This is a genomic window from Agromyces sp. NSFZ (assembly GCF_056156205.1).
In genome coordinates, this window is record NZ_CM149585.1 from 951814 (window position 1) to 1007894 (window position 56081).

The 56081-nt window shown below is 72.3% G+C and carries 56 protein-coding genes (2 of these 56 only partly in view); 26 read left to right on the top strand and 30 right to left on the bottom strand.

The features are described from left to right. The 3 genes from ACVFI9_RS04585 to ACVFI9_RS04595 all read right to left on the bottom strand — a co-directional run. Positions 1-329: the beginning of a class I SAM-dependent methyltransferase gene (locus ACVFI9_RS04585; RefSeq protein WP_474764866.1), read on the bottom strand. It extends 373 nt beyond the left edge of the window; the window shows 329 of its 702 coding nt (coding positions 1-329); its start codon is at positions 327-329; the stop codon falls past the left edge of the window. Between the two features lie 88 nt (positions 330-417). Next, positions 418-1650, bottom strand: coding sequence for a glycosyltransferase (locus ACVFI9_RS04590; protein WP_474764867.1), 1233 nt, complete (start codon positions 1648-1650; stop codon positions 418-420). Further along, on the bottom strand, positions 1647-2258 hold the full coding sequence (locus tag ACVFI9_RS04595) for a TetR/AcrR family transcriptional regulator (RefSeq protein ID WP_474764868.1): 612 nt from the start codon (positions 2256-2258) through the stop codon (positions 1647-1649). The genes ACVFI9_RS04590 and ACVFI9_RS04595 overlap by 4 nt, the downstream gene beginning before the upstream one ends. Before the next feature lie 95 nt (positions 2259-2353). Here ACVFI9_RS04595 and ACVFI9_RS04600 point away from each other — a divergent pair, with 95 nt between their 5' ends. The 7 genes from ACVFI9_RS04600 to ACVFI9_RS04630 all read left to right on the top strand — a co-directional run bounded on the left by ACVFI9_RS04600 (position 2354) and on the right by ACVFI9_RS04630 (position 10826). After that, positions 2354-2974 carry a VOC family protein gene (locus ACVFI9_RS04600; protein WP_474764869.1) on the top strand — a complete coding sequence of 207 codons (621 nt, stop codon included), beginning with the start codon at positions 2354-2356 and terminating at the stop codon, positions 2972-2974. Between the two features lie 92 nt (positions 2975-3066). Next, positions 3067-5208, top strand: a complete 2142-nt coding sequence (locus tag ACVFI9_RS04605; RefSeq protein ID WP_474764870.1) for a hypothetical protein — start codon at positions 3067-3069, stop codon at positions 5206-5208. 53 nt (positions 5209-5261) lie between these two features. Then, the gene (locus ACVFI9_RS04610) at positions 5262-5426 is read left to right on the top strand and encodes a hypothetical protein (protein WP_474764871.1); all 165 of its coding nucleotides are present in this window, start codon (positions 5262-5264) and stop codon (positions 5424-5426) included. A 200-nt stretch (positions 5427-5626) separates the two neighbouring features. Beyond that, positions 5627-8050 carry a hypothetical protein gene (locus tag ACVFI9_RS04615; protein WP_474764872.1) on the top strand — a complete coding sequence of 808 codons (2424 nt, stop codon included), beginning with the start codon at positions 5627-5629 and terminating at the stop codon, positions 8048-8050. Positions 8051-8055: 5 nt separating this feature from the next. Next, the gene (locus tag ACVFI9_RS04620; protein ID WP_474766370.1) at positions 8056-8484 is read left to right on the top strand and encodes a hypothetical protein; all 429 of its coding nucleotides are present in this window, start codon (positions 8056-8058) and stop codon (positions 8482-8484) included. A 76-nt stretch (positions 8485-8560) separates the two neighbouring features. Next, complete coding sequence (locus ACVFI9_RS04625) at positions 8561-9901, top strand: serine hydrolase domain-containing protein (protein ID WP_474764873.1); 1341 nt, start codon at positions 8561-8563, stop codon at positions 9899-9901. Positions 9902-10340: 439 nt separating this feature from the next. After that, a complete protein-coding gene (locus tag ACVFI9_RS04630) occupies positions 10341-10826 on the top strand; it encodes a GNAT family N-acetyltransferase (protein ID WP_474764874.1) in 486 nt (161 codons plus the stop codon). On the opposite strand, the gene ACVFI9_RS04635 is transcribed toward ACVFI9_RS04630, so the two are convergent. After that, a complete protein-coding gene (locus ACVFI9_RS04635; protein ID WP_474764875.1) occupies positions 10814-11620 on the bottom strand; it encodes an SDR family oxidoreductase in 807 nt (268 codons plus the stop codon). The genes ACVFI9_RS04630 and ACVFI9_RS04635 overlap by 13 nt on opposite strands. Before the next feature lie 118 nt (positions 11621-11738). Here ACVFI9_RS04635 and ACVFI9_RS04640 point away from each other — a divergent pair, with 118 nt between their 5' ends. Continuing rightward, the gene (locus tag ACVFI9_RS04640; RefSeq protein WP_474764876.1) at positions 11739-12719 is read left to right on the top strand and encodes a D-2-hydroxyacid dehydrogenase family protein; all 981 of its coding nucleotides are present in this window, start codon (positions 11739-11741) and stop codon (positions 12717-12719) included. Positions 12720-12832: 113 nt separating this feature from the next. After that, positions 12833-13621 (top strand): bestrophin-like domain, encoded by a 789-nt coding sequence (locus tag ACVFI9_RS04645; RefSeq protein WP_474764877.1) that lies wholly within the window; start codon positions 12833-12835, stop codon positions 13619-13621. A gap of 10 nt (positions 13622-13631) precedes the next feature. Here ACVFI9_RS04645 and ACVFI9_RS04650 read toward each other — a convergent pair whose 3' ends face one another. Together ACVFI9_RS04650 and ACVFI9_RS04655 are read right to left on the bottom strand one after the other, a co-directional pair. Further along, positions 13632-13934: a DUF4287 domain-containing protein gene (locus ACVFI9_RS04650; RefSeq protein WP_474764878.1), complete on the bottom strand. Its 303-nt coding sequence runs from the start codon at positions 13932-13934 to the stop codon at positions 13632-13634. A gap of 102 nt (positions 13935-14036) precedes the next feature. After that, positions 14037-14504: a winged helix-turn-helix transcriptional regulator gene (locus ACVFI9_RS04655; RefSeq protein WP_474764879.1), complete on the bottom strand. Its 468-nt coding sequence runs from the start codon at positions 14502-14504 to the stop codon at positions 14037-14039. A gap of 86 nt (positions 14505-14590) precedes the next feature. Between ACVFI9_RS04655 and ACVFI9_RS04660 the strand changes: the two genes are divergently transcribed. Then, positions 14591-15778: an MFS transporter gene (locus tag ACVFI9_RS04660; RefSeq protein ID WP_474764880.1), complete on the top strand. Its 1188-nt coding sequence runs from the start codon at positions 14591-14593 to the stop codon at positions 15776-15778. 18 nt (positions 15779-15796) lie between these two features. On the opposite strand, the gene ACVFI9_RS04665 is transcribed toward ACVFI9_RS04660, so the two are convergent. From ACVFI9_RS04665 to ACVFI9_RS04680, 4 genes are all read right to left on the bottom strand, one after another. Then, entirely contained in the window at positions 15797-16729 is a 933-nt protein-coding gene (locus ACVFI9_RS04665; RefSeq protein WP_474764881.1) for a 3-methyladenine DNA glycosylase, read from the bottom strand. 16 nt (positions 16730-16745) lie between these two features. After that, positions 16746-17711, bottom strand: a complete 966-nt coding sequence (locus ACVFI9_RS04670; protein ID WP_474764882.1) for an NAD(P)/FAD-dependent oxidoreductase — start codon at positions 17709-17711, stop codon at positions 16746-16748. A gap of 59 nt (positions 17712-17770) precedes the next feature. Next, positions 17771-18793, bottom strand: a complete 1023-nt coding sequence (locus ACVFI9_RS04675; protein WP_474764883.1) for a 1-aminocyclopropane-1-carboxylate deaminase — start codon at positions 18791-18793, stop codon at positions 17771-17773. 85 nt (positions 18794-18878) lie between these two features. Then, a complete protein-coding gene (locus ACVFI9_RS04680) occupies positions 18879-19199 on the bottom strand; it encodes a hypothetical protein (RefSeq protein WP_474764884.1) in 321 nt (106 codons plus the stop codon). A gap of 124 nt (positions 19200-19323) precedes the next feature. Here ACVFI9_RS04680 and ACVFI9_RS04685 point away from each other — a divergent pair, with 124 nt between their 5' ends. The 6 genes from ACVFI9_RS04685 (at position 19324) to ACVFI9_RS04710 (ending at position 27260) form a co-directional block, all read left to right on the top strand. Further along, positions 19324-19896, top strand: coding sequence for a hypothetical protein (locus tag ACVFI9_RS04685; protein WP_474764885.1), 573 nt, complete (start codon positions 19324-19326; stop codon positions 19894-19896). Between the two features lie 26 nt (positions 19897-19922). Beyond that, complete coding sequence (locus ACVFI9_RS04690; RefSeq protein WP_474766372.1) at positions 19923-21884, top strand: sensor histidine kinase; 1962 nt, start codon at positions 19923-19925, stop codon at positions 21882-21884. Beyond that, positions 21881-23968, top strand: a complete 2088-nt coding sequence (locus ACVFI9_RS04695) for a sensor histidine kinase (RefSeq protein WP_474764886.1) — start codon at positions 21881-21883, stop codon at positions 23966-23968. The genes ACVFI9_RS04690 and ACVFI9_RS04695 overlap by 4 nt, the downstream gene beginning before the upstream one ends. Positions 23969-24023: 55 nt before the next feature. Beyond that, complete coding sequence (locus ACVFI9_RS04700) at positions 24024-24686, top strand: response regulator (RefSeq protein ID WP_474764887.1); 663 nt, start codon at positions 24024-24026, stop codon at positions 24684-24686. A 197-nt stretch (positions 24687-24883) separates the two neighbouring features. Continuing rightward, positions 24884-25624 carry a hypothetical protein gene (locus ACVFI9_RS04705; RefSeq protein WP_474764888.1) on the top strand — a complete coding sequence of 247 codons (741 nt, stop codon included), beginning with the start codon at positions 24884-24886 and terminating at the stop codon, positions 25622-25624. Positions 25625-25736: 112 nt separating this feature from the next. Continuing rightward, on the top strand, positions 25737-27260 hold the full coding sequence (locus ACVFI9_RS04710; protein WP_474764889.1) for an ATP-dependent DNA ligase: 1524 nt from the start codon (positions 25737-25739) through the stop codon (positions 27258-27260). 10 nt (positions 27261-27270) lie between these two features. Here the strand turns inward: ACVFI9_RS04710 and ACVFI9_RS04715 are convergent, their stop codons facing one another. Further along, positions 27271-28500 carry an MFS transporter gene (locus tag ACVFI9_RS04715; protein ID WP_474764890.1) on the bottom strand — a complete coding sequence of 410 codons (1230 nt, stop codon included), beginning with the start codon at positions 28498-28500 and terminating at the stop codon, positions 27271-27273. A 76-nt stretch (positions 28501-28576) separates the two neighbouring features. On the opposite strand from ACVFI9_RS04715, the gene ACVFI9_RS04720 reads away from it, so the two are divergent. Continuing rightward, the gene (locus ACVFI9_RS04720) at positions 28577-29167 is read left to right on the top strand and encodes a CGNR zinc finger domain-containing protein (protein ID WP_474764891.1); all 591 of its coding nucleotides are present in this window, start codon (positions 28577-28579) and stop codon (positions 29165-29167) included. Here the strand turns inward: ACVFI9_RS04720 and sigJ are convergent. After that, entirely contained in the window at positions 29130-30032 is a 903-nt protein-coding gene (gene sigJ / locus ACVFI9_RS04725) for an RNA polymerase sigma factor SigJ (RefSeq protein ID WP_474764892.1), read from the bottom strand. The genes ACVFI9_RS04720 and sigJ overlap by 38 nt on opposite strands. 142 nt (positions 30033-30174) lie before the next feature. Here sigJ and ACVFI9_RS04730 point away from each other — a divergent pair, with 142 nt between their 5' ends. Together ACVFI9_RS04730 and ACVFI9_RS04735 are read left to right on the top strand one after the other, a co-directional pair. Beyond that, positions 30175-30630 carry a hypothetical protein gene (locus ACVFI9_RS04730; protein WP_474764893.1) on the top strand — a complete coding sequence of 152 codons (456 nt, stop codon included), beginning with the start codon at positions 30175-30177 and terminating at the stop codon, positions 30628-30630. Next, a complete protein-coding gene (locus ACVFI9_RS04735; RefSeq protein ID WP_474764894.1) occupies positions 30627-31388 on the top strand; it encodes an SDR family oxidoreductase in 762 nt (253 codons plus the stop codon). The genes ACVFI9_RS04730 and ACVFI9_RS04735 overlap by 4 nt, the downstream gene beginning before the upstream one ends. 45 nt (positions 31389-31433) lie before the next feature. On the opposite strand, the gene ACVFI9_RS04740 is transcribed toward ACVFI9_RS04735, so the two are convergent. Beyond that, complete coding sequence (locus ACVFI9_RS04740; RefSeq protein ID WP_474764895.1) at positions 31434-32405, bottom strand: NAD(P)/FAD-dependent oxidoreductase; 972 nt, start codon at positions 32403-32405, stop codon at positions 31434-31436. A gap of 70 nt (positions 32406-32475) precedes the next feature. Between ACVFI9_RS04740 and ACVFI9_RS04745 the strand changes: the two genes are divergently transcribed. Then, entirely contained in the window at positions 32476-33048 is a 573-nt protein-coding gene (locus ACVFI9_RS04745) for a helix-turn-helix domain-containing protein (protein ID WP_474764896.1), read from the top strand. 17 nt (positions 33049-33065) lie between these two features. On the opposite strand, the gene ACVFI9_RS04750 is transcribed toward ACVFI9_RS04745, so the two are convergent. Further along, positions 33066-34169: a DNA glycosylase AlkZ-like family protein gene (locus ACVFI9_RS04750; protein WP_474764897.1), complete on the bottom strand. Its 1104-nt coding sequence runs from the start codon at positions 34167-34169 to the stop codon at positions 33066-33068. A gap of 127 nt (positions 34170-34296) precedes the next feature. Then, positions 34297-35817 carry a glycosyltransferase family 39 protein gene (locus ACVFI9_RS04755; protein ID WP_474764898.1) on the bottom strand — a complete coding sequence of 507 codons (1521 nt, stop codon included), beginning with the start codon at positions 35815-35817 and terminating at the stop codon, positions 34297-34299. Between the two features lie 129 nt (positions 35818-35946). Here ACVFI9_RS04755 and ACVFI9_RS04760 point away from each other — a divergent pair, with 129 nt between their 5' ends. After that, complete coding sequence (locus ACVFI9_RS04760; RefSeq protein WP_474764899.1) at positions 35947-36393, top strand: VOC family protein; 447 nt, start codon at positions 35947-35949, stop codon at positions 36391-36393. Between the two features lie 192 nt (positions 36394-36585). Then, positions 36586-37254, top strand: coding sequence for a DUF6766 family protein (locus ACVFI9_RS04765; RefSeq protein ID WP_474764900.1), 669 nt, complete (start codon positions 36586-36588; stop codon positions 37252-37254). A 27-nt stretch (positions 37255-37281) separates the two neighbouring features. On the opposite strand, the gene ACVFI9_RS04770 is transcribed toward ACVFI9_RS04765, so the two are convergent. Then, complete coding sequence (locus ACVFI9_RS04770) at positions 37282-37698, bottom strand: cupin domain-containing protein (RefSeq protein ID WP_474764901.1); 417 nt, start codon at positions 37696-37698, stop codon at positions 37282-37284. Between the two features lie 91 nt (positions 37699-37789). Between ACVFI9_RS04770 and ACVFI9_RS04775 the strand changes: the two genes are divergently transcribed. Further along, positions 37790-38779, top strand: coding sequence for an ArsR/SmtB family transcription factor (locus ACVFI9_RS04775; protein ID WP_474764902.1), 990 nt, complete (start codon positions 37790-37792; stop codon positions 38777-38779). Between the two features lie 113 nt (positions 38780-38892). Here ACVFI9_RS04775 and ACVFI9_RS04780 read toward each other — a convergent pair whose 3' ends face one another. The 9 genes from ACVFI9_RS04780 to ACVFI9_RS04820 all read right to left on the bottom strand — a co-directional run bounded on the left by ACVFI9_RS04780 (position 38893) and on the right by ACVFI9_RS04820 (position 49059). Further along, a complete protein-coding gene (locus tag ACVFI9_RS04780) occupies positions 38893-39645 on the bottom strand; it encodes a hypothetical protein (protein ID WP_474764903.1) in 753 nt (250 codons plus the stop codon). 258 nt (positions 39646-39903) lie between these two features. Then, complete coding sequence (locus ACVFI9_RS04785; RefSeq protein WP_474764904.1) at positions 39904-40563, bottom strand: response regulator transcription factor; 660 nt, start codon at positions 40561-40563, stop codon at positions 39904-39906. Continuing rightward, complete coding sequence (locus tag ACVFI9_RS04790; protein ID WP_474764905.1) at positions 40556-42673, bottom strand: sensor histidine kinase; 2118 nt, start codon at positions 42671-42673, stop codon at positions 40556-40558. The genes ACVFI9_RS04785 and ACVFI9_RS04790 overlap by 8 nt, the downstream gene beginning before the upstream one ends. A 174-nt stretch (positions 42674-42847) precedes the next feature. Next, a complete protein-coding gene (locus ACVFI9_RS04795) occupies positions 42848-45262 on the bottom strand; it encodes an ATP-binding protein (protein ID WP_474764906.1) in 2415 nt (804 codons plus the stop codon). Between the two features lie 56 nt (positions 45263-45318). Beyond that, the gene (locus ACVFI9_RS04800; protein ID WP_474764907.1) at positions 45319-45972 is read right to left on the bottom strand and encodes a response regulator transcription factor; all 654 of its coding nucleotides are present in this window, start codon (positions 45970-45972) and stop codon (positions 45319-45321) included. Next, entirely contained in the window at positions 45969-47108 is a 1140-nt protein-coding gene (locus tag ACVFI9_RS04805; protein ID WP_474764908.1) for a sensor histidine kinase, read from the bottom strand. Before ACVFI9_RS04805 ends, ACVFI9_RS04800 begins: the two co-directional genes overlap by 4 nt. A gap of 5 nt (positions 47109-47113) precedes the next feature. Beyond that, positions 47114-47830 carry a DUF2306 domain-containing protein gene (locus ACVFI9_RS04810; protein WP_474764909.1) on the bottom strand — a complete coding sequence of 239 codons (717 nt, stop codon included), beginning with the start codon at positions 47828-47830 and terminating at the stop codon, positions 47114-47116. Between the two features lie 148 nt (positions 47831-47978). Next, positions 47979-48200 (bottom strand): hypothetical protein, encoded by a 222-nt coding sequence (locus ACVFI9_RS04815; protein ID WP_474764910.1) that lies wholly within the window; start codon positions 48198-48200, stop codon positions 47979-47981. A 25-nt stretch (positions 48201-48225) separates the two neighbouring features. After that, positions 48226-49059, bottom strand: coding sequence for a class I SAM-dependent methyltransferase (locus ACVFI9_RS04820; protein ID WP_474764911.1), 834 nt, complete (start codon positions 49057-49059; stop codon positions 48226-48228). Positions 49060-49218: 159 nt separating this feature from the next. On the opposite strand from ACVFI9_RS04820, the gene ACVFI9_RS04825 reads away from it, so the two are divergent. Beyond that, positions 49219-49851: a histidine phosphatase family protein gene (locus ACVFI9_RS04825; protein ID WP_474764912.1), complete on the top strand. Its 633-nt coding sequence runs from the start codon at positions 49219-49221 to the stop codon at positions 49849-49851. A gap of 87 nt (positions 49852-49938) precedes the next feature. Here the strand turns inward: ACVFI9_RS04825 and ACVFI9_RS04830 are convergent, their stop codons facing one another. Beyond that, positions 49939-50634, bottom strand: coding sequence for a TetR/AcrR family transcriptional regulator (locus tag ACVFI9_RS04830; RefSeq protein WP_474764913.1), 696 nt, complete (start codon positions 50632-50634; stop codon positions 49939-49941). 142 nt (positions 50635-50776) lie between these two features. On the opposite strand from ACVFI9_RS04830, the gene ACVFI9_RS04835 reads away from it, so the two are divergent. Beyond that, complete coding sequence (locus tag ACVFI9_RS04835) at positions 50777-51781, top strand: NAD(P)-dependent alcohol dehydrogenase (RefSeq protein ID WP_474764914.1); 1005 nt, start codon at positions 50777-50779, stop codon at positions 51779-51781. A gap of 95 nt (positions 51782-51876) precedes the next feature. Further along, positions 51877-52416 carry a hypothetical protein gene (locus ACVFI9_RS04840; protein ID WP_474764915.1) on the top strand — a complete coding sequence of 180 codons (540 nt, stop codon included), beginning with the start codon at positions 51877-51879 and terminating at the stop codon, positions 52414-52416. On the opposite strand, the gene ACVFI9_RS04845 is transcribed toward ACVFI9_RS04840, so the two are convergent. The 4 genes in view from ACVFI9_RS04845 to ACVFI9_RS04860 are tightly spaced (each overlapping or abutting the next) and all read right to left on the bottom strand, a layout consistent with a single transcriptional unit that may run on beyond the window. Then, on the bottom strand, positions 52413-53507 hold the full coding sequence (locus ACVFI9_RS04845; protein ID WP_474764916.1) for an ABC transporter ATP-binding protein: 1095 nt from the start codon (positions 53505-53507) through the stop codon (positions 52413-52415). The two genes, ACVFI9_RS04840 and ACVFI9_RS04845, sit on opposite strands and share 4 nt — an antisense overlap. Beyond that, entirely contained in the window at positions 53504-54367 is an 864-nt protein-coding gene (locus ACVFI9_RS04850) for an ABC transporter permease (protein ID WP_474764917.1), read from the bottom strand. The genes ACVFI9_RS04845 and ACVFI9_RS04850 overlap by 4 nt, the downstream gene beginning before the upstream one ends. Continuing rightward, positions 54364-55290, bottom strand: a complete 927-nt coding sequence (locus ACVFI9_RS04855) for an ABC transporter permease (RefSeq protein WP_474764918.1) — start codon at positions 55288-55290, stop codon at positions 54364-54366. The genes ACVFI9_RS04850 and ACVFI9_RS04855 overlap by 4 nt, the downstream gene beginning before the upstream one ends. Next, on the bottom strand, positions 55290-56081 hold the 3' portion of the coding sequence (locus ACVFI9_RS04860) for an ABC transporter substrate-binding protein (RefSeq protein ID WP_474764919.1). It continues 330 nt past the right edge of the window; 792 of the gene's 1122 nt are visible here — the last part of the coding sequence; its start codon lies beyond the right edge, outside the window; its stop codon occupies positions 55290-55292. Before ACVFI9_RS04860 ends, ACVFI9_RS04855 begins: the two co-directional genes overlap by 1 nt.

The following is a 56081-nucleotide window of genomic DNA, read 5'->3' on the forward strand; positions in this document are numbered from 1 at the left end:
GCCTCCTCGGCATGTCGAGCTGCTCGAGCGAGGCCGTTGGCCGAGAAGTCGGCGCCGGTCGCCCGCCAACCCTGCTGCGCGAGCCAGATGACGTCGCCGCCCTCACCGCAGCCCACGTCGAGTGCGGTGCCCGGGCTCAGCGCCGACGCCTCGGCGACGAGCTGCGGATTGGGATTCCCGCTCCACATCTGCTGCTCGCCCGCGTACCGCTCCTCCCACGCCGGGGCTTCGAACATCTCCGCCGTCGCGTCGGCGGGCTGCGGTGCGCGGTGCTCGTGTCCGCCGGCCTGGTGCTCGTGTCCGCCGGGCTGGTGCTCGTGTCGACTCATCGGGTGCGTCCTTCCGCTGTTCCACGAGCGTACGAATCCGGCCTCGGGTCCGCACGTCGGCTTGCCGGATCGGCAACGCCGACTCCGGTTACGCCCGAGAATCCGGCTGCCGCACGCCGAGTCGCTCGAGCACCTGCAGTGCCGCGCCGGTGCCGTCCTCGCGAGACATCCGCCCGGCCGCCGCCCGCACCGCCGTGGCGTAACCCGGCGCCGCCGCCAACGCGCCGCCCAGGCCGGCCGCGGTCACTCGCCGCTGCGGAATCGCGGCCGGCCCGAGCCCCTTCCGGTGCAGCCGGGCGCCCCAGAACGGCTGGTCGGCGATGAACGGGACGATCACCGACACGGCGCCGGCCGCCATCGCCGCGTGCACCGTGCCGATGCCGCCGTGATGCACGGCCGCCACGGCGTGCGGCAGTACCGCACCGTGGTCGACGGTGCGGGTCGCGAACACGTCGTCGCCCAGCAGGTCGTCGGGCACGACGATGCCGCCGAGCCCGGTCGCTGCGAGCAGCCGCAGGCCGCGTGCGCGCGCCGCCTCGACGAGCGCGCGTCCGCGGGCGACCGGGTCGCCCGCCGCCATCGAGCCGAACCCGGCGTAGACGAACGGGCCGCCGCGCATGAATGCGTCGACCGCCGGATCGACGCGAGACGCCGCGTCGGCGGCATCCGCGACCGGCGACCGCCACGCTCCCGTGAGCACCACCGTCGCAGGCCAGTCGTGCGGGCGCGAGAGGATCTCGGGGCTGATCGGCATCAGAGTGGTCGAAGGCGCCGACGAGGCACGCGGACGTTTGACCCCCATGACCGACGCCGCTTCGGCGACCTCGCGTCTGAACATCGCACCGGCCGCCGACGCCGCGCGATACGTGAGCGGGTTCGGCGGCCCGAGACTGCGGGTCACCGTGCCGGCGGCGGGGAACTCGCGGGTCGGCGTCATCGCCGGCACGAGTTCCACGAGCAGGTGCGGGATGTCGAGCGCGTCGGCGATCAGCGGCGCCGACAGCACCTTCGGATGCCACAGGATCACGTCGGGCCCGAACTCGCGGGCGGCGTGCGCGGCGCCGACGATCACCCCGCGCATGACCGGCCGCACCACCTCGCGGAGGTTGCGCATCGCGGCGAGCGGCGACACCCCCTGCGACTCGATCATCGCCGAGAAGTCGACGCCGAGGCTATGCACGTCGATGCCGGTGAGGTCGGCGCCCGACCGGTCGGGCGCGGCGAGGCGTACGTCGTGACCGGATGCGGCGGCCCGTCGTGCGAGCGCGGCGAACGGTTCGACGTCGCCGCGCGAGCCGGCGGTGAGCATCAGGATCTTCATCGTGTCTCCTCTGTCGCGAGGCCGGCGGCGGCGAGGAGCCGGTCGTCGGTCGTGAGTCCATGGGTGTACAACTCCGCGAGCGGTACGGCGATTCGGCCGAGTGCGGCATCCGCATCGCCGCCGCCCCAGGTGGTGAGCGGCCCGAGCACGAGGAACGGTGCGACGCCGAGCAGCACGAGCGCGGCGGCCTGCGCCTCGGGGTCGCGCGAGGGTCGGAGCCAGCCGTCGGCCGAGCCGGCGGCGATCATCGCGCGCGCCACCTCGAGGAGCCGATCGAACAGTGCATCGGATGCCGCGCCACCAGCGCCGAGCATGCGCGCCACGTACGGGCCGAACGTGCCGAGCACCTCGCCGAGCACGTCGGACGGCGTCGGCGCGCTGATCTGCTTCTCGGCGATGAACCGTGCGACACGCGCGTCGCACTCCTCGCGCAGGGCCTGCTTCGTGCCGAAGTGATGCGTGACGAGCGCCGTGCTGACGCCCGCGTCCCGCGCGATGTCGCGCATGGTGGCCGCCTCGAAGCCGTGGCGGGCGAATCGATCGAGTGCGCTCGAGACGATGCGGGCGCGCGCCGTGAGGTCGGCATCGGAGAAAGGGACTGTACGCACGTACAGCATTCTGTCACAGGGTACAGTCGAAGGTGGATGCCGATCGGTCAGGAATCGAGAAGCCCTCGCTGATGCTCGCGCGTAGCGTCGGTGCCATGAACACCACCGAGTCCATGACCCTCACGTCCATCGAAACGATCACGCTCGAAGCCGACGACCCCGAGGCCGCCGCGCGCTTCTACCGCGAGGCTTTCGGCCTCGACCGGGTCCGCACGCGCCCCGCCGAGAGCCCGACCGACGGGTTCCGCGGATTCACGATGTCGCTCGTCACCGCGCAGCCGGGCAACGTGGTCGCCCTGTTCGACGCAGCCGTGGCCGCCGGTGCAGTCGTGCTGAAGCCGGTCGAGAAGTCGCTCTGGGGCTTCGGGGGCGTCGTGCAGGCGCCGGACGGAGCGATCTGGAACCTCGCGACCTCCGCGAAGAAGGACTCCGCACCGGCCGCCCGCGAGTTCGACAACGTCGTCCTGCTGCTCGGGGTCGAGGATGTGGCGGCGAGCAAGCGGTTCTACGCCGCCCGCGGACTCTCGGTCGCGAAGAGCTTCGGCAGCTACGTCGACTTCGCCACGCCGGGAAGCCCGATCGGCCTCGGCCTCTACAAGCGTCGCGCACTCGCCAAGTCGGCCGGTGTCTCGCCCGACGGCTCGGGTTCGCACCGCATCCGGATCACCGGGAACGGAGGCTCGTTCGTCGACCCCGACGGGTTCGAGTGGGTGTGACCCGCGGTCGGGTCCTCGCAAAGGAGGACTGACAGCCCGCCCGGTCGCGTACCACGCTGGAGGAACGACGGTCGAGCCGGGTCGGGGGGACCATGGGTGACACTGGGCCATGGGGGGCGGAGTTCGCCGCCGATGCATCCGTGCTGCCGGCCCGCGTCGCTCTGGAGGCCGTCGAGATCAGCGACGACTGGGATGCCTTCTACACCGGTACGATCCTGCCGATCATCTCGGTGGCCGCGATCGCGGTCCTGATCTGGCTGCTCCTGGTCCTCCTCGCGCGCCTGCTCGCGATGATGGCGAACCTGCGTGACCTGCGGATCCGGCGGACCACCGGTACGTGGTTTCGCATCGCCGGTTTCCTGCTGGCTGCGGCGGCGTCGGTCGCGTTCGTCGTGTCACCGAGCATCGGCCTCCCACCCGCCCTGACGTGGGGCATCGTCGTCATCGCGGCGCTCGCCGTGGTGCTCCTCACCCTCGGGTTGGCGACCAGGCCTCGGATGGACGTCGTCGTCGCGGCCGCCGATGGTGCGGAGAACGGAGCGTGGAAGGCGGAGCTGCTCGCCACCATGCGATCGATGAACGCCGACGACGCTCGTGGCAGGGTGGAGCAGCCGAGCGCTTCCGACCTCAGCGAGGTCATCGCAGTCGCGAGCAAGACGGACAACTGGGCCCTGAAACTCTCGGGAACGCTCGCGTCGTTGCTCTTCAACCTCACGCCATGGCGGTTGGATGTCGCGATCTTCGACGCCGGCTCGGGTGCGGCGGCGCTCTTCCGGAACGGCCATCTGATGGACGAGATGTCCTTCCGCCTGCCGCGCGACGCCGCCGACAGTGACCACCCTCGCGAACTGCTGACGATGGCGGCTGCATTCGCGGCGACGGGTGTCGCAGCGAGGTATCCCGACATCGTCGGCTTCTACGGCGCCTGTGGGTGGAAGGGCATCGGTTGGCTGCAGATCGCGCTCCCGCGAAGATCCGAGACACGAGTCGCCGATCTGGATCGAGCGATTCACGAGGACCCCGCGAGCCTCCTCGCCGAGTACGAAGACGTCCGTCGTCACGCTCAGGACCGCCCCGTCGATGCGGATGCGCTCTCCTGGTACATCGGGCGCCTCGAGGCCATGATGTGGGTGGCTGCCAAGCAAGCCGGTGTCCGCATCGACGCGCTGCAGGGGGTGCCACTCCAGCCCTGGCACGACCACGTCGCGCGAGACGGACATGAGCCGCAACTCCAGCTCCTCCGGCTCATGGCCGCCTACACGGTGGCGATCAGGAACTGGTCCATGCTCGTGCCGGTGGGGGACTGGCAGACGGGCGAACGGCGGCCGGCCCACGCAGAGCCGAGAGCGATCATCGAGCGGTTCATCGACCTTCTCGCGAATCGTCGGCCAGGCGCCTACCCGTCTCTCGAGAACTGGTTCGCCCGCATGGAGCAACGGGCCGGGCTCTGCTATCTGATCCTCCGTGAGGAGCTGGGCTGGCCCGAAGGCGACGAAGACCACGAGCCGGCGCCGATCGGCAGCTACGTCAGCGGCGCAGCCGGCCGGGTGAATCGACGTGAACGTTCGGAGACCTGGACGCATCAGGCGATGACGTCGAACGAGTTCGAGGTCCGGTACTCGTGTGCCTGCTATCTGGCTCGTGAACGGCTGCGGTGGTCGCCGAAGACGGACACGGCGAAGATCGCGGGCAAGTTGGAGCCGGTGTGCCGGCAGGAAGAGGAGTACCGTCGGATCGCGATCCACGATCCGGAATTCCGCCCGCTCGGGCATGACGAGCTGATGCGGACCGCCGTACTCGGACGATTCGACGAGTGGGACATCCGGCGTTTCACGAAGCATCAGACGGCGCTGAAGGGGGCCGGTGTCAGTCATCCGGCCTGGCTGTCCGACGAAGCGCTCGCCGCACGGGTCATCGAGCGAACCGGACTCGCCTCGGGCGAAGCGGTGTCGTTGATCGACGGTGCCAAGATCCTCGACGCCGCGCAGGCGATTCGGTTCACCGGACTCGGCGACGTCGCCCGCATGCGGGCGGTGCGGCATCTGCTCGATGTCGAGGGTCACTCGCCGGCGACGCTGCTGGTCGCGCACGCGCGGTCGTACGAGGAGCTTCGCGATGAGCTCGCGGAGGCGATGTTCTGGATTCCCACGCCCGGTGAGGTGCAGGTCGCCGAGCAGTTCATCGAGGAACTGGTGCAACGGATGCATCGGCTGGTCATCGTGGTCCTCGAATGACGTCCGTACCCGTTCCGGCCGACGTCTGTCCGTGGGGTGTCGTAACGACGCGCATGGCGAGCACCGCGAACGAGAAGTACGACGTGAAGCGCGAGCGGCGTGAGCTGTACGGGGCATCCGTTCGGGACTTCGCGATCGTCGACGTGCCGCCGGCCGTGACTTCGTGGTCGCGCCGCTCGAGGGGCTGTGGCGCGCTGACGATCCCGAGACGTTCGTGACCCGGCAGAAGGACGCGTGGAGCTGGACGATGACGATGCTCATCGCGCAGCCCGACGGTCCCCGCGCCGGCGCTCGACCGGGTGCAGCTCCTCGAGCCGGTGCGGCCGGTCTGAGCCCGTCGATCCCGCCCCCAGTTCAGGGCTGGCACTGTCCCGGCGCGCCGGCGGATCACTAGACTCGCGCCAGGCAGGCGCGGATCATGCGAACGCACGGAACTCGAGGTCGACGGTTCCGAGTACCGACGGCGGCACTCGCGATCGGGGGTACGCTCGCGCTCGCGGGCTGCACCGCCGATCTCGGCGAGACCTCCACGCTCAGCGGCTGGACGGCCGCCGTCGGTGCGCGGTGGGACGGCTTCGTCGACGCGGGTCTCGTGCCCCTCGCCGATGCGCTGCTCGCGCTGCTCGTCGGATGGCTCGTGCTCGCCGTCGCCGCGCGGCTCGTGGCGATCCTACCCGGCGTGCGCAACCTGAAGATCCGGCGCCGCACCGGCGCGGCGCTGCGGCTCGGGGGGTGGGTGCTCGTCGGAATCACGCCGATCGTCATCGTGATCGCGACGGCGTACGCCGATGACGGGTTCGCCGCGTGGGTGCTCGTCGCGCTGCCGCTCGCGCTCGCCGCCGTCGCCGTGCTCGGCCCCGGGCTCGCGACGCGGTCGCGGCTCGACGCCAAGGTGCTCGGGCCGGACGGCTCGGCCAACACGTCGTGGTCGATCGACGCGCTCATGCAGGTGCGCAACGCGAACCTCGACGATCCGAACGAACGCGTCGAGCGGCCGAGCACACCCGACCTCGGCGAGTTCATCGCGATCGCCGACCGCAGCGGCAGCGGCATCGCCTCCGCGCTCGCCTGGCTGTTCCAGGTCCTGTTCAACTCGGCTCCGTGGATGCTGCAGGTGACGATCCTCGACGAACGCTCGGCCATCGCCACGCTCCGGCGCAACGGGCATCCGCTCGACGAGGTCGAGCTCGCCCTCGAATGGGACTCGCCGCAGCCCGACCAGCACCGCAAGCTGCTCGCGCTCGCCGCGGGCTTCACCGCGATGACGATGGCCGAGCGGTACCCCGATGTGCGCGGCTTCTACCGGGCGACGAGCTGGAAGTCGATCGGCTACCTCGGGCTCGCGCGGATGACCCGGGGCGACGAACGCCGGCACTACCTCAGTCGCGCCATCGAGGAGGACCCGACGAGCATCCTCGCCGAGTACGACCGGGTCTACGACCGGTACGAGCAGCTCGACGACCGCGCCGCGCTCGAGAAGTTCCTCGACCGGCTCGAGCCGATCATCAACCAGGCCGCGTGGCTGAGCGGCGAGGGTGCGATCTTCGACGACGTGAAGCCGAAGGTCTGGCACACGTACGTGCGGGTCGCCGCCGAGCTCGGGGGGCAGCGCCTCGATCCCTCCGACGTGCATGCCCTCCGCAGCATCCGCACCCGCCTCGACGATCTGCGTCGCGCGCGGCCGATGGAGCCCGAGCCGCGCGCGATGCTCCTGCGCACCCTCATGCTGTACATGACCGTCGCGCGCAACTGGGCCGCGTTCGTCGACCTCGACGAGGCCGGGGGCGGCGACGTCGGCCGTCTGAGCGGCGTCGATGGCGGTGTCGATGGCGTCGTCGAGTCGGCCGTGGCAGACCGGCGCGATCGCATCCGGGCCGCCATCGACCGCTACCTCGCCCTGCTCGAGTACGAGAACGGCGGTCCCCGCCGTGACCCGAGCAGGGTGCTCGCGCGAATGCGGGCGCGCGCGGCGCTGTGCTATGTGATCTTCAATCCCGGGGTCCTGGGGGAGTGGGGCATGGCGGATGCCTCCGCGGAGGCTCCGGGCGGGGCGTCGATGTCGCGACAGGCCGCGGCTGCTCGTCGCTGGCTGGCGGATGCGGGCGCTTCGCTCGAGATCGAGATCCGCTACTCGTACGCCTGCTTCACCGCGCGCCGGGCACGGGCCATCGAGGCCGACGACGAGCGCGACCTGCTCGTCGAGGAGGCGATCCGCGGCGTGCGCTATGCGCGCTACGTCGACTACTACCAGCGCGAGGCCGCGCGCGACCCCGAACTCATGCTGCTCGGCCGCGAGCCGCGGATGCGCGAACTCGTGCTTGCGCCCATCGTGTCTCCGTGGCAGATCGAGCGGTTCGCGGCGGTCCGGGTGCCGCTCGAACGGCGCGGCATCCTGGATCCCGCTCGCATCGCCGACGACCCGGGGCTGCTCGGTCTCGGCGACGCGCTCGGCCTCAGCGCCGAGGACTTCGCGCTGCTCGTCGATGCATCCGCGATCCTGCGTGCGGGCCTGGCGACCGACGAGGGCGGCCTCGACGAGGCCGAGCGGATGCGCGCGGTGCGATACCTGGTGGATGACGCGGGCTACTCCGTGCGCAGTCTCTCGGGCATCTTCGCACAGCAGTTCGACGCACTCACGAAGTCGGTCGCCGGCGCGGTGCACTGGGTGCCGACGAAGGACGAACTCGAGGATGTCGCACGATACCTCGTCGGGCTGCTCGCGCGGCTCGATGCCGTCGCTGCGGTCGCCGCTCCCGTCGCCGAACTCGGTTCGGGCGCGGCCGCGCAGGCGACGGCCGCAGCGCCGGCGCTTCCTGGGTCGCCGCCCCGCCTGGTGCGTTGAGCGGCATGGTCGGCGACGCGGCATCCGCTCGGCTCGTGATCGTGGTGGTCGACGTGGCGAACGTGATGGGATCGCGTCCCGACGGCTGGTGGAGGGATCGTGCCGCCGCGGCGACCCGGCTGCTCGACGGGCTTCCGGCGCTGGTCGGCCGATCGGTCGACGGACCCGACGGCGAGCCGCTGCACATCGGCCGGATCATCGCCGTCGTCGAGGGGGAGGCGAAGGCTGCCGGAGTTCCCGATGGCATCGACGTCGTGCGGGCGACCGGCGAGGGCGACACCGCGATCGTGGCATCCGCGGGGGCCGCGCTCGACGCCGTCGAGGAGGGAGCGGCGGTGCTCGTCGTCACGGCCGACCGTGGTCTCCGCGCCCACCTCGGAGGCGGCGTGCTCGTCGCCGGCCCGGACTGGCTCAACTCGTTGCTCGGACGCTGAGGTGCGGGCTCGGATCCACGGCAGTCGCCCAGTGTGGGGGACGTGTGGACCGGTGTCGTTCGGATAGCATCCGCTGGTGCGCATACTCCGTCGTGTGGTCGTCGTCGTCGCCGTCCTCGTCCTGATCCTGATCGCCGCATTCGCCGGTGTGTACGCGTGGCAGCAGCCGATCCTGTTGACCGCCACCGGCTACGACGCCCACAACGCCTGCGCCGTGACCCAGGTCGCCGGCCGCGACGATCCCGCGTCCGACCTTCCGTCGAACCCGCTGGTGCCGTACCTGCGCGTCGACATCGACGAGGAGGTGGCGACCGGTTCGCTGTTGAACGCGCTGGCTCGCCAGCGGGCGTGGTACACCGAGGACTTCGGCTGCACGCTCGCGAAGCACCGCCCCGACCTGGGCGAGGCCACCGCGATCGAGGGCGCTGCGAATCCGTTCACGGACGCCGCGGCCCCTGCCGCGACGCCCGAGATCGAGGCGGCGCTCGGTCGCGCCTTCGGCGATGAGCTCGCCGCGCCCGCTGCGGAGCAGCTCGGCACGCGCGGCATCGTCGTGGTCAAGGACGGCGAGCTGGTCGCCGAACGCTACGCCGAGGGATTCGACGCCGAGACGCCTCAGCTCGGCTGGTCGATGTCGAAGAGCGTGGCGTCGCTGCTCACCGGCGTGCTCGTCGAGCAGGGCCTAGTCTCGCTCGACGACGACCACCTGCGCCCCGAGTGGACCGACGAGCGCGCCGACATCGCCGTCGAGGACCTGCTGCGCATGACGAGCGGCCTGCGGTGGGACGAGACCTACGATCTCGGCACGCCCATCACCCGCATGCTCTACCTCGAGCCCGACATGGCCGACTACGTCGCGAGCCTGCCGCTCGACCACGAGCCCGGCACCGTGCAGCAGTACTCGAGCGGCAGCACCAACATGCTCTGCTCGGTGCTGGCCGAGCGCGCCGGAGTGACGGCCGATCTGCCCAGGCGGGAACTGCTCGGACCGCTCGGGCTCACCTCCGCGATCTTCGAGGTGGATGCCGCGGGCACCCCTGTCTGCTCGTCCTACCTGTGGGCGACCCCGCGCGACTGGGCCGCGATCGGCCAGTTCGCGCTGCAGAACGGGGAGTGGAACGGGGAGCAGCTGCTTCCCACGGACTGGATGGCGCAGAGCCTCACGGTCGTGGACGTCGAGGAGACCGACGACCCGGGCGCGGGCATGGGATGGCGCGGCAATGTCCTGCTCGACGGTGAGCCGCGCTGGCCCGAGCTGCCGGAGGACACGTTCTACGCGGCTGGCCACGACGGACAGAAGATGCTCATCGTGCCGTCGGAGAACCTCGTCGTGGTGCGCATGGGGTTCTCGCCGGAGGTCGACATCGACTCCTCCGTCGTGCTGCTCGTCGAGGAGCTGATCGCGGCGCTCGAGTAGGTCACGGCACCCTCGGTGGGTGCCGGTCAGCCCGCGAAGTGAGTGTCCCTCCACCGATCTCGGTGCCGGAGTGCCGAAGTACCGGAGTGCCCGGGTGCCGAAGTACCGAGGTACCGAAGTGCCGAGGTGCCGGAGTCCCGGAGTTCCGAAGGGCCGGAGTGCCGGAGTGCCGGAGTGCCGGAGTGCCGGAGTGCCGGAGTGCCGGAGTGCCGGAGTGCCGAAGTCCCGGAGTGCCGAAGTGCCGGAGTGCCGGAGTGCCGGAGTGCCGGAGTGCCGAAGTCCCGGAGTGCCGAAGTGCCGGAGTGCCGAAGGGTCGGAGTCCCGGAGTGCCGAAGGGTCGGAGTGCCGAAGTCCCGGAGTGCCGAAGTGCCGAGGTGCCGAAGTGCCGGAGTGCCGGGACTTCACGAGATGGAAACATCCGTCGGTTCAGAATGGTCGAGTGACGACCGCGACCGACATCCAGCCGGGCGACCTCGCCGACGAGCGGGTCATCCGTCTCCTCACCGACCACCTCACCGACATGTTCGCCACGTCCCCGGCCGAGAGCGTGCATGCGCTCGACGTGTCAGGGCTCGCGGTGCCCGAGGTGACGTTCTGGACCATCGCCGAGGGTGAGCAGCTCCTCGGGTGCGTCGCCCTGAAGGAGCTCGAGCCGGCCCACGGCGAGTTGAAGTCGATGCGCACCGATGCTGCTGCGCGGGGGCGCGGCCTCGGTGCTCGCCTGCTCGAGCACGTGCTCGCCGAGTCCGTCCGCCGCGGGTACCGCCGCATCAGCCTCGAGACGGGTTCGCAGGAGTTCTTCCGGCCCGCACGCACCCTCTACGCGAAGTACGGCTTCTGCGAGTGCGGCCCCTTCGGCGACTACCGCCTCGATCCGAACAGCGTCTACATGACCCTCGAACTCGGGCCCGGTCACGAAGCCTGATCCGCAGCCGCAGCCGCAGCCGCAGCCGCAGCCGTCTCGACGAGCACCTCGCGCCAACAGCGTCGGCCGACGGTGAGCGGATGCCCCGACGCCGGGTCGGGGAGGAGCGCGCCCTCAGGCGCGCCTTCGGTTCCCATGAGCCGCGACGCCGCGTCGGTGTCGACCTCGCGCTCGTCGCCGAGGATCGCCAGGGTCCCACGCATGAAGTCGTCGAGTCCCACGACCTCGGGTCCGGCGATCTCGACCGTGCCGGCGGGCGCACCCTCGAGGACGAGCCGCACCAGCTCGGGCGTGACGTCCGACGGGGCGACCGGCTGCACGAGCACGGGCGGTACCGCCGCGCGGCCGTCGATCGTCGCGCGGTCGGCGATCTGCCGTGCGAAGGTGGCGAACTGGGTCGCGCGGAGCACGATGACCTCCGTGGGCGCGCCGACCCTTCGGGCGGCAGCCTCCTGCGCGAGCTTCGCGCGGTAATAGGCGCTGTTCGGCACGCGGTCGATGCCGACGATCGACAACAGCACGTGACGGCCGACGCCAGCAGCCCGCTCCGCCGCGGCGACATTCCGCGCCGAGGTCGTGAAGAACGCCAGCACGCCGTCGGGATCCCTCGTCGGCGAATCGCTGACGTCGATCACCGCGTCGGCTCCGGCGAGGGCCTCGGCGAGTCCTTCACCGGTGAACGCGTCGACCCCGGTCGACCGCGCAGCGGTCACGGGATCGTGTCCCGACGATCGCAGCGACTGCACGACCTGGGCACCGATGAAGCCCGTTCCGCCGATGACCACGATGCGCATGGCCCGTAACCGTACCGTCCGGCAGCGGTAACCGCCAGAACAGGCCGGCCGGCCTCGGCTATGGCCGCACGAGGAGCGGTCGACGTTCGATCGCGCGTGCGAGGCGTGCCATACGCTGATGTCGACGAGAGGGGCCCACGTGCGCATCGCCATCCTCGACGACTACCAGGGGGTCTCGCTGGATTGCGCCGACTGGTCGGTCCTCGACGCTGACATCGAGGTCTTCCGAGCGCATCTCGGCGACGACGACGAGGTCGTCGCCGCGCTCACGGGCTTCGATGTGGTCGTCGCGATGCGGGAGCGCACGCCATTCCCGAGAGCGGTGCTGGGCCGCCTCCCCGAACTCAGGTTGCTCGTGACCACCGGGATGCGCAATGCCGCCATCGACCTTGCCGCGGCCAACGAACTCGGCATTACGGTGTGCGGCACGCGAAGCGGCGCAGCGCCCACCGTGGAGCTCACATGGGCACTCATCCTCGGGCTCGTCCGGGGTGTGGCATCCGACGACGGCGTCGTCCGCGCCGGTGGTTGGCAGACGAACCTGCCGGGCGATCTCGAGGGCTCGACACTCGGCGTGATCGGACTCGGCCGGCTCGGGCAGCGCGTCGCGACGATCGGCCGGGCGTTCGGCATGGACGTCATCGCGTGGAGCCCCAACCTCACCGAGGAACGCGCCGCGGCGGCAGGTGCCACGGCCGTGACGAAGGCGGAGCTGTTCGAGCGCGCCGACGTGGTCACGATCCATCTGGTGCTGAGCGAGACCACGCGGAGCCTCATCGGCGCCGACGACCTGCGTCGCATGCGTCGCGACGCCGTGCTGGTGAACACGTCACGTGGGCCGATCATCCAGCAGGCCGCGCTGCTGCAGGCCCTCGCCGGGCGCTGGATCGCCGGCATCGGCCTGGACGTCTACGAAACGGAGCCGCTGCCCGCCGACCACTGGCTCAGGCGTCCCGATGCCGCGGGCGGTACGCGCGTGTTGCGTTCGCCGCACATGGGCTACGTGACGCGCAGGAACTACGGCCTGTTCTACGGCGACGCCGTGGCCGACATCGTCGCCTTCGCGGCCGGCGCGCCCGTGCGGGTGCTCACGGGCTGAGCCGTCGCGGTCGCAGCCGGATGCGACCAGCCCGGGAGATCCGGTCGCCGCGAACGATGGCGCGCGATGCGCCGCGTCCCTAGGCTGATCGACGAGTCCGGCGAGGGGGTCGCATGGAATGGTTCTACGGGGCCGACGTGCTCGTCACGTTGCCGCTGTTCGTCGGCCTCTTCGTCGCAGTGTCGTGCGCGATCGTGCTGGCGCTGCGACCGGTCCTGCCACGACTCGTCGAGGACCCCAAGCAGTGGGACCGCGTGCTCGGCCACATCATCGGCACGTTCGGACTGTTCTTCGGGATCCTCCTCGCGCTCGTCGCCGTCTCGGTCTACGAGAACTACGCCGACGCGCATTCCGCCGCACTGCAGGAGGCGTCGGAGGTGGGCGTGCTCTACCGGGCCACGTCGGGCCTGCCCGACGACGTCGGGGACGAGATGCGCGCCTCGCTCGACGAGTACGTGCAGCTCGTGATCGACCAGGACTGGCCGGCGCAGCGGGCAGGCGTCCTGCCCGACGCGAGCGAGGCCGCGACCGAGCGGTTCGAAGTGCTCATGCACGGCTTCAACCCGCAGAGCCCCCAGCAGCAGGCGCAGTTCGTGCAGCTCCTCGCGTCGTTCGACGAGTTCGTCGAGGCGCGGCGGGCGCGAATCGACGCGACCACCCTGGCGCTGCCTCCGTTGTTCTGGGTCGTCATCTGGGTCGGGGCCGCCATCAACGCGGTGCTCATCGGGTTCATGGACGTGCGGAACCTCCGACTGCACCTCCTGATGGCCGGGCTGCTCGCGCTGTTCATCGGTCTCGTGATCTTCGTCACGGCCGACATGGACCGTCCCTACGAGGGCAGCATCTCGGTGGGTCCGGGTGCGTTCGAGCGCCTCGTCGAGCAGGTCATCGACGAACGGTGACGCTCCGCGCCTACGCGCTCGCGGCGTTCGCGGGATTGGTGGCCGCACCGTCGAGCCACAGCGTGTCGGAGGGGTCGCTGTGCGTGCCATCGGTGCCGACGTGCTTGCGGCTGATCTGCGGACCCTTCGTGATGACGTGCACGAGTGCCATGGCGTGCCCGTGTCCCAGTCCGTACTCCTCCTTGAGCCAGGTGGCGATCGGCGTCGCCTTGCTCGTCTCGTCGAAGCCGCGCTCCCGGGCGAGTTCGATGAACTCCCTCGGCGTGAGCCCGGTCTTCGCCTCGATGTTGTCGAGGTATGCCTGGAACGACATCGGTTGCTCCCTTCGGTGACGGATGCCGCGGCGGCATCTCGGCATCAGCCTCCACCACGGGGCATCCGCTCGCCCAGCCTTTCGACGTGGATCGAACGCTCGTCACTCGGACGGGATCGCCCCGGGGCCGGGCACGGCGACGACCTCATCGAGTGCGTGCTCGACGCCGTCACCGTCGACGAAGGCGAGCCGCAGCGGGTCGCCCGTGTCGCGGTCGGTGTAGACGGCGGCGGGGCCGAACCCGCTGGGACGGTACTCGTCGCCCCACGCGGAGATGGCCGCGAGCACGGGCCGGAGGCCGCGGCCGGCAGCGGTGAGCACGTACTCCTCGCGCTCGCGCTCGCCGGCTTCGCGGTACGGGCGCCGTGCCAGGATGCCCGCGTCGACGAGGCGAGCGAGGCGGTCGGTGAGCACGTCGGGTGCGACCCCGAGCTCGGACCGGAACTCGGCGAACCGGGTGCAGCCGCGGAAGGCCTCTCGCACGATCAGGAGCGACCACTTGAGGCCGAGCACCTCGAGGCTCCGCGCGATCGAACACCGATCCGCAGTCACGTGCGCCGTATCCGTCATGGATGGATCCTACCATCTGGGTTTGACATTCATACTCAGCATGCTAGATTGGGTCAACCAACTCAGGCTGCTGGAAGGCGAGCATCATGTCCCTGTCAGAACGTGCGAGCTTCTGGACCGCGGCATCCGTCGCCGGCGTCGCCCTCTGGGCGAGCGGCGCACCCACCGTGGTCTATCCGCTCTACGCCGCCGAATGGCAGCTCCCGCCGGCGGTGACCTCGGCGATCTTCGCGGTGTACCCGCTCGTTCTCGTGCCCGTGCTCATCGTCTTCGGCAACCTCTCGGACTTCATCGGCCGGCGTGCCGTGATCCTCATCGGCCTCGCGGCGCTCGCGGCGGGCTCCGTCGTGTTCGGCCTCGCCCCCGACCTCGCCTGGGTCTTCGCCGGGCGGGCGCTCATGGGCGCGGGCGTGGGACTCGCCCTCAGCCCGGCGACCGCCGCGATGATCGAGTTCGGTGGCCGCAACGGCGCCCGACGGGCGAGCTCGGTGACCACGGCGGCGACCGCAACAGGGCTCGCGCTCTCCACGATCGTGTGCGGCGCCCTCGTGCAGTACGCGGCCGAGCCGCTGCACCTGAGCTTCTGGGTGCTCGCGGGCGTCACGGTCGCGACCGGAGCGTTCGCCTGGTTCCTGCCGCGGCACACCGCCGACGAGGCCGGAGGGTCGTGGCGGCCCCGGCTGCCGCGCATGCCGCAGGACGAGCGCCCGGCGTTCGCGGCCGGCACCCTCTCGATCTCGGCCGCGTACGCCATGGGCGCGCTCTTCCTCGCCCTCGGGGCGCAGATCGCCCGCGACCTCGTGCGATCCGACAATGCGTTCGTCGACGGCGCGATCATCTCGCTCTCGGCGGTCGCCATCGGCATCGTCGCGGTGCTCGGCCGCGGCATCCGTCCCCGTCTCGCGGTCACCATCGGCCCGGGCCTCGCCGTCGTCGGCCTGGGCCTGCTCGTCGTCGCCGGCCTCGCACACTCGCTGCCCGCCTTCATCGGGGCATCCCTCATCGCGGGCGCCGGGTACAGCCTCATGTTCTCGGGCGGTCTCGGACTCGTCACCGCGAGCGCGCCGGCGCATCATCGCGCCGCCGTCATCTCGGCGGCCTACGTGGTCGGCTACCTCGTGCAGGCGCTCGCCGCCCTCGGGCTCGGGGCGCTCGCCACGGCCACCGACCTGCAGCTGGCCCTCGACCTCGGGGCGCCGCTCATCCTCCTGCTCGGTGTCGCGGCCGTCGTGGTCGTGAACCTGCGCAGGCGGATGCCCGTGCCGGCCGCCTGACCGGCGCCGCTGCGCTCGTCAGCTCGCGACGCGCCGAGGTCGAGCGGGAGCGGCGGCGCTCAAGGCACCGAAGGCCGCGTCGAGCACTCGGTGCCGCAGCGCGTTCGACCGCTCGGTGAACCCGCGCTGACGGCGCACATACTCGGCCTTGCCCTCGGGCGTCTCGATGCGCACGGGCTCGCCGCCCCATGCTTCCATGTCGTAGGGCGAGGCCTGCATGTCGAGGTACCGGATGTCGCGGGCCAGCTCGAACGCGTCGAGCAGCAGGTCGCCCGGCACGAGCGGGCCCAGCTTCACCGCCCACTTGTAGACGTCCATGCCGGCGTGCAGGCAGCCGGGCTGCTCGAGCTCGGGCTGCGTCTCGCGGGTCGGGGCGAAGCGGTTGCGGGGGGCGGCATCGGGGGTGAAGAACCGGTACGCGTCGATGTGGGTGCAGCGCAGCTCGTGCGCCTCGACGACCGCGTCGGTCGCCGCTTGGCCGAGCCGCAGGGGCACCGGGTGGCGGTGCTCGCGCTGGCGGTACACCATCGCCCACTCGTGCAGGCCGAAGCATCCGAACGATCCGGGGCGCGACGCGGTGAGGCGCAGCATCCGCTCGATCCCGCGCAGCATCGGCGCTTTCTCACGTGCCATCGCGGCGTGATCGACGACGAGCGAGCCGGGCGCCGTACCCGGCGCGTACCAGCGCCAGGCGGCGCGCGGCGTGGCCGCGGCATCCGACATCTCGACGTCGGTGCCCGGATGCCACCGCCGTAACAGGCTCGGCGAGTACGAGTAATAGGTGAAGAGGAAGTCCTCGATCGGATGCTGCTCGCCCCGCGTCGCTCGCTCGCGATGCCCGGCCGTGAGCGCCTCGGCCCGCTCGGCATGCGCCAGCTCCCGGGTGCGCCAGTCGCCGGCGTCGAGTACGACGACCGGCGTGGTCCGCGCGGCGACGGCGGTGGGGATCACCCTTCGATGCTAGGCGTCAGGCCTGCTCCAGCTCGCTCGCGGCGATCGCCTCGCGCACGTCCTCCTCGACGAGCTCCCCGTTGATGCCGCTGCCCGCGAGGTTGCCTGCCGCCATCGCGACGGGCACCGACGACTGCGCGGTGGCGATGTTCCCTGCGGCCCAGAGTCCGCGCACGTTGGTGCGACCGGAGGGGTCGACGAGCACCCAGTCCACGCCGTCCTGCCGGATCGTGCGTGCTCGCAGCTCGCGCAGCAGATGGTCGTTCGGCATCGGCTTCGGGGCCACGAAGATCGCGTCGGCCTCCTGCTCGGTTCCGTCGTCGAGGCGGATGCCGCTTGGGCCGCCCTGCTCGTCGCCGACGACCTCCACGACCCTGCGCGACTCGATCGCGACGCTGCGAGCCTCGAGCCCGGTGCGCGCCGCGGGGGCGAGGTTCGCGCCCTGCGAGTAGAACGTGACGTGCGGCGAGAGCTGCCGCATGAGCTGCGCCTGATGGGTGTTCCCGGCGTCGGTGGCGATCACGGCGATGCGACGGTCGCGCACCTCCCAGCCGTCGCAGTACGGGCAGAGGGCGGCGGTGCGGCCCCACTGCTCGGAGAGCCCGGGGATGTCGGGCAGCTCGTCGCGCAGGCCCGTGGCCAGGAGCATCCGCCGCGCCGTGTGCCGTTCGCCCGACTCGAGCTCGACCTCGAAGCCGATGGCGTCGGTGTCGGTGTCGAGCGGGGCCGCCGAGACGACCGTGCCCGACTCGATCACCACGTCGTCGTAGCGCGTGAGCTCGGCGCGGCCGGCGGCGAGCAGGTCGAGCGGTGAGGAGTGGTCGTGGCCGAGCACGCCGTGCATGTGCGCGGAGAAGCGGTTGCGCGGTTCGCCCCCGTCGACCACGAGCACGCGACGGCGCGACCGGCCGAGCATCAGCGCGGCGCTGAGGCCCGCGCTGCCGCCGCCGACGATGATGACGTCCCACTCGGTTCGCTGCATGCGTCAACTCTGCCAAGAAACCGGCCCGGGTGGGGCAGCGCGCCGTCGGGGCATCCGGCTCAGTGGTACCGACCGCTGTAGGCGTTGATCGCCGGCTGCCCGCCGAGGTGCGCGTAGAGCACGTTCGAGTCCGTCGGGATCTCCCCGCCCGAGACGAGGTCGATGAGTCCGGCCATCGACTTGCCCTCGTAGACGGGGTCGAGGATCACGCCCTCGAGGCGGCCGGTGAGCCGCATCGCCTCATCGGTCGACTCGACCGGGATGCCGTAGCGATCGCCCGCCCAGCCCTCGAGCACCGTGATCTCGTCATCGCGCAGGTCGCGTCCGACGCCGATGAACTCCGCCGTGCGGCGGGCGATGCGCGCCACCTGGTCGCGGGTCTCGTCGAGCTTCGCCGACGCGTCGATGCCGATCACCCGGCGCGGCCGCCCGCCGAAGTTGTGCTCGAGGTCGGCGAACCCGGCGATCATGCCCGCGTGCGTCGAACCCGTGACCGAGCACACCACGATCGTGTCGAAGAACACGCCGAGCTCGGCCTCCTGCGCGGCCACCTCGTGCGCCCAGTTCGCGAAGCCGAGGCCGCCGAGCGGGTGATCGGATGCCCCGGCCGGGATCGGGTACGGCGTACCGCCGGCCTCCTCGACGTCGGCGATCGCCTGCCGCCACGACTCCTTGAAGCCGATGCCGAACCCGGCGGGAGAGAGCCGCACGTCGGCGCCCATGAGCCGCGAGAGCAGGATGTTGCCGACCCGGTCGTTCACCGCGTCGGGCCAGTCGACCCAATGCTCCTGCACGAGCACGGCCTTCATGCCGAGGTGCGCCGCGACGGCGGCGACCTGGCGGGTGTGGTTCGACTGCACGCCGCCGATCGAGACGAGCGTGTCGGCGCCCTTCGCGAGCGCGTCGGGCACGAGGTACTCGAGCTTGCGGGTCTTGTTCCCGCCGAAGGCGAGGCCGGAGTTGACGTCCTCCCGCTTCATCCAGACGCGGGCGCCGCCGAGATGGGCGCTGAGCCGATCGACCGGGTGGATGGGGCTCGGCCCGAAGGTCAGCCGGTGGCGGGGAAAGTCGGCGAGGGCCATGGTGCTCCTTTGGTCAGCGGTGCGTGCAGCATGCAATATATTGCGATGCCGGGACCCTGCTGTCAAGCGGCACGGACCGATCGGACTACGGGGTGATGGAGTCGACGAACGCGAACGCGTCGTCGGCGATCGCGCGCCACCGCTCCGCATCGTCGCTGAGGGGCACGCGCGCCCACTCGCGCATCGGGCGACCCTGCATGACCATGTGGTCGAGCCCGAGTTCGTCGATGCGCTCGGCGGGGAGCTTCGCGACGAGGCATCCGTCGTGCGCGGCGAACGCGAAGACCTTGCCGCGCACCGAGAGGCCCTCGGTGCCGAACATGCGCATCCAGGCGACATCGGATCTCGCGAGCAGGTCGGGTGCGAGCTCGTCGAGTCGTTCGCGACCCCTGGCGCGGTCATCCATGCGACGAGGGTACGTCCGGCGGCCGACATCCCACGCGGCTCGGGGCGAGATCCGGGACGCCTGCCTCTGCAGGCCGGGATCTCGGGCACGACAGGCTGCAGGGGATCACCTCTCGAGGAGCGCCATGACCACGTCGACCCAGATCACCCGCTCGCATCGCCCCTGCCGTCGAACCCGAGCGGCCCTTGCGGCCGCGCTCCTCGCGGCGACCCTCGGCTCCGGCGGATGCGCGGCGCGGATCGCGCTGCCGCCGTCGACCGAGACGCCGCCGCCGTCGACCGAGACCGCGACGCCGACCCCGTTCCCCGAGTTCACCGCCGAGCCGACCGCCGAGGCCGTCGACCCCCGATGCCTCCGGCAGTTCCCGGGCACCGCGATGCTGCTGCACGAGGGCGAGCTCGAGATCCGTCCCGAGCTCTGGCCAGAGGTGCCGTCGTGGGCGGTCCTCTGCACGACCGAGTGGGAGAACGACGTCACCCAGGTCGCCTGGTACGCCACCGACGAAGGCATCAGCCGGGCCGAGATCTACCGGTACTACGAACACGAGATGGTGGGCTACGGCGAGGTCGGACGCGCCGAGACGGCCGACGGCGAGATCTCCACGGGGGTGTTCCCGCCCCGGCACTCCTTCTACATCGAGGCGAGCCGTGACCAGTACCGCATCACGTGGTCGATCGACGGCGACTACGCCGACTGAGACCGGCGATACTGAACCACGTGACCATGCAGGACGCCACCGGGGCCGCGCCGTCGGCGCTGCCGCCCCGGCGATCCGGGCAGCAGGCACTGCGCACGCCGGCGTTCTGGGCTGGCGTCGCCATCGTGGTGCTGGCCTGGTTTCCGGTCGTGGTCACCGCGGTGGTCATGACGGCCGCCGAGCGCTCGTGGGAGGAGCTGCTGCGGCTCGTCGTGGCGGCCGTCGTCTACGCGCCCGTCGCCGGGATCGTCATCACGCGGCGACATCCGGTGATCGCCGTCATCCTGGGAGCGCTCGCGATCAACAGCGGGTGGCTGGCGCTCGCCCTGGCCGCCCGGGCGGCCGGGTGGGATGTGCTCGAGTCGACCCTCGACGTCGCGTTCATCTGGCCGCGGGCCGCCGAGACCGCGGCGCTCGCCGTACTGCCGTGGCTGCTGGCACGTCGTCGCGGTCGGATCTGGCGGGTCGGTGTGCTGTTCGGCTCGGCCACGGTCGCGGCGGATGTCGCGATCTCGACGATCCTGGTGCTCGGCGGTGCGCTGCCACGGCCCGTGCTCGTCTCCACGTTCTACGCCTCGATCGCGCTCTTCATCGCGGGCGTGGCGTACCTCGTCGGCGAGTGGCGTCGCGGATCACCGCGCGAGCGCGGGGCGCTGGCCTGGCTGGGGCTCGGTGGCGTCCTGCTCGTCCTCGGCTACGCGCGGGTCGTGGCCGACCTGCCCGCCCCGTTCGCCACGATCGGCGACGCGGCGTTCGTGCTCGCCCAGGGCGTGCTGCCCACGGCGATCCTCGCCGTCGTCCTCGGCGGCGAGGCACTCGGCAGCGACCGCCGCCTCGCCACCGGCACCATCTGGGCGCAGTCGATCGCCGTGGCCGTGAGCCTCTACCTCATCGTCTTCGAGGCCGCCGAGCTCGTCGGCCTCGAGCCCGCGCTCGCCGGCGCGTTCGCCGCGGGTGCACTCGCGCTCGCCTTCTCGTCGGTGAGCCGGTTCGTCCGCCGGCACACCGAGCGCCTGTACTTCGGGGATGCACCGCGAGCGCGCGACGTGCTCGGCCGGCTCGGGGAGCACCTGGCCGACACGCGCGATGCCGCCACGGGACTGCGGAACCTCGCCGAAGCCCTGCGTGCCGGCTGGGGTCTCGCCTCGGTCGAGATCGTGCCCGCGTCGGGCGGCGGCGCGGTGCGGGTGGGCTCACCAACGGCGACGGGACTCACCGCAGAGCTGCACGCGGGCGGCCGCGGCGTGGGCACGATCGAGCTCACGAGCGAGGACCCGACAGTGCTGCGCGAGTCGGTGCAGCCGCTCCTCCAGGAGATCGCGGGGCTCATCGCGGTGGCCGTGCTGCTCGCCGACGTCAACCGGGAGGTCGCCGAGACCCGCCAGCGCATGCTCGGGGTGCGCCGTGAGGAACGACGGATGCTTCACCGTGAGCTCCGCGACGAACTGGCGCCCTCGCTCGCCGGCATCGGCTTCGGCATGGCGGCAGCGCAACGCCTCATCGCCTCGGGGTCGGACGGGGCTCGGCCGGCGGTCGCCGCACTCCGGGAGCAGCTGGCCGAACGAACCGACGACGTGCGTCAGCTCGCCCGAACCCTGCTGCCCGCGGCACTCGACGAGGGCGACCTCGACGCCGCGCTCGACGAGCTGGCGCGTCGGCTCGGCGGCGACGGCACGACCGTCTCGCTCCGCGCATCGGGCACCGACGTGCTCGAGGCTCGCGTGCAGCTCGCCGTGTACCTGCTGGTCGCCGAGGCGGTGCTCGGACATCGGCGAGCCGGACTCGTCACCCGCATCGACATCGACGTGGCCATCGCCGACGACCGGGTCACGGTTCGGGTCGGGGCCCACGGCGACGCCCCGGCGCCCGCGGTCGCGGGCCGCATGCTCGAAGTCGTCGAGCGCCGTGCGAGCGACGTCGGCGGCGAGGTGCACGTCGTCGAGCAGGTTCGCGGCCTGCGCGTGCTCGAGGCGGTGATCCCGAGATGAGCCGGCGGCACCTCGGGAGGCGTCTGGCCGCCTACGCCGTCTGGGCGGTGTCCTGGGCGTTCGCGATCGCCTCGCTCGCCATCGCCTGGCGGGCGGGCCTGCCGACGGAGCCCCTGCCGGGGGTCTTCCTCTCCCAGGCCCCGATCGCGATGCAGTCGCGCTTCGACGACATCGGCGTCGCCGTGGCGCTCGTGTACGGCCCGGTCAGCGCGCTGATCCTCGCGCGCCGGCCGCATCCGGTCGGGGTCATCCTCGCCGTGCACGCCGTCGGCTCGGGGCTGGCCGCGTTCGGGCTGCAGTACGGCCTGCTCGGGGCGGAGGTTCCCGGGTTGCCGGCGTGGGGGTTCTTCGCGTTCGCGGCGGGCTGGGGCTTCGTGCCGGGCACGTTCATGACGGCGGCGCTGCCGCTCCTCGTCACGCGCGAGCGCGTGCCGCGCTGGCAGCGTGTCATCGTCGCCGGCTGCGCCGTCGTGGCGTCCGTCGCCTTCCTGCTCAGCCTCACCCAGCAGACGGTGTCCGAGCCGCGGAATCCGCTCGCGATCGATGCGGCCGGCTACCAGGCGGTCGTCTCCGACGTGTACACGCTGCTGTCGTTCATCGCGGTCGCCGTCTCGATCGCCTCGTGCGTGATCCTCGTGATGCGCTGGGTGCGAACGGCCCAGCGCACGCGCGCCGGCATCGCCTGGCTCACGCTCGGGCACGCCTTCCTCACCGCGTCCTACCTGTCGCTCGTTGTGCCCGACGGCGTGGAGCTGCCGTCCTGGGTGGTCGACTTCGGCATGGTCGCGCCCGTGCTCGGGCAGGTGCTCTACCCGGCCGCCATCCTCGTCGTCGTGCTCGGACAGCGGCTGTGGGGCGTCGAACTCGTCGTCAGCCGGATCATCCTGTGGGCGCTCCTCACCGTCAGCGGCGTGTTCCTCTACCTGCTCGTGGTCGCCGTCATTCCCGCGCTCGTGCCGAGCGGCGGCGGCATGATGCTCGTCGCGCCGGTGCTCATCGCGCTCGCCGTGCAGCCGCTGCGGCGCTGGCTCCAGGGGCGCATCGATGCGCTCGTGTACGGCGAGGGCGCCGATCCCGCCCGGCTCCTCGCCCGACTCGGCGACCGCATCGGCGACCTCGAGCCCGGTGCCGCCGGGCTGCAACGGCTGTGCGAGGCGCTACGGCGCGTGCTCCGCCTCGGGGCCGTCGAAGTGCGTTCGGCCGTCACGCCCGCGCTCGCGGCGGGCTCGGGCCGGGCCGACGGCGCGCCGGTGCGACATCCGCTCCTCGCCGGCGACCGGGTGATCGGCGAGTTCGTCGTGCGGCCGCGCGACGGACAGCGCCTCGACCGGCGCACGCTCCGAGTCCTCGACGACATCTCCGGACTCGTCGCCGCGGCGCTGCAGCTGGTGGAGGCGGGGCACGTGCTCGAGCAGGCGCGCGGCGACCTGGTCGCGCTGCGAGCCGCGGAGCGCCGTGCGGTGCGTCGCGAGCTGCACGACGGGCTGGGTCCGTCGCTGGCCGGCATCGGATTCGGCCTCGCGGCGGTCGAGAACCTCCTTCCCGCCCAACCCGAGCGGGCCGAGCGGGTGCTCCGCGAACTCGCCGACGACCTCAATCGCCGCGTGCGGGCGGTGCGCGACCTGGCGGACGAGGTGACCCCGTCGCCGCTCGACGGCGCCACGCTCGCCGAGGCCCTCGACGAGCTCGCCGCGCGGTTCGGCTCGTCGCATCTGCGGGTGGCCACCGTCGTGGACGTCGGGGCCGTGCTGCCCGTCGCAGTGCAGGACGCGATGTACTTCATCGCCGCCGAGGCCCTCGCCAACGCCGCACGGCACGCCGGTGCCCGTCGGATCGACATCGGGGTCGCCCTGCACGACGATGCCGCCGAGGTGCGCGTCACGGACGACGGCGCCGGGATCGACCTCGGCGCACCGCGCGGCGTCGGGCTCCGCTCGATGCGGGAGCGCGCCGAGGAGCTCGGTGGCACGCTCGAGGTGACCTCGGGGTCGACGGGGACGAGCGTGACCGCCCTGATGCCGCTCCGGCCCGCGTCGCGGATGCCGGGACACGCGGCTCTGGCCACCGGGACGCCGGGACCGTGAGGCTCGAGGCAGGCGCTAGCGTGGAACGACGCCGGGCGGGAACGGGGGAGACGGCATGACCGAGGAACGCACCATCACGGTCGCGGTCGTCGACGACCATCCGCTCTTCCGGCGGGGCATCATGTCGCTCCTCGAGACGCTCGGCGGCGTCGAGGTCGTCGGCGACGCGGCATCCGTCGAGGAGGCCATCCACCTGGTCGACCGGGCCGTTCCCGACGTGGTGCTCATGGACCTCGACCTCGGAAGCGGGTCGGGCATCGACGCGACGAGGTCGATCGTGCGGCGGCATCCGTCGGTCGCGGTCCTCGTGCTCACCATGCTCGGCGACGACCAGTCCCTCTTCGCGGCCATGCGGGCCGGCGCGCGCGGCTACCTGCTCAAGGTCGCGTCGCCGCGTGAGGTGGAGCGGGCGATCCATGCGGTGGCCGACGGCGAGGCTCTCTTCGGCGCGGATGTCGCGGCGCGCGCCGTGTCGTTCCTCGCCGCGTCCTCGTCCGAACGCCCGGCCCGGCCGTTCCCCGAGCTGACTGAACGCGAGGCCGAGGTGCTGGAACTCATCGCGCGAGGCCTCGACAACGGCTCGATCGCGCGCACCCTGGTGCTCACCAACAAGACCGTGCGCAATTACGTGTACGGCATCATCACGAAGCTCGGCGCGCCCGACCGCAGCGGGCTCATCGTCATGGCTCGCGACGCCGGCATCGGCGTGAGCGCCTGACGGTTCCGGATGCCGCGAGCCGGCGATTCCCGGCCGGCGCTTCGGGGCCGCCCGGGCGTCGTGTCCCGGCTGGCGTCCCGGGTCGATCGAGGACATCCGCACCTGTGGCTCGGGCCGTCGGGCCGTCGAGCCTGAGACGGTGCCGCGACGTGCGGCCGCGCAGCCCGCGCTGCGTCCCCGCGAATGAAAGCGAGACCATGTCCTCCGCAGCCCGCTCCGCCGCCGCGCCGGCCCTTGCCTCCCACGGCGCCGGCCCCGCGCGTCCCACCCGCTTCCGTGCCTGGCCGCTCTGGGCGGTGCTCGCCGGCGTCGCCGGCTCCGTCGGCACCATGTTCACCGACCTGCGACCCGACGCCGAGCTGGAGGCCGTCGCGCGACAGTCGTTCTACACCGTGACGCCCGCCGACATGGAGACGCTCGACCCGACCCTCGCTCGATACGGCTTCGCCGCCGGGGTCATCGCGATGGTCGCCCTGCTCATCTTCCAGGCGGCCTGGCGCCGCCACGTCGAGACCGTGTTCACCCGGTCGACGGCGGCGCGGGTTGCGAGCGGCGGCATGATCGCGACGGCCGGCGCCGCGATCCTCGGCTACGGCTGGCGCGGCGGGCTCGCCAACTACGTCGGCCCGGAGGCGTCCAACTACGACGAGCAGGGCAAGTTCGTCTACTACATGCTCAACGACTTCGGCGCCTGGATGCCGTGGTTCGGCATCGTGGCCGTCGCCGGCGCACTGGGATGGATGGCCTGGGTGGAGCGCAGCGTCTCGCGCGTGCTCGGCACGTTCTCGGCGATCGTCGGGATCGGCGTCCTCGGCGCGGTGATCGTGAGCGGCGTGCCCGGCCTGCCCGGCGGCGTCATGCCGACGTGGCTCGCGATCGCCGGCATCTGGCTCGCGTTCGGGCGCAGCCGCATCACGCAGGCCTCCGACCTGAGGTGAGCGGCGGCATCCGCTGAGCTGCGCCGCCCGCCGACCGGGACATCGGCGGGCGGTGGCAGGACGCCGCCGGCCCCTCCGGCCCGACGTCGGGGGGTGGTGGCAGACTGACCTCGTGCTGCTCGACGAGCTCGTGACCACGGCCGACGCCGTCACCGCGACGCGCTCGCGGCTGGCGAAGGTCGATGCGCTCGCCGGGCTCCTCGCGCGCCTCGAACCCGACGAGATCGCGCCGGCCGTTGGCTTCCTCGTCGGCAAGCCGAGGCAGGGCAAGGTCGGGGTCGGCTGGCGGAGCGTGGCCGGGGCGATGGGGGAGCACGCCGCGGCGCCCATGCTCACCGTCGCCGAGCTCGACGGCCTGCTCGACCGGTTGGCCGCCACCGCCGGCGCGGGCTCCGCGACCGAGCGGGCCCGGGTGCTGCGCGAGCTCACGGCACGCGCCACCGAGCGCGAGCAGGGGTTCATCCGTCGGGTGCTGATCGGCGAGATGCGCACCGGCGCGCTCGAGGGCGTCGTCACCGACGCCATCGCCAGGGCCGCGGGTCGCACGGGCGAGGTCGTGCGGCGGGCTGCCATGCTCTCGGGGGACCTCGGTGAGACGGCGCGTCTCGCGCTCACCGGCACCGAGGCCGAGCTCGAGGGCGTCGGGCTCGTCGTGGGCCGGCCGGTGCTGCCGATGCTCGCCGCCACCGCCGCGACGCCGAGCGCGGCGATCGAGGCCGTGGGTGAGGCATCCGTCGAGTACAAGCTCGACGGCGCGCGCATCCAGGTGCACCGGGCGGGCGACGAGGTGCGCGTCTTCACCCGCAACCTCGCCGACATCACGCACCGGCTGCCCGAGGTCGTCGACGTGGTGCGACGAATGCCGGTGCGCGACGTCATCCTCGACGGCGAGACCCTCTCGCTCGACGAAGACGGCGCGCCGCGCCCCTTCCAGGACACGATGTCGCGATTCGGTGCGGATGCCGCACGCGAGACGCTGCTGCATCCGTGGTTCTTCGACGTGCTGCACGTCGACGGCCGCGACCTCCTCGACGAGCCGCTCGCGACGCGGCTCGGCGAACTCGAGCGCATCGCCTCCGCCCACCGTGTCCCGGGCGAGATCACGCGCGACCCCGAGGTCGCCGAGCGGGTGTCGCGCGAGGCGCTCGCCGCCGGGCAGGAGGGCGTCGTCGTGAAGGCGATCGACTCGCCGTATGCCGCGGGCCGGCGCGGGTCGAGCTGGATCAAGGTGAAGCCCGTGCACACCTACGACCTCGTGGTGCTCGCCTGCGAGTGGGGATCCGGCCGCCGTACGGGCTGGCTCTCGAACCTCCACCTCGGCGCCCTCGACCCGACGGGCGAGTTCGGCGAGCCGGGCGGCTACGTGATGGTCGGCAAGACGTTCAAGGGACTCACCGACGAGCTGCTGCGGTGGCAGACCGAGTACTTCCCGCAGATCGAGGTGCGCCGCACGGCCAACACGGTGTGGGTGGCGCCGACGACCGTGGTCGAGATCGCGATCGACGGCGTGCAGCGGTCGACCCGCTATCCGGGCGGCATCGCGCTGCGCTTCGCCCGCGTCAAGCGGTATCGCGACGACAAGCGGCCCGAAGACGCCGACACGATCCAGACGCTGCGGGCCCTGCTGCGCGGGTGACGGCCCGACCTCACTGGTCGGCCGGCCCGGGTTCCGGGCGGGGCAGCCGAGCGACCCACATCGGGACGAACGCCACGGCGACGATGACCGCGATCGCGCTCGCGGCGGCGAGGGCCGCGCCGACGCCGGCGACCGCCGCGACGAGCCCCGCGAGCGCCGAGCCGAGCGGCAGCGCACCCCAGCTGATCACGCGGGAGGCGGCATAGACCCGGCCGAGCAACTCGGGAGGAGTCGCCTGCTGCCGGATCACGGCGACGAGGATGCGCCACACGCTCGAGCCCGCCCCGGCGATCACCAGGCCGGTGGCGACGATCCAGAGGTCGGCGCCGAGCGCGGCGGGGAGCACGAGCGCCACCGTGCCCAGGCAGTCGACGAAGAGCAGGGCGCCCGAGCCCAGGCGGCGCTGCAGCGCGTTCGTCACGACGGAGGCCGCGACCCCGCCCGCGGCCATCGCGGTGAGCAGCCAGCCGTATCCCGCGGGCGTCAGCGCGAGCGGGCCCGGTGCCACCGCGTGCACGACGAACACGGCGGCCCACGCGCTCCAGACGAGGTTCATCGCCGCGGTGAGCAGGGTGAGGTCGCGCTGCAGCGGATGCCGCCAGAGGAACGCGAGCCCGTCGCGCACCCGCCCGGGCGGTGCATCCGGTGGGCGGATGCGGGTCGGGACCCGCCGCGCGAGCAGCAGCGCGGCGATCACGGCGACGGCGTACAGTGCGCTGCCCGTGGTGGCGGCGACCGCGGCCGAGATGCCGACGAGCAACCCCGCCAGGGGCGGCCCGGCCAGCTGGTTCGCGACGTTGACGGTCGCCTCCATGCGCGCGTTCGCCGCGGTGAGCCGCGACGGCGGCACGACCGCCGGGATGACCGCGATGAGCGAGGTGTCGACGAGCGTCTCGCCGAACCCGTAGACGACGGCCGCCGTGAACACGAGCGGCACGACCGGCCCGTCGAGCGCGATGCCGACCGCGAGCGTCGCGACGGCGATCGCGCGTGCGGTGTTCGCGAGCACGAGCAGCCGCGGCACCGGGAGGCGGTCGACCACCCACCCGGCGTGCAGGCCGAAGACCGGCCAGGCGAGCGTCATGAGCGTCGTCACGAGCGCGACCTCGCCGGCTGACGCACCCGCGATGAGCGCGATGAGCGGCAGGGCGGTGAGCACGAGCCCGTCGCCGAGATTCGCCGCCCCGGCGCCGAACCAGAGCCGACGGAAGGCGGCGCCCATCATCACCTCACCAGTCATTCGCGTTTCACTGGTAAAACTACTCGGGGCGGGTGTAACCTGTCAACAGGCGTTCACCGGTGAAGGAGGTTCGGGCGTGGTCTTCGAGCACGTTGCCAACGCATTGTGCCTCGAGCTCACGAATTCCGTGCCCGACCGGCGCGACGACGGTCGCGACTGGCTTGCCGACGGCCGCACCGCCGGCAACTGGGCGGCCTCCCTCGGACTCGAACTCGCACGACCGCTCGGCGAGGCCGAACGGGGGGCCCTCATCGAGCTCCGCGAGGTGATCTTCGGTGTCTTCGCGGCGCATGTGGCGGCGGCATCCGTCGACCCGCGAACGCTCGCGGAGCTCACGCGGGAGCATGCCCGCGGGCTGGAGCGCCACGGCTACGTCGCCGACGCCGATGGCTTCCGCCGCGACTGGCCCGAGCGCTGGGACGGCCCCGCACTGCGCGCCGCGTTCGCGAGTTCCGCCGTCGACCTCATGACCGATCCCCGCCTCGACCGCTTGAAGCAATGCCCCGGATGCGGCTGGCTCTTCGTCGACACGAGCAAGAACCGCAGCCGACGATGGTGCTCGATGGAGATGTGCGGCGGGCGTGACAAGGCGCTGCGGCATTACCGCAGGCAGCGCGCCGAATCGGTGATCACCGGTTCCAGGCCGCCAGTTTCTCGGGGTTCATGACCATCCACACGTTGCGGATGCGTCCGTCGCTCGTGCCGAGCGAGACCGTGCCGACGACCTCGTCCGCGGCGCGCACGACGAACCCGAGTTCGCCGTTGACCTCCTCCTCGTCGATCGTGAGGTCGGGCGCCTTCCGCAGGACGCCGAGGATGAACCGGGCCACGTTGTCGGCGCCGACGATCGGCCGCAGCGCCGCCCGCACCTTGCCGCCGCCGTCGCTCACCGAGGTGACGTCGGGGTCGAGCACGGCCACGAGCGCGTCGAGGTCGCCGCTCTCGCAGGCGAGCCGGAACGCGGTCACGAGCCGGACATGCTCCGAGGCATCCGTCGGCGTCGCTCGCAGGTCGCGGATGTGCCGGCGCGCCGACGACGCGAGCTGGCGCGTCGCCTCGGGGGAGCGGCCCACGATCTCGGCGATCTCGGCGAACGGCACCCCGAAGACCTCGTGCAGCACGAAGGCGACGCGCTCGGCGGGCGTGAGCGACTCGAGCACCACGAGCAGCGCCATGCTCACCGAGTCGTCGAGCGTGATGCGGTCGAGCGGGTCCGCCGCGGGCCTCGACGCGGTCGCGGCATCCGTCGAACGCGTCGGCAGCGGCTCGGGCAGCCACTCGCCGACGTAGCGCTCGCGACGCACGCGAGCCGAATCGAGGATGTTCAGGCAGATGCGCGAGGCGACGGTGGTGAGCCAGGCCCGCGGCCGCTCGATCGCATCGCGCTCCGTTTCGGTGAGCTGGAACCAGCGCACGTAGGTCTGCTGCACCACGTCCTCGGCATCGTTCCACGAGCCCAGCATGCGGAATGCGAGGTTCATGAGGTGCCTGCGCTCGTCGAGCAGTTCGCCCAGTCCTTCGGCCTCGCGCACGGTTCCTCCCACGGGTCGGCGGCGGGGCATCCGGTGGCCGCGCCTCTCACCATTCAAGACCAGGCAGCGCGCGCGTTCGTGAGGTCGGATGCCGCATCCGCTCGAACCTCACATCCGATCGTGGTGCCCGGTCGTAGTGGGTATGAGCATCACCTCGAGACGTATCGTCCTCTGGATCCTCAACGCCACCGCCGCCGTGGTCGGCGTCTGGGCCCTGTTCCTCCCGCGCGCCTTCGCCGACGCCTTCCCCGGCTTCGGATTCGCGGCGTGGGTCGGACTCGACGGGCCCTTCAACGAGCACCTCGTCCGCGACGTCGGGGCGCTGTACCTCGCCCTGCTCGCGGCCGGCGTGGTCGCGGCCCTGCAACGGCGAGCGGATGCCTCGGTCGCGGTCGGTGCGGCCTGGCTCGTGTTCTCCGTGCCGCACCTCGGCTACCACCTCGGCCACGTCGAGCACCTGCCGCTCGCCGACGTGGTCGCGCAGTCGATCGCGCTCGCGGCGCCGCTCGTGCTGAGCATCCCGCTGCTCTTCCCAGGGCGAGCGTCACGCACCGCCACGACCACCGCCACGGAGAAGGAACAGGAGCACAGCAGATGAAGATCGCCGTCGCCGGAGGAACCGGGACCGTCGGGCGCCATGTCGTCGACGTCGTCCGCGAGCGCGGCCACGAGCCCGTGATCCTCAGTCGCTCGACGGGAGTCGACCTCGTGACCGGCACGGGGCTCGCCGATGCGCTCGCGGGCGTCCACGCCGTGATCGACGTCTCGTCGACCCAGACCCTGTCGGATGCCGAGTCCCGCGCGTTCTTCGGTGCGGTCACGCGGCACCTGCTCGACGCCGAGGCGGCCGCCGGCGTCGGGGACCACGTCGCGCTCTCGATCATCGGCGTCGATCGCGCGCCGTACGGCTACTACGCGGGCAAGGTGCTGCAGGAGGAGCTCGTGGTGCGCGGATCCGTGCCATGGACCATCCTGCGCGCCGCGCAGTTCCACGAGTTCGGGTCGCAACTGCTGCAACGCATGCAGTTCGGTCCGTTCGTGGTGGTGCCGCGCATGCAGTCGCAGCCGGTGGCCGCGCGCGAGGTGGCCGAGCGGCTCGTCGAACTCGCGACGGGCGCGCCCGTCGGGCGAGTGCCCGACCTCGCCGGCCCCCGAGTCGAGCGCATGGTCGACGTCGTGCGCCGGAGCGCCCGCGCCGCGGGGGTGCGCGCGCTGATCATCGAAGTCCCCGTCCCGGGCGCGTACGGGAAGGCGATGCGCGACGGCACCATGCTCGCGGGCCCCGGCGCCGATCTCGGCACGCGGACGTTCGAGGAGTGGGTCGGCAGCGGTGGCGCTGCGCGCCTCACGCCCTAGCGTCCGCCGTTCGAGGGATCCGGCTCGCGCCACCGAGACGACCGCTCACGCCCCCGGCGCGAGCACGGTCGCCTCGACCGCGGCCCGGATCTCCTCCTCGATGAGGTCGGCGTTGATGGTGGCGCCCGCGACATTGCCCGCTCCGGAGGCCACGGGCACCGACGCGCCCGGATTCACGACGTTGCCCACGGCCCAGACGCCGCGGACGCTCGTTCGCCCGGTCTCGTCGACCTCGACCCAGGGTGCGCCGCCGTGTCCGAGCGCGGTGTCGGCGCCGAGGCCGCGCAGCAGCCCGTCGTTCGGCACGACGCGCGGGTGCAGGAAGATCGCGTCCGCCGCCACGGTGTCGCCGTCGGCGAGCCGGATGCCGCTGAGCCGGCCGTCGGCGTCGATGCTCGTGGCGGCGACGGCGCGCGGTTCGATGTCGATCCCGCGTGCGGTCAGCTCGGCGACCGCGTCATCCGCCAGCTCGGCGTCGTCGGTGAAGATGGTGACGTCGGCAGACCACTGCCGCAGGAGCTGCGCCTGGTGCGGCGACATCGGCCCGGTCGCGAGCACCGCGATGCGCCGGTCGCGCCACTCCCAGCCGTCGCAGTAGGGGCAGACGAAGGCTGCCCGGCCCCATTGCTCGGCGAGGCCGGGGATGTCGGGAAGCCCGTCGCGGAGGCCCGTGGCGACGAGGAGCCGGCGTGCCCGGTGGTGCGCGCCGGACGCCAGGACGACGTCGAAGCCGTGATCGGCTCGGGTGGCCGCGACGGCGTCGTCGGCCGTCACGACGCCGCCGTAGCGCTCGACCTCGGCACGGCCCGTGGCCAGGAGGTCGAGCGGCGACCAGCCGTCGCGGCCGAGCACGCCGTGCATGTGCGCGGCGAACCGGTTGCGCGGCGTGCCCGAGTCGATCACGAGTACCCGTCGCCGGGCCCGCACGAGCATGAGGGCGGCGCTGAGTCCGCCGCTGCCGCCGCCGCCGATGACGATGGCGTCCCAACTGGTGTTCTGCGTGGAGTCGTTGTGCATGCGCCCACTCTCGTCGTAGGCTGCGGATACTGCAACGCACGTTGCCGGAACGGCAAAGAGATGGGCTCCGATGACCGACGACCTCGAGAAGGTGCTCGACGGCGTGGCGCCACGCCTGCGCGAACTGCGGCGGCGTCGCGCATGGACGCTCGCCGAGCTCTCGGCCGAGACGGGCATCTCCGTGTCGACGCTCTCGCGCCTCGAGTCGGGCCTGCGCAAGCCGACCCTCGACCTGCTCATCCGGCTGGCCGCCGCCTACCGGGCCAGCCTCGACGACCTCGTGGGTGCGCCGCAGATCGCGGACCCGCGCATCCACCCGAAGCCGTTCTACCGCAAGGGCCGCGCGATCATCCCGCTGACCCGGAGCAATCCCGACGTGCATGCCTACAAGATCGTGCTGCCGGGCCATCCGCTCGACGCACCCATCGAGCAGGGCGCGCACGAGGGCTACGACTGGGTGTACGTGCTGAGTGGCCGCGTACGGCTCGCGCTCGGCGACGAGGAGCTCGTGCTCGAGGCGGGCGAGGCCGCGGAGTTCGACACCCGGATGCCGCACGGGTTCGCGAGCGCGTCGGAGGAGCCGGCCGAGGTGATCAACCTGCTGAGCACCCAGGGCGAGCGCGTGCACCTCCGGAACGCGTAGCACCCGGCCCTGCCGGATCAGTGCTGCGGCGGGCGGGTGACCTCCACGCCGAGCCAGGCGGCGAGGGCGGCGATCTCGTCATCGACGTCGCGACGCATCGCCGACGTGAACGGCACGTCCTCGTGCACGACGTTGACGACGAGCGCGCCGGCCTTGCGGTCGGCCTTCGCGTCGAGCTTGCCGACCAGTCGGTCGCCGTGCAGGATCGGGAGCGCGAAGTATCCCCACCGTCGCTGTGCGGCCGGCTTGTACATCTCCAGCGTGTAGTCGAACCCGAACAGCTCCGACGCGCGGACGCGGTTGTGCACCAGGCGGTCGAACGGCGAGAGCAGCGCGGTGCGGCCTTCGAACGGCTGACCGAGCCGGTCGAGCTGCTCGGGATCCACGCGCCACTCGCCGGCCACGCCGTCGACGACGGCCGGCTCGCCGGCCTCGCCGACATCCGCGGGCTCCATCGGCTGCTCGGGCGCCTTCGCACGGGCGATGCCGAGCGAGCGGAGCCGGCGCTCGTCTCGCATGCGCCGCGCCTCGCCGGCTGCGAGCTCGGGCACGTCGGCTGGCCAGGCGCGCTCGGCGAGGTCCCAGACGCGTTCGCGCCGACGGCGGCCGACGATCGCCACCTCGCCGCGCATGGCGAGGAACTCGAGCATCTGCGTGACGTTGCGATTCGCCGTCCAGCCGGACGACGGCCACGGCACGACGCTCGTGTCGGGGAGGTCGCGCGAGGTGAGCGGGCCGGCCACCCGAAGCCGCTCGAGCACATCGCGGCGGAACGCGTCGTTGTCGCGAAGCCAGGTCGCGGCGCGCTCCCAGGTGGGCCAGGCCGACATCTCGGGCCGGTAGAGGGCGAGATCCTCGACGGGGCGGATCAGGGCGTCGAGCTCGAAGAGCGAGCGATCGTGCTCGAGGGCGCGCACGAGATCGTCGGGTCGGTACGACGCGCCGAGTCGGCTCCACGCCACGAGGTCGGCGTTCGGCGCGATGGCCGCGGTGGGATCGAGCTGGAGGAAGGTCAGTCGACGAACCATGTCGACCAGGTCGGTGGGCCGGCGCGCATCGAGCAGTTGCGCCCTGACGGCGATGCGCCGGGCCTCGGCGGGGGACAGGCGATGCGGCTCCACGACGCCCACGGTAGCCGAGCCCACCCACGCCGCTCACGACGACGCCATGACGGCGGCCGACGCTCGCGACGGCGGCCCGAACTCGGGCCGCCGTCGCGAGGACCGGCCGCCGTCATGCGCAGGGTCCTCACGGTCCGCGCTCGTACACCGTCACCACGTCGGTCTCGAGCTCCACCTGCTCGGTGAGCTCGAACCCGGCTCCCCGGAGCGTCGCGACGTCGTCGTCGACGCCGTGCGCGCTCCGCGACACCACGACCACGCGCTCGATGCCAGTGAGCCGGCGGTCGACCTCGGCGAGCGGCACCGTGACATCCCACAGCCCGTCCGTCTCGTCGTGCCGCCGGAGGAGCCCGACGTCGACGAGTCCCTCGAACCCGTTCGGATAGGTGTACATGGCGAGGCGCGGGCGTCGCGACGGGCGCACGCTCTCGTCGAACACGATCCCGTCGCCCGGTTCCGTTCGTTCCGCGACCACCTCGGCCAGCACGGGCCAGTCCGTGCCGCCGTTCTTCCAATAGAGCGTGCGCTGCTCGACGTACGCGGGAGCCGCGAGGGCGGCGATCACGCCGACCGACACGACCTGCATCCACCGCCGGGGCAGCGCACCGACGGCGACCGCGATCATGATCGCCGCGCCGGGTGCGCTGAAGGCCAGGTAGCGAGGCGTGTATCCGAGCCCGGCGATCGCCGAGACGAGGATCAGGGCGATCGTCGGCACGGCGATCCACATCCCGCCGAGGAGGAGGAGCCGGCGATCACCGCGTGCGGCGCGATCGGGAAGGCCGACGGCGACGACGATCGAGACCACGATGAACGCCGAGGCGACGAGCGCCAGCACCTCGAGCATGAACCACTGGTCGACGAGCACGCCCTCCACGGTGACGACGCGCCAGCGACGGCTGAAGTCGACCTGCTCGCGCTGCAGCACGGCGATCACCAGGATCGGCGCGGCGACGAGCACCGCCCCGGCCCAGGACCCGAGGAATCGACGCATCCGGATGCCCCGCAGACGCCCCGTCGCGCGGAGTTCGAGCGCCACGACGATGGCGTGCACCGGGATGAGCAACACGAGGTACAGGTAGACGTAGACGGCGACGCCCATCCCGAGCGCATAGAGCCACCACCAGCCCCGCCGCATCCGGCCATCGAGCAGGCGGACCATGAGCAGCGTGAGCCACACCCCGGCGGCGGTCGCGAGCGACAGCGACCTCGCCTCGACCGCGAGGAAGGTGACCCGCGGCAGCACGGTGAACACGGCCGCGGCGATCAGCGCCGTCGGGCGGGTCGAGCTCCGACGCACGAGCAGGTAGAGCCCGGCGGATGCCACGCCGACGGCGATTCCCGACGGCAGCCGAACGGCGAACGGCGAGGCGCCGACGAGATCGATCCAGACGTGCATGAGCGCGTAGTAGAGCCCGTGCACGGCGTCGACGTTCCCGAGCAGCGCCCAGAGGGAGCCCCAGTCCCGCCGAGCGGACATGATGCTCGCGGCCTCGTCGCCCCAGAGCGACGGGATCCAGGACCCGGCGACGCCGAGGAGGCTCGCGGCCGCGCCGACCACCACGGCGACGCGCCCGTCGCTCCACCGTGGGTTCGCGGCATCCGCGAGGCGCGAGCCGGACCTGCCCGACCTGCCAGTCAGCACCATCACTGCCATGCTCCGCCCTGCGCTCGAGATCCGCGAGGGGCTTGCGAAGCCGCGGGCACATCAGTGGGTCTGGAGGTCGGGCCGGGACCGGGCGTAGCCTGAGCGCGTTCGAGACCTGAGGGGGGGATCATGGCGAATCTCGTCGTGCACTTCGAGATCTACGGTTCCGAGCCCGAGCGGCTCATCGACTTCTACTCGGCGCTGTTCGGGTGGAAGATCACGCGAGCCGGCGACATGGAGTACTGGCTCATCGAGACCGGCGAGGGCTCGATCGGTGCCGACGCGCCCGGCTACGGCATCAACGGCGGCATCTCGCGACGCGAGGGACCGCGCCCCGAGCCCGGAGCCCCCGTGAACGGCTGCGACATCGTCGTCGGAATCGAGGGCGACGTCGACGCCATGTTCGCGAAGGCCCTGGAGCTCGGTGCGACGGAATCGGTGGCGCCCAACGACATGATGGGAGTCGGGCGTGCCGCGTACCTGTTCGACCCCGATGGGAACCTCTTCGGCATCCTCTCGCCGGTGCTCTCCGACGGCACGGACGTGAGGGAGATGCCCGGCGCGCTCGGCAGGTGAGCGCGACGGGGACGGGGTGCGAAGCGGAGCAGATCCTAGTCCGGCTCGCCAACGCTCCGCATCCCACTGCCGGACGAACGGCTCCAGGGGCTACCGTCGGCACATGAGAGTCGTCTTCACGTCGTGGCTCGCGGTGATCGCGGTGGGCCTGGCCTACATGCTCGCGATCGCGTCGATGGGCAGGTGAGTGGCATGCGCGTTCGAGAACATGGACTCAGCATCGCCTTCGGCGTGCTCTTCGCCCTCGCACTGATCGGCCAGTCGATCGCCGGGCTGGCAGAGTACAACGAGATGCAGGCATCGCACGGCTCGCCGCCCGTCGGCTACGGCGAGTTCATCACGTCGTCGGAGTTCGTCGTCGACGTGGCCGAGAACTGGCAGTCGGAGTACCTGCAGTTCTTCCTCTTCATCTTCGCGACGATCTGGCTCGTGCAGAAGGGCTCGCCCGAGTCGAAGAAGCCCGGTGAGGAGGGCCTCGGCACCGACCGGGACCAGCTGCTGGGCGAGCATGCGCGCGCCGACTCGCCCAAGTGGGCCAAGGCGGCCGACTGGCGCCGCACGATCTTCTCGAACTCGTTGCTGCTGGTGATGGGCGTCATCTTCCTCCTGTCCTGGCTGGCGCAGTCCCTCGCGGGCGTCGTCGTGTTCAATTCCGAGCAGGTCGAGCACGGGCAGGACGTGATCTCGTGGGCCGAGTACCTCGTCTCGGCGGACTTCTGGAACCGCACACTGCAGAACTGGCAGTCGGAGTTCCTCGCCGTCGGCAGCATGATCGCCCTGTCGATCTACCTCCGCCAACGCGGGTCGTCGGAGTCGAAGCCGGTCGGTGCGCCGCACGCCGAGAGCGCCGTCTCGGGGTAGCGGGCGCCGGCTGCCGTAGTGGCGCCGTCAGGCGTCGACCTCGTCGGCGTTCTCCTGGATGATCGTGTCCGACGGGTGGATGCCGAGCACCTTGAGGCGACCGGTGCCCACGTTCTTGAAGCCGTGCCAGAGGCCGGCGGCGCACGTCGCGGTGTCGCCCGCCGTGGCGACGAACTGCTCGTCGCCGACGGTGAAGCGGGCCTCGCCCTCGAACACGATCCAGGTCTCGGAGTACGGATGCCGGTGCAGATCGGGCCCCTGCCCGGGTTCGGCATTGACGAGGAAGTACGAGATCGCCGAGCCGTGGTCCCGGCCCTCGAACCGCAGGGTTCCTCGCGTGCCGACGCGGAGCGCCTCGGCGTGCACGAGCGCGGCGAAGCGCGCGGGGTCGTTGGGTGCGGGGTCGGCCGATGCAACGGTGTTCTCGAGGTCTGCGAGCGTCATGGTGATGGTCCTTTCGGTGTTGCGGATGACCCGTCGTCATCCGATGCCGACAGGCTCCCGCCGGGGCATCCGTCGTCGATACCATTTCGACGTGGATCGAAAGTACGTGGACTTCCGGCTGGCACCGGACGACATCTCGGCGATCCGGTTCGGCGTCTCGCCGGGGCATGAGCTGTGCAACGCGGTGCGCGTGCTGCAGCGGCCCGAGGATCAGCCGATGCAGTGGGGGTGGCTGCGCTCGGTACGCGACCGGGTGCCACGCGAGCCCTTCGCGCTCATGTCGACCGTGATCGGGGCCGATGGCTACTTCCCCGACTTCTTCACGGCCACCCCGAGTTGGGACATGTCGCCCGCCGACGAGGCCGAGCGGCTGCGCGCCGTGCCGGCCGACCTGTTCCGTGCCGACCTCACGAAGATGCTCGCGCGGTCGAGCGGGCGTCGGCACGACGCCATCGCGCGCATGATGGAGCATCCGGAAGCCTCCCGCGACCGCATCGCCGACGCCTGGGCCGAGCTGTGGGACGCGTTGCTCGCGCCCGTGTGGACGCAGCTCGAGCGCATCCTGCGGGCGGACATCGCCGTGCGGTCGCGGCGCGTGGCCACCGACGGCATCGGCGCCATGGTGAGGGCGCTGCACGAATCGGTCGCGTGGCACGGCGACGCGGTGCGGGTGCGCCTGCGCCGGCACAGCGAGCTCGTCGACTGCCGAGGCATCGGCCTCGTGCTCGTGCCGTCGGTGATGAGCTCGCACCGCTGCGCCGTGCTCACCGAGCCGCCCGCCCAGCCCACGCTGTTCTACCCGGCGCAGGGCGTGACCGAGACGTGGGCGCGCGACCCCGAGGCGGCGTCGCGCTCGCTCGGCGCGCTGCTCAGCCCGGCGCGTGCCGAGATCCTGCTCAGCGCGCACGACCCCCGCACGACGTCGCAGGTCGCGGCCGACTGCGGGCTCGCCGTGTCGACCGCGTCGCATCACCTCACGGTGCTCCGCAACAGCGGCCTCGTCTCGAGCGTGCGCGACGGCGCCCGGGTGCTGCACGTGCGCACGCCGCTCGGTGAGGCGCTCGTCGGCGCGACGATCTGAGGGCGGCGCCCTGTGCGCCACGACGGCGCGCTGTGCGCCACGACGGCGCCCTGTGCGCCAGTTGCACTGGCGCACAGGGCGGCGAAGTGGCGCGGGCGCGGGCGCCGCGACACTCAGCGTGCGGCGACGAGACGAATGCCGGCGACGACGAGGGGCGCGTAGCAGACGAGCGCGATGATGACGCCGATCGGGCCGAGGCCGAACGCGGGCACCACCCACGGCAGGAACCCGAGGGGTGCGATCCACCACGAGACGGCCTTCGCGCGGGCGAGGGCGAGCGACAGCAGCCCCATGCCGAGCAGTGCCGAGCCCATGGCGGAGAACTGCCAGATGGCCGAGGTCCACTCCTTGGCCGTCGAGTCCATCAGCACGGCGTCCTCGATCGCGAGCGTGTTGCCGGCGCTGATGAGGAACCAGTCCGACAGCAGCAGGCCCGACATCTGGATGGCGCCGAACGCCACGAGCACCGCGGCGATCGGGAGGAAGATCCGACCGCGGCGTCCCCGCAGCAGGCCGAGCGTGGCGAGCGCGCCGAAGGCGAGGGCGACCCATCCGTAGTGCAGCAGGTTCGCCGACCAGAGGCTGAGTGCCGGGTCGGCCGCGAGCGATTCGATGTAGCCCGCGGTGCCGGGCGACGTCTGCTGCGGCGAGGTGAGCATGCCGCCCGTGAACAGCAGCGGGGCCGCGATGAGTCCGGCGCCGCCGAGGCGCTGCAGGCGGTTCGGGCGCACGGGGCCGAGGTCGTCGGCCGCCTTCGGCGTGCGCCCGCTCGCAGCCCGCTGCGCCACTTCTGCTGGCGCATCGGGCGCCGAGGTGGCGCGATCGGGGGCGGGCGTGGTGGGCGTCGCGGTGGCGAAGAGATCCATGTCGTTTGTGCCTTTCGAGAGTTCCGGGTTGGTGATCCCAGATTCCCGGGGGCGCGACCCGGGCCCACAGGGAGCCGTGTCCCGCGGATGTCCCGACCCGCGCCCGGGACAGCGGCACCGGTCCGGCGTCCGCACGTTCTGGTCCAGAATTCAGGAACGGGGAGCGCGGCCAGCCCGGTCGGCGCGGCGATTCGCCGCCGCGTGCGACAGGACGCTGTGCGTTCCTGAATTCTGAACCGGATCCTCGCCGGAGGAGCGCTATCCGCGCCCCAGCCCCGCGTCGCGAGCCCGCACGATCGCCTCGGCGCGGTCGGCGACCTGGAGCTTCGCGAAGATGTTCGACACGTTGTTGCGCACGGTCTTCGGCGAGAGGAACAGGGCCTGCGCGATCTGCGGGTTCGAGCGGCCTGCGGCGAGCAGGTCGAGCACCTCGCGCTCGCGGGCCGTGAGCTGCGGGAACACCTCCGCAACGGGGGCCGACGCCGGGCCGGCGGCGAAGAACTCGGCCACGCGCCGGGCGATCGCGGCGCCGAACACGAGCTCACCCGCCGCGGCGCTGCGGATCGCCCGCAGGATCTCGTGCTGGCTCGCGCCCTTCACGAGGTAGCCGCGTGCGCCGGCACGCATGGCCGAGAAGACGGTCTCGTCGTCCTCCGACATGGTGAGCACCACGACGGCGAGGTGCGGATGCCGCGACACCAGCTCGCGGGTCGCGGCGATGCCGTCGAGGCGGGGCATCTGCACGTCCATCACCACGACGTCGGCGTCGGTCGTCTCGACGACCTCGAGGGCCTGCTCGCCGTCGGCGGCGGTTGCGGCGACGTCGACGCCCTCCATCGATTCGAGGAGCATCGCGAGTCCCTCGCGGTAGACGGGATGGTCGTCGACGAGCACCACGCGGATCGGTTCGTCAGGCATCGGCTGTGGCCTCCAGCGCGGGGTCGGGGAGCGACGGCGGGTCGTCGCGGGGTGCGGCGTCATCCGAGGGCGAGGGAGACCGCGTCAGCGGCAGCGCGGCCCGCACGACGGTGCCGCCACCCTCGGCGGGCTCGATCTCGAGTGTGCCGCCCAGCTCGGCGGCCCGCTCCCGCAGCGACCGCAGCCCCACCCCGCCGACCGCGTCGGACGGGATGCCCGTGCCGTCGTCACGCACCTCGGCGTGGAGCATCCGCTCGCCGACCTCGAGTCGCAGGCGCACGACCACGTGACGAGCCCCCGAGTGCCGGCGCGCGTTGGTCAGCGCCTCGGACACGATGCGGTACGCGGCGACCTCGACGGCCGGCGGCAACTCGCGCGGCAGGTCGCCCGACACCTCGACGACCAGGCCGCCACCAGTGAGGCGTGCCGCCTGCTGCTCGAGCGCGCGCTCGAGCCCGAGGTCGTCGAGCGCCGGTGGGCGCAGGTCGTGCACGATGCGGCGGATCTCGTCGATCACCTCCGACTGGTCCTCGATCGCGGCGTCGAGCAGGGCGAGGGAGCGGTCGGGGTCGCGCTCGGCGAGGTTGCGGGCAGTCTCGAGGCGCAGCTTCACGCCGCCGAGGAGCGGCCCGAGGCCGTCGTGCAACTCACGGCGCAGGCGCGAGCGCTCCTCCTCGCGGGCGACGACGAGCCGTTCGCGGATCGCCTGCAGTTCCCGTCCGAGCTCCGCGTTGCGCATCGCGGCGACCGCGAGTCGCACGAGGTCTCCGAGGAGCCGTTGGTCGCGGCTCGACACGATCGGCCGTCGGCCCGGTTCCATGAGGATCCTCCCGACGACGGCGCCGCCGTAGTCGATCGGGATCTCCTCGGGCGCCATGGTGGCGGTGCCCTGCTCCGCGACGATCGGCTCCGCGTCGGGCCGGTCGAGCTCCACCCGGACGTAGCGCGAAGCGAACGCCTCGGCGATCGCCGCGGCCAGGCCGGCGAGCCGGGTCGGGGTGTCGGTCGCCCGGTCGAGGCGGTCGCCGAGCGATGACACGACGCCGTAGGGATCGCTGCGCCGACCGTTCACGAGCCGGCTCGCGAGCCCGAACAGCCGGCCGCGCAGCGGCGCGTAGGCGAGCGTCACGGCCACGACGGCCACGAGCATCGCGACGCGGTCGTCGATCGCGCTGCCGACGGCGAGCACCACGAGCACGTCGACCGCCACGATCGCGACGATGAGCATGGCGTAGACGAGCGTCCACGAGAGCAGCCGGTCGATCGCGTAGAGCCGGTAGCGGGTGACCGCGACCACGACCGAGGCCGACATGAGCGCGATCGTGAGTGCCAGCAGCACGTCGACGAGCACCGTCGGCAGCAGCGGGAAGATCGCCAGCGACGCGACGAACACGACGCCCGACCAGACGAGCCATCTCAGCTGCGCCCGCTCCTCGGCCGAGGCGCCGAACCGTCGGCTCACGGCCACGACGAGCGCGAGCAGGAGGCTCGCGGCGAGGCACGGCATGGCGGCGGCGAGGATCACGCCCCACGCGGCATCCGACAGCGGGATCGTCGGCAACGCACGCTCGAACGCGGCGAGCAGCTCGGTGCGCGACGGGTCGTCGACGGCGAGCGCGTCGGCCGGAGCGAGCAGGAACGCGAACGGCATCACGAGGCCGAGCGCGATGGCGACGATCGACACGACGCGCCAACCGCCCGCCCGCAGTCGGCCGTCGGGGAAGAGCAGGAGCAGCAGCACGATCGGCAGGAGGAGCACCGACCCGAGCCGCGTGAACACCCAGAACGCCGGTACGGCCCACCACGCGTCACGGTGCTCGTACCAGGCGAGGTTCACGGCCGCGGAGGCGAGCCCGTCGACCACCCAGAGCGTGCCGAAGCCGGTGAGCACGACGGCGATCGGATGCCACGGCAGCCGCCAGAGCAGGAGGCACCCCGGCACCAGCATCGCGACGCCCGGCAGTACCCCCGACCAGCCCGACGACATCGGCGGGTCCGGATGCTCCGGAAGCACCGCGAGATCGATGGCGATCGCGCCCACCGACGCGACGAGCGACACGCACACCGCGACCATCGTCGCGATGCGGCTCGTGGCGAGGGCGCGGGTCATCCGAACATCGTGTCAGGCGACGTGTCCCGCTGTCACGGGACTCGTGTCCCGTGTGTCGTCGTCGCACCGAACCGCGCCACGTCGGCGTCCGGCGCGCCAGTCGTACTGGCGCACCGGGCGCGGAAGTGGCGCAGCCGCGCGACGGGGGCGCAGACGCGGCGCGGGGCGCGGGCGTCAGCCTGCGACGCGGCCGGCGGCACGGTCGGCGGCGAGCTCCGGCGGGCACGCCGCGGCCGCGGCATCCGGCCCGGCGACCGCTTCGAGCCGGTCGAGTGCGGTGAGCGTCGCGATGCGGTCGCCCCTGGCCCATTGCGCCCCGGCGAGACGCCGGAGCGCCACCGTCTGGTGCGTGACGTCGCCGGCGGCGCGCGCCACGTCGAGCGCCTCCTCGAGGAGCGCGACGCGCTCGCCGGGACCGGCGAGGTGGTCGCGCAGCAGCAGGCTGCGCGTCACGCAGCGCAGGTCGCCGAGGCGCCTGAACGTCCCGGTGAGCTCGGCGAGTTCCTCGACGTCGGCCCGGCCGTCGACGCCCCCGTCGACCAGGCCGTCGGCGCCCCCGCCGGCGCGCCCGTCGAGCCGGCGCGATCGCGTCAGCCCCGCGGCATCCATTCGCAGCATGGCCTGCACGAGGTGGGCGTGCGCGAGCTCGTGCACGTTGCCGGTGCGCTGCGCGTAGTCCGCGCACTCGGCCGCCCACCGCGCCGCCTGCTCGGGCTCGAGCCCTTCCTCGGCAGACGAAAACGCCATCATGAACCGCGCGTTGTTCGCGTGCATGGCATCGCCGGCGAGCGCGTAGCCCCGCATGGCGGACTCGAACTCGGCGACGGCGCGAACCGAGTCGGGCGGCGAGGCGTGGCAGTAGGCGACGCCGCGCATCTGGCGCACCGCGGCGAGCTTCCACGCCTCATCGAGCTCGATCGCGAGCCGCTCGGCCTCGTCGAGGTGCGATCGGGCCTCCGGCACCCGGTCGAGGTAGGCGTCGGCGATGCCGGCGAGGTGGCTGGCCGCCAGTCGCGAGCGCGGGTCGTCGGCGCGGGCGAGGGCATCCCCGGCGAGGTCGTCGACGAGCTGCACGTCGACGAAGGCGAGCCCGATCCCGAGTTGGAGGAGCTGCTCGGCCGAGGCCTCCGCCCGCACCCGGGCGTCGGTCGCGGCCATGGCGACGGTGCGTACGCTGTCGACGTCGGAACCGTACTGCTCGACGCCGACGGCCAGCGCCGCAGCGAGGGGAACGGCCGACGGATGCCCCGCCGCGAGCGCCCACCGCACGGCCGCGTTGATCTCGGGAGTGAGCGTCTCGAACGTGTGCGTCGCCTCGGCGCTGTCGTCGGTGCGTGCGTGCCGCATGAACTCGGTGAACACGCGCTCGTGGTATTCGGCGTGCCGCTCCAGCACCTCGCGGATCACCGCCGCATCCGTGCGCGAGCGCACGAACTCGCGCATGACCGCGAGCAGCCGGAACCGCCGGGGGCGCCCGCCGGGCGGCACCACCATGGAGTGGTCGAGGAGGCGCACGAGCACGCCCTCCGCCCCGGGGTGCGTCGCCGCCACGGCGAGGTCGACGTCGAAGGTGCGCGGCAGCGCGGCCAGCCGGCAGAGCACGTCGCGCTCCTCCGCGGTGAGGAGGTCCCAGGTCCAGTCGAACGCGGTCTCGAGCGTGCGGTGCCGGCCTTCGGGCGCGGCCCGGTCGAGCGTGGCGAAGTCCCGGTCGAGGCGCTGGTCGAGCTCCTCGAGCGAGAGGTGGCGTGCCACGGCGGCGGCGAGCTCGAGGGCCAGCGGCAGGCCGTCGAGCCGTCGGCACACCGTCGCCGCCAGCTCGCGGTCGGCGGCCGACGGCGCGGTCGTCGACAGCGCGATCGGCGCGGCCGCGGCGCGTCCGGCCACCCCGAGGCGGTCCAGGAACATGGTGACGGCCGCGGCATCCGGCCCCTCGGTGTCGAGCGGGGCGAGCGGGAACACCGCCTCGGCGGCGTCGCCGATGGGGGTGCGCGAGGTGGTGAGGACTCGCAGGTCGGGCGCGAGCGACTGCGCTCGGGCCACGATCTCGGCGACGGCGGGACCCACGCGGTCGACGTTGTCGAGCACGAGCAGGTGCGGGCCGGCGGCGAGCGCGACCGAGACGGACGTCGCGACGTCCGTGCCGGGCCCGGCCTCGAGGTCGAGCGCCCTCGCGATCCGGGCGACCACGTCCGCCGGCTCGGCGTGCTCGAGCTCGACCACCACGGGGATGCGCTCGTCGCGGCCGGCGAACTCGAGCGCGAGACGCGTCTTGCCCACCCCGCCGGGTCCCACCACGGTCACCCAGCGCCGCACGTCGAGCAGGTCGGCGATGGCGGCGATCTCGGCGTCGCGGCCGACGAACGCGTTGCGGGGGAGTCGCACGGATGCCGCGCGCTCGCGTTCCGCGCCCGCCGCCGCGATGAGGTCGGCCCGGGTCTCCGCCGCGAGCTTGCGCTTGAGGCTCGCGACATGGCTCTCGACGGTGCGCACCGAGATGTACAACTCCGCGGCGATCTCGGGGTTGCTGAGTCGCCGCCCGATGGCGGCGAGGACCGCGCTCTCGCGGGGCGTCAGTCGCTGGCCCGGCACGGCGCCAGTCTAGATCGGGTGGGGCGGCGGCGCACCGGTGCGGACCCTGATCGGCGTCAGCGTCGCCGACCCGTCTCGTGCGCCCAGATCGCGAGCTCCACCCGGTTGCGGGCGCCGATCTTCGCCATCAGGCTCGCGAGGTGCGTCTTCACGGTGCTGACCGAGAGGTGCAGCTCGCGGGCGATCTCGCCGTTGCCGAGGCCGCGGGCGACCGCAGCGAGCACGTGCTCCTCGCGCTCGGTCAGCGGCTCGATCGGCTGCGCCGGCGCGGCGGCGGGCGCCGATCCGGCGAACGCCTCGAGCAGCCGCACGGTCACGTTGGGGTCGATGAGCGCGTCGCCCCGGGCGGCGGCGTGCACCGCCTGGGCGAGCAGTGCGGGGCCGGCGTTCTTCAGGAGGAAGCCGCGGGCACCCGACCGCAGCGCCTCGTACACGTACTCGTCGAGGTCGAAGGTCGTGATGACGACGACCGGGAGCGGGTCGGGCACCTCGGGCCCCGCGAGGGCACGAGTCGCCTCGAGGCCGTCTACCACCGGCATCCGGATGTCGAAGAGGCACACGTCGGGCCGGAGCTCGCGAGCGAGCGCGATCGCCTCGGCCCCGTCGGCGGCCTCGCCGATCACCTCGATGCCGGGCTGCGCGTCGAGGATCATGCGGAGCCCCGTGCGCACGAGCTCCTGGTCGTCGGCGAGCACGACCCGCACGGTCATGCCGACCACCCCGCCCGCCGCAGCATGGCCGTCACCGCCCAGCCGCGGTCGCGCGCGGGCCCGGCCTCGCACGTGCCGCCGAGCAGGGCCGCACGTTCGCGCATGCCGGTGAGGCCGTAGCCGGGGGCAGCGGATGCCGCGGGGTCGCCGTCATCGCGCACGTCGAGCCGAACGCCGGCGTCGTCGACCCGCACGAGTACCTCGACGCGGGCCGCGTTGCGGGCGTGCCGGCGGGCATTCGTCACGGCCTCCTGGGCCATCCGGTACACCGCGGCCGCGACGGTCGGCGACACGCGCTCGAGGTCGCCCTCGAGTCGCACGTCGACGTCGGGGCCGCCGGGTACCGTTCCGGCGAGGCGTCGAAGGCCCCCGATGGCCGGGCCCGGCGCGTGCTCGGTCACCGGGCCGTCGCCGCCCTCCCGGAGCATCCGCACGATCGAGCGCATCTCGTCGAGCGTGCGGGACGCCTCACCCTCGATGACCCCGAGCACCCGGGCGGCGGCATCCGGATCGGTCGCCGCGACGACGGTGCCGGCCTGGGCCTGGATCGCGATCGCCGAGACATGGTGCGCCACGGTGTCGTGCAGGTCGCGCGCCAGCTGCTCGCGCTCGACGAGCTTGATGCGGTCGAGTTCACGCGCGCGTGCCGCCGCGCGCCACCGAACGGCGAGGCCGATCGCACTGACGGCCACCAGCACGACGGGCGCTCCGATGAGGTCGCTGAGCACGGTCGGTCCGATCGCGAGTGAGACGGCACCCGAGACCACCACGATGCCCGAGCCGATGATCATCGCTCGCCCCGACCCCCACCGCATCAGGGCGTAGACGAGGACCAGGAGAAACGCGCCCGAGACGAGCTGCGACTCGCGTCCGGTGATGATCGTCGGGAGCATGGCGACCGCGAACGCGATCGCCACCATCTCGAGCGGCCGGGTGCGCCGCCAGAGCACGGTCGGCACGAGCGCGACGAGCACCACCGCCCACAGCGCCCGCCACGGCAGGTCGGGCCGGGCGGTCGCCTCGATCACCACGACCACGGTGAGCACCGCGACGAGCACCCAGTCCCGCCACACCCGCCGGGGCGGTGGGGGCGTGGCGGCCGGAGCATCCCACACCGTGCGGAGGGGGCTCGTCATGACCCTCATGATAGGCGCGCGGTCCTCCGTCGCCGGCGGATCACCACCTCGGCGACGGCGAGGTTGATCACCCAGCCGGCGCCCATGAGGACCGCTCGGGTGGCCTCATCGGGCGCGCCGAACACCAGCACCCACGGCAGGTGCGTGAACACCTGGGTACCCGCGCCCATGCCGATGGCGTAGCCGCGGGTCATCCACGCGCTGTGCGTTCGCACGTCGCCGCGGCGGATGGCGAGGAACGCGACGACGAGGCTCGCCGCCATCGCCGTGCCGAACAGCAGTCGGAGCGCCAGCAGCGGGTCGCCGTCGACCGCCGGCAGGTCGAAGAACGCGGTCATCCAGAGCCCGGAGAGCGCCGCAACCAGGCCGGCCGGCAGCACCACGCGGCCCGCGAGCCGATGCCAGCGCCGCCGTCGGAGCGAGGGCGCGAACTGGAACGCGCCGAGCACGCTGAACACCGTCGCGCCCACGATGTGCAGCACCACGGGCACGGGCGCGGCGAAGAACCGGGCGTTGTCGGGCGTGACGGCGCCACCGATCGACAACTCCGTGAGCCGGGCCGCACCGGCGACCACCGGCACGAGACTGAGCAGCAGCAACCCGGTGACGGCCCACGCGCCGGTTCGCCGTGTGCGGATGGGCCCCGACGACGGCGTCCTCGGGGCGGGGGTCACGGCGGTGCGGCGTGACGGTGACGGGCGGCTGACGGTGGATTCGCTCATGCCTCGATGCTCGCGAGGCAGGCCGGCGCGCGGATCGGCCGATCGGCTCGGATCGTCTCATCCGATCGGTCCGACCCGGGTCCGCCCCCTCCGGTCGAGGAGAGGGCGGACCCGGGCGGTGCAGCGCGTCGTCCTCGGCGCTTCGAGTTCAGCCGACGACCGGGCGCGGAGGCGTGAGCGGGCGGAGGCGCCGGGGGAGCAGGGCGCGGATGCCGCGGCGTGGGCGCGCGGCATCCGTCACCCCGCCCTCGAGGTGCTGGGTCTCGGCCAGCCGTTCGGCGACGACGCGACGCCGCTCGAGCTCGACGAGCAGACGCTCTTCGTCGCGCTGCCGGAGCTGGGAGACGACGTATCCTGCGGAGTGGTTCACGGTGGATCTTCCGGGTCGGGCCCGCTCAGCGCACGCGGGCGGTGAACAGCAGGTACTCCCACTGCATCGCGCCGGAGGCGTCGAGGGCGTTGTCACCATGGGCGGCAAGTGCCGCGTCGAGGGCGGCGACCTGGTCGGGGTCGTCGGCGATGCGGTTGAAGACCGCGATCGTGGGACCGTACTTCTGCTTGAAGTAGTCGCGGAACGCCGCGCCCGACTCGAAGCGGATCTCGACGGTCTGGCGCTCGACCGTGACGTCGGTGACCCGGTCGCCGAACAGGTCGCGCACGTGCTGCTCGTCGCCCCAGAGCGGTGCGGGCGAGGCGCCTTCGGGCAGCGGCGCGGCGAACGGCTTCATGACCTTGAACATCTGGCCGATGAAGCCCTCGGGGGTCCAGCTGATCAGGCCGATGCGGCCGCCGGGCGCCGTGACGCGCACGAGCTCGTCGGCGGCCTGCTGGTGGTGCGGTGCGAACATGACGCCGACGGTCGAGACCGTCACGTCGAACGAGTCGTCGGCGAAGGGCAGCGCCTCGGCATCGCCCTCCCGCCACTCGAGCTCGGCGCCGGCCTCTGCGGCGAGCCGCCGCCCGACGTCGAAGAGCTCGGGCGCGAGGTCGCTCGCGAGGACGGTCGCGCCGCGAAGGGCGGCGGGGATCGCCGCGTTGCCGCTGCCGGCCGCGACGTCGAGCACGCGCTCGCCGGGACGGATGTCGGTGGCGGCGACGACGCGCGGGCCGAGCTCCCAGATGAGGTCTGAGGCCAGCGTCGGGTAGTCGCCCGACGCCCACATGGCGCGGTGCTTCGTCTTCAGCGCGCGGTCGGCGTCGGTGGCAGTGGGGACTGCGGTGTCGGTCATCGGTGTCTCCTCGGACAGTTCGGATGGATCGGACATGGGCAAGCGTGCGCTCCACGGTCCTTCGCCGCATCCGTGCCGTACACGGAGATTTCCTCAGTGTCGACCCCGACGGGCTCCCACGCCTCGGCCGCCCAGACGCCCTCCCGTAGGCTTGAGCCCATGCTGCTCGCACTCATCCGCCATGGCCAGACCGACTGGAACCTGGGCGGACGCATGCAGGGCCGCAGCGACATCCCCCTCAACGAGACCGGCCGCGAGCAGGCGCTCGTCGCGGCATCCGCCCTCGCCGGCGAGCGATGGGACGCCGTCGTCAGCTCACCGCTCGTGCGCGCCCGCGAGACGGCCGAGATCCTCGCCTCGACGATCGACGTGCCGCTCGGCGGCACCTACGACGAGCTCATCGAGCAGGACTTCGGCGCGGCCGAGGGCACCCTCGTGTCCGAGCTCGACACCCGGTGGCCCACCCGCGACTACGCGAACAAGGAGCCCGACCACGAGGTCGGGCCACGCGGCATCCGGGCGCTCGATCGCATCGTCGCCGACCATGGCCCGGCGCGTGTGCTCGCCGTGGCGCACGGCACGCTGATCCGGCACACGCTCGCCAGCATCAGCGGACACGAGCCGCGCCGCTTCCCGAAACTCGACAACGCGTCGTCGTCGCTCGTGCGACGCACGGATGCCGCGTGGCGCGTGCTCACCGTCGGCGGCGCGGACTTCGCCGACGTGCTGCCGACGCTCGAGGGCCGCGCTGCTCCTCAGCTCGTGCAGGAGTTCTGGCTGAATCCTGTCTGAGCCGGGGGATGGGGAGCATTCTCCTGCACAAGCCAGGGGCCTCCTGCACAAGCCAGGGGCCTCCTGCACAAGCCTCGGGCCGGCGGTTCAGCGTCCGGGCGCGCGCCGCTCGATGCCGTCGAGGATGAGGTCGAGCCCGAACTCGAACTCGAACCGGTCGTCGCACCAGCCGAGCGTCGTGTCGGGGTCGTCATGCGCCACGACTGAGAGCATCGCGGCGAGATGCGGCACGTGCTCGGCCATCTGCGCGAGCACCTCGGGCGCGGGCGCGTCGCCGTCGTCGGCCGCGCCCAGCTCCTGCGAGAACCCGTACATGCGGCTGCCGAGCGCGTGCAGCGAGTGGTGGATGAGGTCGAACGAGAGCCCGCCCGACCGGAGGATGCCCACCACGGCGTCGACGTAGCGCGCGTTGGCCAGACCGAGCTCGGCGCGCGTGTCCATGACGCCCGGTGCCCACGGATGCCGCAGCATCACCTCGCGGGCCGTGAGGATGCGCGTGCGCAGCGAGGTCTTCCACGCGGCATCCGCCTCGGTGACGGCGAGCCCGCCCACGGCTTCCTCGATCTCGCGGAAGACGAGTTCGACGATGCCGTCGAGGATCGCCTCCTTGTTGGGCACGTGGTAGTAGAGCGACATCGGCTCGACGCCGAGGTCGAACGCCAGGCGCCGGATGGTGAGCGCCTCGATGCCGGCGGTGTCGGCGAGCGCGACCGCGGCCTCGAGCACGCGGTCGCGGGTCAGGGGAGCGCGGCGGGTCGACCGCGGCTCGGTCGTCGATGACATCGGATGACTCCTCACCTCGCTGACCACGGTACAAGCGGGTCGGCCGTTCCTCATCGGCGAATTCCGACGAGCCCTCGACAAACGCTCGATCCCACGCTACCTTACGTTGTAAGTCGTACAACGTAAGGTAGAGGAGTCCACGATGAGCGACACGCGAGTGAACACAGGCACCAGGATGCGAGCCGCGGTGGCCCGCCGCTTCGGTGGTCCCGAGGCGGTGCACGTCGAGGAGGTGCCGAAGCCCGAGCCACGCGATGACGAACTGCTGATCCGCGTGCAGGCGAGCACGGTGAGCGTCGCCGACCACCGCACGCGCGCCCGCGACCTGCCCAAGGGCCTCTGGTTCTACATCCCGATCTCGCTCGGCGTGTTCCGGCCGCGGCACGCGGTGCTCGGCATGGACGCCGCGGGCACCGTCGAGGCCGTCGGCGCCGGCGTCACTCGCTTCGCGCCCGGCGACGAGGTCATCGTCATGCTGGGCGGTGCGTTCGGCGGCCACGCCGAGTACGTGACCGTGCAGCAGGATGCCGCCATCGCACCGAAGCCGCGGAACCTCACGATGGAGGAGTCGGCCGCGCTCGTCTTCGGCGGGCACACGGCCCTCGCCTACCTCGGCATGGCCGAGATCGCGCCCGGCACCGAGGTGCTCGTGAACGGGGCATCCGGTGCCGTCGGCACCATGGCCGTGCAGCTCGCGAAGCACCGGGGCGCTCGCGTCACCGCCGTGTGCAGTGGCCGCAATGCCGAACTCGTCCGTTCGCTGGGCGCCGACCGCGTCATCGACCACACCGTGCAGGACTTCGCCGCGGAGGGGCGGCAGTACGACGTCATCGTCGAATGCGTCGGCAACGCGCCGTTCGAGCGGGTCGAACCCGCGCTCGCGCCGAGCGGTGCGCTGCTCCTCGTCATCGCCGACCTGAAGGGCGCCATCACGGCGTCTCGTCACACGAAGCGCACCGGCAGGCTCGTGACCGCGCGTGGCGTCACCGTCGGCGGCGCCGAGTTCGCCGAGCTCACCGCGCTCGCCGAGTCGGGGGCGGTGCGGCCGGTGATCGACCGCACGTACGACCTCGACGACGTCGTGGCGGCGCACCGCTACGTCGACACCGGCCGGAAGCGCGGCAACGTGGTGCTCCGCGTCGCGTGACCCGCTGGACAGACTCCTGCACAAGCTGGACGCTGCCTTCCGGCACGCCCCCCGCGTCCGGTCGCGCCCCCGCAGAAGCGACGTACAATTCGAAAATGGAGGCACCGACCAGCACCACACTGGTCGTCGTCGGCGACGAGGCGACGTCGGCCATCCACGCCCTCGAGGGCTTCGCGAACGTCCGCGCGGCGACCTTCGAGCACGCCCCCGACGACGAGGTGGCTCGCTGGTCCTCAGCGGCCGACTCCCCGTACGTCGTGCACGACCACGATCCGCTCGGACACGTCGCCGCGGCGTGGGTCGAGTTCTTCGACGACCAGTCCACGTTCGGCGTGCTCGAACTCGAGATCGAACGCGCGGTCGCGGCCGCCGAGCGCCACACCATGGCCGTGCCCGACTACTACGTCGTGCTGCACCCCGAGGAGCTTCCCACGACGTGGAAGCACTGGTGGCTCGGCGTGCTCGCGAGCGCGTCGCCGACCCGGGTCATCCCCTGGCCCGACGCCGACGACTCGCTCGCCCGCCTCCTGCGCCGCCTGCCCACCGGCCGGGCCTGGCCCGACGTCGAGGCGTGGCTGCCGAGCGTCGTCGGCGCCGTGCCCGACCGCATCGGCCTGCACGGCCCGGCGGCCTAGGCGCCGCCGCCCGCCGCCCTCTGCACCGCCACCGGCACCGCGTCGAAGCCCACGTCGACGCGTTCGCCGAACTCGAGCCGCTCGCGCGCCGGATGCTGCATGTGGATGAGCACGCCGTCCTCCGTGCGCAGCAGCGTGCGCCGCAGGCTGCCGAGGAACGTGCTCTCCTGCACGACGGCCGCGATCGGCCCGCCGACGTGCACGTGCTCGGGGCGCACGAACACCTCGGCGGGCCCGTCGGCCACCTCCGCGAGGAGGGGCATCCGCACCCCCAGCACGGATGCCTCCCCTCCCGCGACGACGGCCGGGAGCACGCTCGACAGGCCCACGAACTCGGCCACGTGCGCGGTGGCGGGTCGCAGGTACAGCTCCTCGGGCGTGCCGACCTGGTCGATGCGGCCCGACTGCATCACGGCGATCCGGTCGGAGACGGCGAGCGCCTCCTCCTGGTCGTGCGTGACGAACAGCGTGGTGATGCCGAGTCGGAGCTGGATGCGGCGGATCTCGTCGCGCAGTTGCACGCGCACCTTCGCGTCGAGGGCCGAGAGCGGCTCGTCGAGGAGCAGCACCCGCGGCTCGGTGACGAGCGCACGCGCGAGGGCCACGCGCTGCTGCTGTCCGCCCGAGAGCTCGTGCGGGTAGCGGCCGGCGAGGTGCGCGAGGCCCACGAGCGCGAGCGCGTCGCGCACCCGGTCGGATGCCTCCGCCCTCGGCACCTTGCGCATCCGCAGGCCGAACGCGGTGTTCGCGGCGACGTCGAGGTGCGGGAACAGCGAGTACGCCTGGAAGACCATGCCGAGATCGCGCCGGTTCGTGGGCACGCCCGAGACATCCGCGCCGCCGATGCGCACGATGCCGCCGTCGGCGTGCTCGAGGCCCGCGAGCACCCGCAGCGCGGTCGTCTTGCCGCAGCCCGAGGGGCCGAGGAGCGAGACGAACTCGCCGGGCTCGATCACGAGGTCCACGCCCCGCAGCACGCGGGTGGCCCCGTAGTCCTTCAGCACACCCTCGAACGAGACGGCGGTGCCCTCGGCGCCGGCGGCGAGGATCGAGTTGTCGGCGGTGGCGAGCGTGGCGGAGCCGAGGGTCACGAGCGGCCTTCCTTCCTGCGGTGGGATGCGGTGCGGCCGGGGGAGCGCCGTCCGACGCGCCCGATGGCGACGAGGAGCACGAACGCGAACGCGAGCGCGAGGAGCGAGAGGATGACCGATGCGTACGGGTCCTGCTTGCCGACCACGACGAGCGAGGTCTGCAGGTTCTGCCGGTTCAGGAGCGACGCGATCGTGAACTCGCCGAGCACGACCGCGACCGAGATGAGGGATGCCGCGATGAGGCCGGTCCTGAGGTTCGGTGCGAGCACGCGCAGCAGCACGGTCGGCCAGCTCGCACCGAGCGACCGCGCCGCCTCCGAGAGCGTGCGCACGTCGGTGGCGTCCATGGACGACTGGATCGACCGGTACGCGAATGGCAGCACCGTGATGCCGTACGCGAACGCGAGCGTCCACACGCCCGTGCCGAACGTGCGGCCGATGACGAGGTAGACGGGCGCAAGGCCCACCACGAGCACGATCGCGGGGATCGTGATGGGCAGGAGCAGGAGGAACTCGAACGGGCGGCGGAGTCGCGGAAACCGGAGTTCGACGAGCACCATCGTGGGCGCGAGGAGCACGAGCACGATCGCAACGGTCACGAGGGCGAGCACGAGCGAGTTGCCGAGCCCGGTCCAGATCGGGCGGTAGCGGGCGGCATTCGCCGGATCGAGGAGCGCCGCCCAGTGGACGAGCGAGTGGCCGTCGACGTCGCGCAGCGTGTACTCGGCCATCGAGACGATGGGGATCGCGAACAGGCCGACGATGGCGATGCCGACGATCCAACGGGTGAGCGGATGCGGCGCCAGCGGCGGTCGGCTCAGCCCTGGCCGGCGCGCCGAACGGGGCCTCGGCCGGCTCATCGCTGCCACCTCGCCGCGCGGCGCTGCACGACCGAGTAGAGCCACATCGTCACGGCCATGACGGCGATCATGCCGAGCGCGAGCGCGCCGGCGAGGTTCTCGCGACCGAGCATGGTCTCGCTCGTGAGCGCCGTGCGGATCTGCAGCGGCACGATCTGCGACCCCTGGCTGGCGAGGGCGGCGGCGGTGGCATACGACGAGAACGCGTTGGCGAACAGCAGCAGCAGCGAGGCGAGGAACGAGGGCGCGAGCACGGGCAGGCCGACGTGCAGCCAGAACCCCCGCCGGGTTCCGCCGAGCGTGAGGTTCGCCTCGGCCCACTGGGGCTTGAGCGCACCCATCGCCGGCATGAACGTGATGATCATGAGCGGCACCTGGAAGTAGACGTACGGCAGGATCAGCCCAGGGAGCCCGTAGATCCAGGCGCCCTCGGCGAAGATGTCGATGCCGAACGTGTCGCGCAGCCACAGGGTGACGAGGCCCTGGAGGCCGATCGTCGCGATGAAGGCGAACGCGAGCATGACGCCGCCGAACTGGGCGAGCACGCCGCTCGCGGCGTCGACGAGGCTGCGCACGTGGCCGTGCTCCAGGCCGACGAGGGCGTAGCAGGCGAGCGCGCCGACCACGGCGCCGATCACCGCGGTGAGCGCCGAGAGCCACGCGGAGTTCGCGAAGGTCCGGAGGATGACCGGGTCTCCGAGGGCCGTGACGTTCGCGAGCGTGAACGAGCCGTCGTCGTCGACGAAGCCGCTCGCGACGGCGAGTAGCGTCGGCAGCGCGAGGAACAGCAGCACGTACGCGGCGAACGGCACGAGGCCGAGCGCCGGGGGGATGCCGGGGCGACCGCCCGGCCGCCGGGGCGGAGTCGGGGCATCCGACTCCGTCCCGGCGGCGGTAGGTGCCGCGGGCGCGACGACGGTCATCAACCGACCGCCGAGGCCCACTTCTCGCCGAGCAGCGTACCGGCGGCGGTGCTCTGCTCCTCGGTGGGGACCACGGTCTCCTCGGGCGCGGCGGGGAGCTTCGCGAAGAGCTCCTCGTCGATCGTGCCGGCCTCGGCCATCGCGTCGGCGCGCACCGGGCGGGCTCCGCCCTTCAGCCAGAGGTTCTGCACCTCGTCGCTGTAGAGGAACTCCTGCCACAGGCGGGCGGCGGCGGGGTGCGGGGCATCCGCGTTGATGGCCTGGTTGTAGTAGCCCGCGTACCCGGTGCCGGGCAGGATGACGACCTCCCAGTTCGGGTTCGCGTCGCGGTGCGCCGCGTTCAGGTAGTCCCAGTCGAAGACGACGGGCGTCTCGCCCGACGTGACCGTGGCCGTCGTGACGTCGACCTTCAGCAGGTTCCCGGCGGCGTTCAGGTCGGCGAAGAAGTCGATGCCGTCCTGGAAGTCGTCGAGCGAGCCGCCCGACTGCACGGTCGCGAGGCCGACCGCGGCGAACGCCGCGCCCGCCTGCGTCGGGTCGCCGTTGATGGCGACGGCACCCTTGTAGTCGGCGCCGAGCAGGTCCTCGAGCGACTCCGGGGCCGGGAACCTCGACGAGTCGTACCCGATCGACATGTACCCGCCGTAGTCGCCCACGAAGAGGCCGCTGGGCTCCTTCAGCTCGTCGGGGATGTCGTCCCACGTCGCCACCTGGTAGGGCGCGAAGCGGTCGGTGTTCTGCAGGGCGACCGTGAGGCCGAGGTCGAAGACGTCGGGCGCGGTGTCGAGGCC

Coding starts and splice junctions, on each gene's coding strand:
- ACVFI9_RS04590 (WP_474764867.1), bottom strand. CDS start 1,650: ATGAAGATCCTGATGCTCACCGCCGGCTCGCGCGGCGACGTCGAACCG.
- ACVFI9_RS04600 (WP_474764869.1), top strand. CDS start 2,354: ATGAACACCACCGAGTCCATGACCCTCACGTCCATCGAAACGATCACG.
- ACVFI9_RS04605 (WP_474764870.1), top strand. CDS start 3,067: ATGGGTGACACTGGGCCATGGGGGGCGGAGTTCGCCGCCGATGCATCC.
- ACVFI9_RS04610 (WP_474764871.1), top strand. CDS start 5,262: ATGGCGAGCACCGCGAACGAGAAGTACGACGTGAAGCGCGAGCGGCGT.
- ACVFI9_RS04615 (WP_474764872.1), top strand. CDS start 5,627: ATGCGAACGCACGGAACTCGAGGTCGACGGTTCCGAGTACCGACGGCG.
- ACVFI9_RS04620 (WP_474766370.1), top strand. CDS start 8,056: ATGGTCGGCGACGCGGCATCCGCTCGGCTCGTGATCGTGGTGGTCGAC.
- ACVFI9_RS04635 (WP_474764875.1), bottom strand. CDS start 11,620: ATGCGCATCGTGGTCATCGGCGGAACGGGCTTCATCGGTGCCCAGGTC.
- ACVFI9_RS04640 (WP_474764876.1), top strand. CDS start 11,739: ATGTCGACGAGAGGGGCCCACGTGCGCATCGCCATCCTCGACGACTAC.
- ACVFI9_RS04645 (WP_474764877.1), top strand. CDS start 12,833: ATGGAATGGTTCTACGGGGCCGACGTGCTCGTCACGTTGCCGCTGTTC.
- ACVFI9_RS04650 (WP_474764878.1), bottom strand. CDS start 13,934: ATGTCGTTCCAGGCATACCTCGACAACATCGAGGCGAAGACCGGGCTC.
- ACVFI9_RS04655 (WP_474764879.1), bottom strand. CDS start 14,504: ATGACGGATACGGCGCACGTGACTGCGGATCGGTGTTCGATCGCGCGG.
- ACVFI9_RS04660 (WP_474764880.1), top strand. CDS start 14,591: ATGTCCCTGTCAGAACGTGCGAGCTTCTGGACCGCGGCATCCGTCGCC.
- ACVFI9_RS04670 (WP_474764882.1), bottom strand. CDS start 17,711: ATGCAGCGAACCGAGTGGGACGTCATCATCGTCGGCGGCGGCAGCGCG.
- ACVFI9_RS04675 (WP_474764883.1), bottom strand. CDS start 18,793: ATGGCCCTCGCCGACTTTCCCCGCCACCGGCTGACCTTCGGGCCGAGC.
- ACVFI9_RS04680 (WP_474764884.1), bottom strand. CDS start 19,199: ATGGATGACCGCGCCAGGGGTCGCGAACGACTCGACGAGCTCGCACCC.
- ACVFI9_RS04685 (WP_474764885.1), top strand. CDS start 19,324: ATGACCACGTCGACCCAGATCACCCGCTCGCATCGCCCCTGCCGTCGA.
- ACVFI9_RS04690 (WP_474766372.1), top strand. CDS start 19,923: ATGCAGGACGCCACCGGGGCCGCGCCGTCGGCGCTGCCGCCCCGGCGA.
- ACVFI9_RS04695 (WP_474764886.1), top strand. CDS start 21,881: ATGAGCCGGCGGCACCTCGGGAGGCGTCTGGCCGCCTACGCCGTCTGG.
- ACVFI9_RS04700 (WP_474764887.1), top strand. CDS start 24,024: ATGACCGAGGAACGCACCATCACGGTCGCGGTCGTCGACGACCATCCG.
- ACVFI9_RS04705 (WP_474764888.1), top strand. CDS start 24,884: ATGTCCTCCGCAGCCCGCTCCGCCGCCGCGCCGGCCCTTGCCTCCCAC.
- ACVFI9_RS04715 (WP_474764890.1), bottom strand. CDS start 28,500: ATGACTGGTGAGGTGATGATGGGCGCCGCCTTCCGTCGGCTCTGGTTC.
- ACVFI9_RS04730 (WP_474764893.1), top strand. CDS start 30,175: ATGAGCATCACCTCGAGACGTATCGTCCTCTGGATCCTCAACGCCACC.
- ACVFI9_RS04735 (WP_474764894.1), top strand. CDS start 30,627: ATGAAGATCGCCGTCGCCGGAGGAACCGGGACCGTCGGGCGCCATGTC.
- ACVFI9_RS04740 (WP_474764895.1), bottom strand. CDS start 32,405: ATGCACAACGACTCCACGCAGAACACCAGTTGGGACGCCATCGTCATC.
- ACVFI9_RS04745 (WP_474764896.1), top strand. CDS start 32,476: ATGACCGACGACCTCGAGAAGGTGCTCGACGGCGTGGCGCCACGCCTG.
- ACVFI9_RS04755 (WP_474764898.1), bottom strand. CDS start 35,817: ATGGTGCTGACTGGCAGGTCGGGCAGGTCCGGCTCGCGCCTCGCGGAT.
- ACVFI9_RS04760 (WP_474764899.1), top strand. CDS start 35,947: ATGGCGAATCTCGTCGTGCACTTCGAGATCTACGGTTCCGAGCCCGAG.
- ACVFI9_RS04765 (WP_474764900.1), top strand. CDS start 36,586: ATGCGCGTTCGAGAACATGGACTCAGCATCGCCTTCGGCGTGCTCTTC.
- ACVFI9_RS04770 (WP_474764901.1), bottom strand. CDS start 37,698: ATGACGCTCGCAGACCTCGAGAACACCGTTGCATCGGCCGACCCCGCA.
- ACVFI9_RS04780 (WP_474764903.1), bottom strand. CDS start 39,645: ATGGATCTCTTCGCCACCGCGACGCCCACCACGCCCGCCCCCGATCGC.
- ACVFI9_RS04785 (WP_474764904.1), bottom strand. CDS start 40,563: ATGCCTGACGAACCGATCCGCGTGGTGCTCGTCGACGACCATCCCGTC.
- ACVFI9_RS04790 (WP_474764905.1), bottom strand. CDS start 42,673: ATGACCCGCGCCCTCGCCACGAGCCGCATCGCGACGATGGTCGCGGTG.
- ACVFI9_RS04800 (WP_474764907.1), bottom strand. CDS start 45,972: ATGACCGTGCGGGTCGTGCTCGCCGACGACCAGGAGCTCGTGCGCACG.
- ACVFI9_RS04805 (WP_474764908.1), bottom strand. CDS start 47,108: ATGACGAGCCCCCTCCGCACGGTGTGGGATGCTCCGGCCGCCACGCCC.
- ACVFI9_RS04810 (WP_474764909.1), bottom strand. CDS start 47,830: ATGAGCGAATCCACCGTCAGCCGCCCGTCACCGTCACGCCGCACCGCC.
- ACVFI9_RS04820 (WP_474764911.1), bottom strand. CDS start 49,059: ATGACCGACACCGCAGTCCCCACTGCCACCGACGCCGACCGCGCGCTG.
- ACVFI9_RS04825 (WP_474764912.1), top strand. CDS start 49,219: ATGCTGCTCGCACTCATCCGCCATGGCCAGACCGACTGGAACCTGGGC.
- ACVFI9_RS04830 (WP_474764913.1), bottom strand. CDS start 50,634: ATGTCATCGACGACCGAGCCGCGGTCGACCCGCCGCGCTCCCCTGACC.
- ACVFI9_RS04835 (WP_474764914.1), top strand. CDS start 50,777: ATGAGCGACACGCGAGTGAACACAGGCACCAGGATGCGAGCCGCGGTG.
- ACVFI9_RS04840 (WP_474764915.1), top strand. CDS start 51,877: ATGGAGGCACCGACCAGCACCACACTGGTCGTCGTCGGCGACGAGGCG.
- ACVFI9_RS04850 (WP_474764917.1), bottom strand. CDS start 54,367: ATGAGCCGGCCGAGGCCCCGTTCGGCGCGCCGGCCAGGGCTGAGCCGA.
- ACVFI9_RS04855 (WP_474764918.1), bottom strand. CDS start 55,290: ATGACCGTCGTCGCGCCCGCGGCACCTACCGCCGCCGGGACGGAGTCG.